Source organism: Pseudonocardia sp., assembly GCF_035305885.1.
Lineage (GTDB): Bacteria > Actinomycetota > Actinomycetes > Mycobacteriales > Pseudonocardiaceae > Pseudonocardia.
In genome coordinates, this window is the sequence record NZ_DATGOP010000133.1 from 1 (window position 1) to 57671 (window position 57671).

At 74.1% G+C, this 57671-nt stretch carries 49 protein-coding genes and 1 pseudogene; 17 read left to right on the plus strand and 33 right to left on the minus strand.

Features of this window, described 5'->3' with window-relative positions; translation table 11 throughout:
* Positions 1-809 precede the first annotated feature (809 nt).
* Positions 810-1979 (plus strand): tyrosine-type recombinase/integrase, encoded by a 1170-nt coding sequence (locus tag VKZ81_RS30575; protein WP_324245211.1) that lies wholly within the window; start codon positions 810-812, stop codon positions 1977-1979.
* 10 nt (positions 1980-1989) lie between these two features.
* Here the strand turns inward: VKZ81_RS30575 and VKZ81_RS30580 are convergent, their stop codons facing one another.
* From VKZ81_RS30580 to VKZ81_RS30610, 7 genes are read right to left on the minus strand one after another with little or no spacing between them, the layout of a single operon-like run.
* Positions 1990-2580, minus strand: a complete 591-nt coding sequence (locus VKZ81_RS30580) for a dihydrofolate reductase family protein (RefSeq protein ID WP_324245212.1) — start codon at positions 2578-2580, stop codon at positions 1990-1992.
* 55 nt (positions 2581-2635) lie between these two features.
* Positions 2636-3871, minus strand: coding sequence for a metal-dependent hydrolase family protein (locus VKZ81_RS30585; protein WP_324245213.1), 1236 nt, complete (start codon positions 3869-3871; stop codon positions 2636-2638).
* A gap of 10 nt (positions 3872-3881) precedes the next feature.
* Entirely contained in the window at positions 3882-4727 is an 846-nt protein-coding gene (locus VKZ81_RS30590) for an ABC transporter permease (protein WP_324245214.1), read from the minus strand.
* A gap of 5 nt (positions 4728-4732) precedes the next feature.
* Positions 4733-5659: an ABC transporter permease gene (locus tag VKZ81_RS30595; protein ID WP_324245215.1), complete on the minus strand. Its 927-nt coding sequence runs from the start codon at positions 5657-5659 to the stop codon at positions 4733-4735.
* A 21-nt stretch (positions 5660-5680) separates the two neighbouring features.
* Entirely contained in the window at positions 5681-7255 is a 1575-nt protein-coding gene (locus VKZ81_RS30600; RefSeq protein WP_324245216.1) for an ABC transporter substrate-binding protein, read from the minus strand.
* A 20-nt stretch (positions 7256-7275) separates the two neighbouring features.
* Positions 7276-8295 (minus strand): ABC transporter ATP-binding protein, encoded by a 1020-nt coding sequence (locus tag VKZ81_RS30605; protein ID WP_324245217.1) that lies wholly within the window; start codon positions 8293-8295, stop codon positions 7276-7278.
* Entirely contained in the window at positions 8292-9338 is a 1047-nt protein-coding gene (locus tag VKZ81_RS30610) for an ABC transporter ATP-binding protein (RefSeq protein ID WP_324245218.1), read from the minus strand. The genes VKZ81_RS30605 and VKZ81_RS30610 overlap by 4 nt, the downstream gene beginning before the upstream one ends.
* An 86-nt stretch (positions 9339-9424) precedes the next feature.
* Here VKZ81_RS30610 and VKZ81_RS30615 point away from each other — a divergent pair, with 86 nt between their 5' ends.
* A complete protein-coding gene (locus VKZ81_RS30615) occupies positions 9425-10684 on the plus strand; it encodes a Zn-dependent hydrolase (RefSeq protein ID WP_324245262.1) in 1260 nt (419 codons plus the stop codon).
* Between the two features lie 8 nt (positions 10685-10692).
* Here the strand turns inward: VKZ81_RS30615 and VKZ81_RS30620 are convergent, their stop codons facing one another.
* Positions 10693-11415, minus strand: a complete 723-nt coding sequence (locus VKZ81_RS30620; RefSeq protein WP_324245219.1) for an SDR family oxidoreductase — start codon at positions 11413-11415, stop codon at positions 10693-10695.
* Positions 11416-11798: 383 nt separating this feature from the next.
* Between VKZ81_RS30620 and VKZ81_RS30625 the strand changes: the two genes are divergently transcribed.
* Positions 11799-12887, plus strand: a complete 1089-nt coding sequence (locus VKZ81_RS30625) for an LLM class F420-dependent oxidoreductase (RefSeq protein WP_324245220.1) — start codon at positions 11799-11801, stop codon at positions 12885-12887.
* Here the strand turns inward: VKZ81_RS30625 and VKZ81_RS30630 are convergent.
* The 7 genes and pseudogenes from VKZ81_RS30630 to VKZ81_RS30660 form a co-directional block, all read right to left on the minus strand.
* The gene (locus tag VKZ81_RS30630) at positions 12856-13632 is read right to left on the minus strand and encodes a class I SAM-dependent methyltransferase (protein WP_324245221.1); all 777 of its coding nucleotides are present in this window, start codon (positions 13630-13632) and stop codon (positions 12856-12858) included. The two genes, VKZ81_RS30625 and VKZ81_RS30630, sit on opposite strands and share 32 nt — an antisense overlap.
* A gap of 50 nt (positions 13633-13682) precedes the next feature.
* Complete coding sequence (locus VKZ81_RS30635) at positions 13683-14729, minus strand: ferrochelatase (protein ID WP_324245222.1); 1047 nt, start codon at positions 14727-14729, stop codon at positions 13683-13685.
* 7 nt (positions 14730-14736) lie between these two features.
* A complete protein-coding gene (fabI, locus tag VKZ81_RS30640; RefSeq protein ID WP_324245223.1) occupies positions 14737-15513 on the minus strand; it encodes an enoyl-ACP reductase FabI in 777 nt (258 codons plus the stop codon).
* A 32-nt stretch (positions 15514-15545) separates the two neighbouring features.
* A complete protein-coding gene (locus VKZ81_RS30645) occupies positions 15546-16256 on the minus strand; it encodes a beta-ketoacyl-ACP reductase (protein WP_324245224.1) in 711 nt (236 codons plus the stop codon).
* A gap of 50 nt (positions 16257-16306) precedes the next feature.
* Positions 16307-17248: pseudogene (locus VKZ81_RS30650) on the minus strand (sigma-70 family RNA polymerase sigma factor); the annotation flags it as partial.
* A gap of 1 nt (position 17249) precedes the next feature.
* A complete protein-coding gene (locus VKZ81_RS30655) occupies positions 17250-17516 on the minus strand; it encodes a hypothetical protein (RefSeq protein ID WP_324245225.1) in 267 nt (88 codons plus the stop codon).
* A 35-nt stretch (positions 17517-17551) separates the two neighbouring features.
* Entirely contained in the window at positions 17552-18493 is a 942-nt protein-coding gene (locus VKZ81_RS30660) for an acyl-CoA desaturase (RefSeq protein ID WP_414709518.1), read from the minus strand.
* A 155-nt stretch (positions 18494-18648) separates the two neighbouring features.
* On the opposite strand from VKZ81_RS30660, the gene VKZ81_RS30665 reads away from it, so the two are divergent.
* Positions 18649-19275 (plus strand): TetR/AcrR family transcriptional regulator C-terminal domain-containing protein, encoded by a 627-nt coding sequence (locus VKZ81_RS30665; protein ID WP_324245227.1) that lies wholly within the window; start codon positions 18649-18651, stop codon positions 19273-19275.
* A gap of 18 nt (positions 19276-19293) precedes the next feature.
* Here the strand turns inward: VKZ81_RS30665 and VKZ81_RS30670 are convergent, their stop codons facing one another.
* The 5 genes from VKZ81_RS30670 to VKZ81_RS30690 form a co-directional block, all read right to left on the minus strand.
* Positions 19294-20280 carry a VWA domain-containing protein gene (locus VKZ81_RS30670; protein WP_324245228.1) on the minus strand — a complete coding sequence of 329 codons (987 nt, stop codon included), beginning with the start codon at positions 20278-20280 and terminating at the stop codon, positions 19294-19296.
* Positions 20281-21159 (minus strand): DUF58 domain-containing protein, encoded by an 879-nt coding sequence (locus tag VKZ81_RS30675; protein WP_324245263.1) that lies wholly within the window; start codon positions 21157-21159, stop codon positions 20281-20283.
* A 113-nt stretch (positions 21160-21272) separates the two neighbouring features.
* Positions 21273-22310 carry an AAA family ATPase gene (locus VKZ81_RS30680; protein ID WP_324245229.1) on the minus strand — a complete coding sequence of 346 codons (1038 nt, stop codon included), beginning with the start codon at positions 22308-22310 and terminating at the stop codon, positions 21273-21275.
* A gap of 344 nt (positions 22311-22654) precedes the next feature.
* Positions 22655-22915 (minus strand): hypothetical protein, encoded by a 261-nt coding sequence (locus VKZ81_RS30685; protein WP_324245230.1) that lies wholly within the window; start codon positions 22913-22915, stop codon positions 22655-22657.
* A 282-nt stretch (positions 22916-23197) separates the two neighbouring features.
* Positions 23198-24526 carry a C40 family peptidase gene (locus VKZ81_RS30690; RefSeq protein ID WP_324245231.1) on the minus strand — a complete coding sequence of 443 codons (1329 nt, stop codon included), beginning with the start codon at positions 24524-24526 and terminating at the stop codon, positions 23198-23200.
* Between the two features lie 256 nt (positions 24527-24782).
* Between VKZ81_RS30690 and VKZ81_RS30695 the strand changes: the two genes are divergently transcribed.
* Together VKZ81_RS30695 and VKZ81_RS30700 are read left to right on the plus strand one after the other, a co-directional pair.
* A complete protein-coding gene (locus tag VKZ81_RS30695) occupies positions 24783-27587 on the plus strand; it encodes an aconitate hydratase (protein WP_324245232.1) in 2805 nt (934 codons plus the stop codon).
* A gap of 224 nt (positions 27588-27811) precedes the next feature.
* Positions 27812-29650 (plus strand): glycoside hydrolase family 2 protein, encoded by a 1839-nt coding sequence (locus tag VKZ81_RS30700; protein WP_324245233.1) that lies wholly within the window; start codon positions 27812-27814, stop codon positions 29648-29650.
* A gap of 85 nt (positions 29651-29735) precedes the next feature.
* Here the strand turns inward: VKZ81_RS30700 and VKZ81_RS30705 are convergent, their stop codons facing one another.
* From VKZ81_RS30705 to egtA, 6 genes are all read right to left on the minus strand, one after another.
* Entirely contained in the window at positions 29736-30485 is a 750-nt protein-coding gene (locus tag VKZ81_RS30705; protein WP_324245234.1) for a ribonuclease activity regulator RraA, read from the minus strand.
* Positions 30486-30684: 199 nt separating this feature from the next.
* Positions 30685-31161: a cupin domain-containing protein gene (locus tag VKZ81_RS30710; RefSeq protein WP_324245235.1), complete on the minus strand. Its 477-nt coding sequence runs from the start codon at positions 31159-31161 to the stop codon at positions 30685-30687.
* A gap of 32 nt (positions 31162-31193) precedes the next feature.
* Positions 31194-32162, minus strand: coding sequence for an L-histidine N(alpha)-methyltransferase (egtD, locus tag VKZ81_RS30715; RefSeq protein WP_324245236.1), 969 nt, complete (start codon positions 32160-32162; stop codon positions 31194-31196).
* Positions 32159-32956, minus strand: coding sequence for an ergothioneine biosynthesis protein EgtC (egtC, locus tag VKZ81_RS30720; protein ID WP_324245237.1), 798 nt, complete (start codon positions 32954-32956; stop codon positions 32159-32161). Before egtC ends, egtD begins: the two co-directional genes overlap by 4 nt.
* Positions 32956-34323, minus strand: coding sequence for an ergothioneine biosynthesis protein EgtB (gene egtB / locus VKZ81_RS30725; protein WP_324245238.1), 1368 nt, complete (start codon positions 34321-34323; stop codon positions 32956-32958). The genes egtC and egtB overlap by 1 nt, the downstream gene beginning before the upstream one ends.
* Positions 34320-35630, minus strand: a complete 1311-nt coding sequence (gene egtA / locus VKZ81_RS30730; RefSeq protein ID WP_324245239.1) for an ergothioneine biosynthesis glutamate--cysteine ligase EgtA — start codon at positions 35628-35630, stop codon at positions 34320-34322. Before egtA ends, egtB begins: the two co-directional genes overlap by 4 nt.
* Positions 35631-35731: 101 nt before the next feature.
* On the opposite strand from egtA, the gene VKZ81_RS30735 reads away from it, so the two are divergent.
* The gene (locus VKZ81_RS30735; RefSeq protein WP_324245240.1) at positions 35732-36304 is read left to right on the plus strand and encodes a TetR/AcrR family transcriptional regulator; all 573 of its coding nucleotides are present in this window, start codon (positions 35732-35734) and stop codon (positions 36302-36304) included.
* Positions 36305-36332: 28 nt separating this feature from the next.
* On the opposite strand, the gene VKZ81_RS30740 is transcribed toward VKZ81_RS30735, so the two are convergent.
* The gene (locus VKZ81_RS30740; RefSeq protein ID WP_324245241.1) at positions 36333-38285 is read right to left on the minus strand and encodes an ABC transporter ATP-binding protein; all 1953 of its coding nucleotides are present in this window, start codon (positions 38283-38285) and stop codon (positions 36333-36335) included.
* 111 nt (positions 38286-38396) lie between these two features.
* Between VKZ81_RS30740 and VKZ81_RS30745 the strand changes: the two genes are divergently transcribed.
* Entirely contained in the window at positions 38397-39938 is a 1542-nt protein-coding gene (locus tag VKZ81_RS30745; protein ID WP_324245242.1) for an amidase, read from the plus strand.
* A 70-nt stretch (positions 39939-40008) separates the two neighbouring features.
* On the opposite strand, the gene VKZ81_RS30750 is transcribed toward VKZ81_RS30745, so the two are convergent.
* From VKZ81_RS30750 to VKZ81_RS30760, 3 genes are all read right to left on the minus strand, one after another.
* Positions 40009-40812 (minus strand): enoyl-CoA hydratase/isomerase family protein, encoded by an 804-nt coding sequence (locus VKZ81_RS30750; RefSeq protein ID WP_324245243.1) that lies wholly within the window; start codon positions 40810-40812, stop codon positions 40009-40011.
* A 53-nt stretch (positions 40813-40865) separates the two neighbouring features.
* Positions 40866-41075, minus strand: coding sequence for a helix-turn-helix domain-containing protein (locus VKZ81_RS30755; RefSeq protein ID WP_028932228.1), 210 nt, complete (start codon positions 41073-41075; stop codon positions 40866-40868).
* 324 nt (positions 41076-41399) lie between these two features.
* Entirely contained in the window at positions 41400-43022 is a 1623-nt protein-coding gene (locus VKZ81_RS30760) for an ABC-F family ATP-binding cassette domain-containing protein (protein ID WP_324245244.1), read from the minus strand.
* Between the two features lie 123 nt (positions 43023-43145).
* On the opposite strand from VKZ81_RS30760, the gene VKZ81_RS30765 reads away from it, so the two are divergent.
* On the plus strand, positions 43146-43940 hold the full coding sequence (locus tag VKZ81_RS30765) for an SDR family oxidoreductase (RefSeq protein WP_324245245.1): 795 nt from the start codon (positions 43146-43148) through the stop codon (positions 43938-43940).
* Positions 43941-43954: 14 nt separating this feature from the next.
* Here VKZ81_RS30765 and VKZ81_RS30770 read toward each other — a convergent pair whose 3' ends face one another.
* Positions 43955-45481 (minus strand): deoxyguanosinetriphosphate triphosphohydrolase family protein, encoded by a 1527-nt coding sequence (locus VKZ81_RS30770; protein WP_414709519.1) that lies wholly within the window; start codon positions 45479-45481, stop codon positions 43955-43957.
* A 231-nt stretch (positions 45482-45712) separates the two neighbouring features.
* Here VKZ81_RS30770 and VKZ81_RS30775 point away from each other — a divergent pair, with 231 nt between their 5' ends.
* The 3 genes from VKZ81_RS30775 to VKZ81_RS30785 all read left to right on the plus strand — a co-directional run bounded on the left by VKZ81_RS30775 (position 45713) and on the right by VKZ81_RS30785 (position 48374).
* On the plus strand, positions 45713-46891 hold the full coding sequence (locus VKZ81_RS30775) for a lycopene cyclase family protein (protein ID WP_324245246.1): 1179 nt from the start codon (positions 45713-45715) through the stop codon (positions 46889-46891).
* A 69-nt stretch (positions 46892-46960) separates the two neighbouring features.
* Positions 46961-47410 carry a universal stress protein gene (locus VKZ81_RS30780; RefSeq protein WP_324245247.1) on the plus strand — a complete coding sequence of 150 codons (450 nt, stop codon included), beginning with the start codon at positions 46961-46963 and terminating at the stop codon, positions 47408-47410.
* 1 nt (position 47411) lies between these two features.
* Positions 47412-48374, plus strand: a complete 963-nt coding sequence (locus VKZ81_RS30785) for an adenylate/guanylate cyclase domain-containing protein (protein ID WP_324245248.1) — start codon at positions 47412-47414, stop codon at positions 48372-48374.
* Here the strand turns inward: VKZ81_RS30785 and VKZ81_RS30790 are convergent.
* A complete protein-coding gene (locus VKZ81_RS30790; RefSeq protein WP_324245249.1) occupies positions 48371-49528 on the minus strand; it encodes a substrate-binding domain-containing protein in 1158 nt (385 codons plus the stop codon). The two genes, VKZ81_RS30785 and VKZ81_RS30790, sit on opposite strands and share 4 nt — an antisense overlap.
* Before the next feature lie 121 nt (positions 49529-49649).
* Here VKZ81_RS30790 and VKZ81_RS30795 point away from each other — a divergent pair, with 121 nt between their 5' ends.
* The 4 genes from VKZ81_RS30795 to VKZ81_RS30810 are packed head-to-tail and all read left to right on the plus strand — an operon-like array spanning position 49650 to position 55917.
* Entirely contained in the window at positions 49650-52664 is a 3015-nt protein-coding gene (locus VKZ81_RS30795; protein ID WP_324245250.1) for an alpha-mannosidase, read from the plus strand.
* A 51-nt stretch (positions 52665-52715) separates the two neighbouring features.
* Entirely contained in the window at positions 52716-54107 is a 1392-nt protein-coding gene (locus VKZ81_RS30800; RefSeq protein ID WP_324245251.1) for an extracellular solute-binding protein, read from the plus strand.
* Positions 54104-55024, plus strand: a complete 921-nt coding sequence (locus tag VKZ81_RS30805; RefSeq protein WP_324245252.1) for a carbohydrate ABC transporter permease — start codon at positions 54104-54106, stop codon at positions 55022-55024. Before VKZ81_RS30800 ends, VKZ81_RS30805 begins: the two co-directional genes overlap by 4 nt.
* Positions 55021-55917: a carbohydrate ABC transporter permease gene (locus VKZ81_RS30810; protein WP_324245253.1), complete on the plus strand. Its 897-nt coding sequence runs from the start codon at positions 55021-55023 to the stop codon at positions 55915-55917. The genes VKZ81_RS30805 and VKZ81_RS30810 overlap by 4 nt, the downstream gene beginning before the upstream one ends.
* Here the strand turns inward: VKZ81_RS30810 and VKZ81_RS30815 are convergent.
* Positions 55907-56851, minus strand: coding sequence for a LysR family transcriptional regulator (locus VKZ81_RS30815; RefSeq protein WP_324245254.1), 945 nt, complete (start codon positions 56849-56851; stop codon positions 55907-55909). The two genes, VKZ81_RS30810 and VKZ81_RS30815, sit on opposite strands and share 11 nt — an antisense overlap.
* Positions 56852-56928: 77 nt before the next feature.
* Here VKZ81_RS30815 and VKZ81_RS30820 point away from each other — a divergent pair, with 77 nt between their 5' ends.
* Complete coding sequence (locus VKZ81_RS30820) at positions 56929-57615, plus strand: aspartate/glutamate racemase family protein (protein WP_324245255.1); 687 nt, start codon at positions 56929-56931, stop codon at positions 57613-57615.
* The last annotated feature ends 56 nt before the right edge of the window (positions 57616-57671 follow it).

A 57671-nucleotide genomic window follows, 5' to 3' on the forward strand; every position in this document is an offset into this window, starting at 1 on the left:
ATCATGGTCTCGCAGGTTACACGTTCGACGTTTCCAAACTCAGCACCCCTCTTCGAGTTCAGAAACTCAAACCAGCAACCAACGAAACCTGTGTTTTGTTGGCGTGCACCCCGCCCGATGGGCCTCTGGAGATGGACCCCTTGGACGCGCCGCCCGAAGCCGGTGCGTGAGCGCGGCGCCGAGGCCTCGCACGCGACGCGTGGTGCCGACACACCGGTTGCGGTCGATGTGCGAGCCGGGGGAACCGGTGGGTGAACGAGGGGCCGGCGAGCTCCCGGGGGCTCCGCACACGAGGTGCGGTGCCGGCACGCCGGGTGCAGTGGATGCGCGAGACCGATGATCGACTACGTGCGGGACCTCTCACCGCTGTTCACGGGGTGGAAGCCCGGCGAGCGGCTGGCGGTGCCGAGCGGGACGGCCACCGCGGCGCTGGTCACCCACCTGCACCGGGATCACACCGACGCGGCCGCGCTCGCGGACGTGCTGGTGCAGGAGGCGCCGGTGCTGCGACCGGCGCCCGGGTACGGCGACGACGTGGACAACCAGGAACCACCGCGAACGACGCAGCCGACGGCTCCGGGAGCAACCAGCGCAACGGGTCACCGGTCGCGGCTGCCGTCGACGGGCGGCAAGCGCGGTTCCGTCGTCGGCGAGGGCCGAGGACGGCGCGTTCTGGACCCGGGGGGCGCAGGCGGCCAACCCGCGAGCAGCGAGCCAACGGCTCGCGTCTTGCCGCGAGCCCCCGACCGGGGGCGTGTCGAAGCCGAACCCGTCCGCGGCGACCCTCCTCCTGGCGTACGGTTCCCGGCGTGGAGCTGGACCCGCTCGTCGTGTTGGAGGCCGTCCGCGACCGCTCCCCCGCCCTCCCCGCCGCGGACGAGTCGACCTGGCCGGGCGTCGACGACCCCGAGGTGCTCAAGGCCCAGCTGCTCGACTGGCTGTCCCAGTACGCGAACGCGGGCACCCGCCGCACCTACGCCTACGCGCTCGGGCTGCCGATCGACTGGGTCGACCCCGCAGGCGGCCCGCGCCGGCCCGGCCCGCCCCCGGCGCCGCCGGGACCGCTGCACGACCTGGCGTGGTTCCGGTGGTGCGCCGCCCGGGCCCTCGACCCGCGCCGCGCCACCGCGGCGCACGTGAAGGCGTGGCTGCACGCGCTCGACGCCGCGGGGGCGCAACGGCGGACCCGGCAGCGGATGCTGTCGACGCTCTCCGCGCTCTACGCCCACCTCGCCGAGACGGGCGTCGTCGCGGCGAACCCGGCGGCGCTCAACCGGGCCCGGCTCGGGCTGTCGTCCAGCGCGCGCGACGCCTCACCGACCGTGCGCCTCACCCCCGAGCAGCTGAAGGCTCTGCTCATGGCCGCGGCGCGGCTGCCGTACTCGCGCAGCCCGCGGCTCGCCCGGCTCTACGCGCTGCGCGCCGTGGCGGTGGTGGCGCTGCTGACGCTCGGGCTGCGGATCTCCGAGGTGGTCGGCCTCGACCGCGACGACCTGTACCGCACCGGCGGCGACGACGTCCTGCGCGTGCTCGGCAAGGGCGGCCTGCACCGCGAGGTGTACGTGACCGACCTCGTGCGCGAGGCGCTCGCCGCCTACCTGGCCGAGCGGGACCGCCTCGGCGGCACGGCCGTGCCCGCGCCGCGGGGCCGCACCGCGGCGGGCTCGGCGCCGCTGATCGCCACCCGCGACGGGGGCCGCTGCTCCCGGGTGGACCTCTACACGCTGCTGCGGCGCATCGCCGCCCACGCCGGCCCGGCGCTCGACGGCGTGGCCGACCGGGTGCACCCGCACGCCCTGCGCCACGCCTACGTCACGATCGCGCTCGAGCGGGACGCGCGGATCCAGCACGTCCAGGCCGACGTCGGGCACGCCACCATCGCCACCACGCAGCACTACGACCGGGGCAGGCGCACGCGGGAGAGCAGCGCCGCCGACCTGGTGGCCGCCGCCATCGCCGCGGCACCCGACCCGGCCTGACCGACGCCCGTCAGCGCCGCGTCGCGTAGCGGGTCATCACGACGCCGCCGGGGAAGATCCGCGTCTCCACCAGGTCGAGGTGCACCCACGCGTCGAGGGCGGTGAAGAACGGCGTTCCGGCGCCGACGAGCACCGGGTGGGTGGCCAGGACGTACTCGTCGATCAGGCCCGCCCGCATGGCCGCCGCGGCGAGCGTCGCCCCGCCGATGGTCATCGGCCCGCCGTCCTCGGCCTTCAGCCGGGTGATCTCGGCGACCGCGTCGCCCGCCACGAGGCGGGTGTTCCAGCCGACCTCCTCCTCGAGCGTCGAGGAGAACACGACCTTCGGCGTGTCCCGCCAGTTGCGCGCGAACTCGATCTCCAGCGGGCCGGCGCCGGGCTGCTGGTCGCCGGTCGGCCAGTAGGAGCTCATCGTCTCCCACAGCTTGCGGCCGTAGAGGGTCAGCTCGCTCGCCTGTTCCTCCTCGAGCCAGAACCGGAACAGCTCGTCGCTCGGCCCGCCGTGGGCGCCGGAGTCGCCGGCGCTCCAGTCGATGACGTCGCCCGGCGCGGCGATGTAGCCGTCCAGGGTCACGTTCATGCCGAAGATCAGTCTGCGCATCGAGGCCTCCGCGGGTGTCGGTCGCACGAGATCTGACGCCCGCGGCGCGGGGAACTCATCGGTCGGCGCGCGGGACCGCCGGGCCGGTCTTGGGCAGCTCGTCGCGGTGCACGACACCGTCCTTGACAACCAGCGCGACCCGCCCGGCCGCGGTGATGTCGGCGACCGGGTCGCCGTCGACCAGGACCAGGTCGGCGAGCTTGCCGACCGCCAGCGTGCCCAGGTCGTGGTCGAGCCCGAGGTTCTGGGCCGCGGCGCTGGTCGCGGCCATGAGCGCCTGCATCGGCGTGAGCCCGTGGCGCACCATCAGCTCGAGCTCGCGGGCGAAGTCGCCGTGGGCGTTGTACGGGGTGCCCGCGTCGGTGCCTGCGGCGATCCGCATGCCGGACGCGACGGCGGCGACGAAGCTCTCCCGCTGCCGCTGCGCCTCCCGTTCGGCCTTCTCCACGACCCAGGCCGGGATGCCGGCGGCGGCGTTGCGGATGATCCCGTCGACGGCGAGCATCGTCGGGACGAGGAACGTGCCGCGGTCGACGGCGATCTCGAGCAGCTCGTCGTCGAGGTAGAAGCCGTGCTCGATCGAGTCGACGCCGGCGAGGAGCGCGTTGTGGATCCCGGCCCGGCCGATGGCGTGCGTCGTGACCCGCTTGCCCGCGTTGTGCGCCTCCTGCGCGACGACGGCGAGCTCCTCGGGCAGCAGGGCGGTCTGCATCGGGGTGACCCCCGGGGTCAGCACGCCGCCGGTGGCCATCACCTTGAGCACCTCGGCGCCGCACTTGAGCTCCGTGCGGGCGGCCTTGCGCACCTCGTCGGGGCCGTCGGCCTCCCGGCCGATGTGGTGGCCGTGCCCGCCGGTCATCGTGATGAGCCGGCCCGCCGGTTGCACCCGCGGGCCGGGGACCAGCCCGCGCTCGATCTCCCGGGCGAGGTCGATGACGATGTTGTCGGGCGCGCCGCAGTCGCGGACCGTGGTCACGCCCGACCGGAGGGTCTGCCAGGCGGTCCGCGCCGCCCGCAGGGTGGCGGTGGGGACCGTGTCGGACTCGATCTGGCCGATCAGGTCCGGTGCGCCGTCGGCGGTGAGGTGCACGTGGCAGTTGATCAGCCCGGGGAGAACCGTGCGGCCCTCGCCCTCGACGACGGCCTCCCCGGCGGTGGACGGGGCCTGGTCGGCGGGTCCCATCCAGGCGATGCGGCGGCCCTCGACGACCAACGCCTGGGCGGGGACCGGGGGTGCGCCGGTGCCGTCGACGACCGTGACGTCGCGGAGCAGGAAGCTCGGGGTGCTCATGCGCCGATCCTCACCCGGCAGGCCGGTCGGTGGTGGACAGCCTCGGGTCGAGCGCGTCGCGCAGCCCGTCGCCGAGCAGGTTGAACGCCAGGATGGCGAGGAAGATCGCGATCCCGGGGAACGCGGTGAGGTGGGGGGCGCTGAAGATGAACTGGCGGCCCTCCCCGAGCATCGTGCCCCACTCCGCGGTCGGCGACTGCACGCCGAGCCCGAGGAACCCGAGCCCGGCCGCGAGCAGGATGCTGACCCCGATGCTCAGCGTGGCGTGCACCAGCACCGGGGTGAGGCAGTTGCGGAACACGTGCCGCACGATGATCCGCAGGTCGCCCGCCCCCAGCGCCCGCGCCGCCTCGACGAAGGGCTCCTCGCGCAGGCTGAGCACCGACGAGCGCACCAGCCGCACGATCACCGGGATGACGCTGATCCCGACCGCCACGATCACGTTCTGCAGGCTCACCCCCAGCACCGCGACCAGCGTGAGCGCCAGCAGGATGCTGGTGAACGCGAACAGCATGTCGGCGAACCGGGACACGGCCATGTCCGCCCAGCCGCCGTAGTAGCCGGCGACCACGCCCAGCGGAACGCCCACGACCAGGCCGATCGCGACCGCGAGCACGCCGATGAGCAGCGAGATCCGCGTGCCGTACATCAGCCGGGTGGCGATGTCGCGGCCCAGCTGGTCGGTGCCCAGCCAGTGCGACGCCGACGGCGGTTGGATCGCGGCGGACAGGTCCTGCGCGTTCGGGTCGTACGGCGAGATCAGCGGCGCGGCGAAGGCCAGCACCAGGAACGTGACGATGATGGCCAGCCCGACCATGGCCGGTGGGTGGCGGCGGAAGCGTTGCCAGGCTCGCATGGCAGTCAGTACCTGATCCGCGGGTCGACGACGACGTACAGGACGTCCACGAAGACGTTCAACAGGACGAACAACAAGGCGTAGACCAGCACGAGACCCTGCACGACCGGGAAGTCCCGCGCGTTGATCGAATCGACCAGCAGGCGCCCGATCCCCGGCCAGCCGAACACCGTCTCGGTCAGGACCGCCCCGCCCAGGAGCGCCCCGAACTGCAGACTGATGACGGTCAGGACCGGGATGAACGCGTTGCGCAGGCCGTGCTTGACGATCACGGTGCGCGGTGGGGCGCCCTTGGCCTGCGCGGTGCGGATGTAGTCCTGCCCCAGCACCTCGAGCATGCTGGCGCGGGTCATCCGCGACACCAGCGCCGTGGAGAACGCGCCGAGCGTCGCCGCGGGCAGCACGATGCTCGTCGGCTCGTCGGCCCCGGCCGCGGGCAGCCACCCCAGCGTCACGGCGAACAACAGGATGAGCAGCAGCCCCAGCCAGTAGACGGGCATCGAGATGCCCATCACCGCGACGCTGGAGATCAGGTGGTCGACCACGGTGCCGCGCCGCACCGCGGCGACCACCCCGGCGGCGATCCCGGCCACCGCGCCGATCAGGGTGGAGACCGCCGCGAGGGTCAGCGTGGCGGGCATCCTCGCGGCGATCTCCAGCGCCACCGGCCGGGACGTGCGGGCCGACGTGCCCAGGTCGCCCTGGAGCAGGCCGGTCAGGAACGACCAGTACTGCGACACGAGCGGCCGGTCCAGCCCGAGCTCGGCGCGGATCCGCTCGACCTGTTCGGCGCTCGCGTCCAGGCCGGCCAGCACCCGCGCCGGGTCACCGGGCAGCACGCGCAGCATCAGGAAGATCAGCACCGACACCCCGAACAGGGTGATCAGCGACAGCAGCAGCGTGCGCACGATGTGCGCGGTGGTGCCCCTCATCCGGCGACTACCCCATGCCCCTCAGCTCGCGGCCGGCCGCGCGTAGAGGGCGTCGAACTTCTCGGTCGGCGTCGTCGAGATGCCGGTGACGTCGACCGAGTGGACCACGGGGAACGACTGCGTCCACAGGAAGATCCACGGAGCCTCCTCCCAGATGATCCTCGATGCGTCGCAGTACAGCTGCCCGCGCACCTCCTCGTTCACCTCCGTGTCGGCCTGCGCGAGCAGCTCCTCGACCCGCGGGTTGGTGTAGAAGGCCGTGCCGAGGCCGGTCGGCGGGTGCGTGGCCGAGCGGAACATCTGCATCTGTTGGTCGGCGTCGAGGATCGCGGGGGCCCAGCCCAGCAGGTGCATGTCGACGGTGTCCTCCGAGTGCGGCGCGTTCACCCGGCCCAGGTAGGCGCCCCAGTCGCTGGTCCCGACCGTGACGTTCAGCCCGACCTCGCGCAGGTAGCCGGCGATCGCCTCGGTGGCCTGCTGGTCCTGCACGTAGCGGCCGCTCGGGGTGATCAGCTCGAGCGTGGCGCCCTCCGCGCCGGCCTCGGCGAGCAGCTGCCGGGCCCGGTCCGGGTCGTACGGGTAGCTGCCGGTCGAGCAGTAGCCGAACAAGGCGGACGACATCGGCGCGTCCATCACCTTCCCCGCCCCGAACAGCACGTTGTCGACGATCGCCTGCTTGTCGACCGCGTAGTTGAGCGCCTGGCGCACCCGGACGTCGGACAGCAGCGGGTCGAGGGTGTCGAGCGCGATGTAGATGGATCGGTCGCTCTCGCCGAGGATCACGTTCACGTCGGGGTTGTCCTGCAGCGCGCGCAGGTCCGCCACCGGCGGCAGGATGATCATGTCGACCTGCCCGGCGAGCAGCAGGCTCTCCCGGGTGGCCGCCTCCGGGACGATCCGGAACTCGACCGTCTCGTAGAACGGCTGCTCACCCCAGTACTGGGGGTACTTCGTGACCGTGAGGCTCTGCCCGGCGGTGTAGCTGGTGAACGTGTACGGCCCGGTGCCGACCGGGTGCTGGTAGTTGTCGTAGGTGTTGCCCTCGGCCTCCACCGACGCGGGCGAGATCATGCCCGCGGTCGTGAGGGTGAGCGCCTTCATGAAGATCGGCGACGGCTGCGACAGCACGATCCGCACGGAGTGCTCTCCGGTCGCCTCCACCGACTCCATGACCTCGAACGGCGCCCCGAGCGGGACCCGCAGGTTCGGGTCGGTGATCCGCTGGAGGTTGAACACGACCGCGTCGGCGTTGAACGGGGTGCCGTCGTGGAACGTGACGCCCTGCCGGAGCGTGAGGTCGATCGTGCGCCCGTCCGGCGAGACCTCGTAGGACTCGGCGAGCACGCCCACGACCTCGCCGTCGCGCTCCTCGACCAGCGTCTCGACGACGTAGTCGACCACGTTCTGCACCGTGGTCGTGGTCTGGCCCGCGGGGTCGAGGGTGTCCAGGTCGATGCCGATGGCGATCGAGAAGGATGAGTCGCCTCCCCCGCCGGGGCCAGCGGCCGGGTCCTCCTCGAAGCTGCAGGCGCCCAGCAGGAGCCCGGCCGCCACGAGCGCGGCGGCGATGCGTCCTCGTGTCGATGGGCGTTTCATCCCAACCCCCGATCCTTCGGTCATGAGATCACTCGGAGTGGTTCGGCGAAGTGGCAGGCGGCCGGGTGGCCGTGCCCGGAGCGGTCGACGAGCTCGGGTTCCTCGGCGGCGCAGATCGGCTGCGCCTTCGGGCAGCGGGTCCGGAAGTTGCAGCCGGACGGCGGGTTGGCCGGGCTCGGCACGTCGCCGGTGAGGACGATGCGCTCCCGCGTCCGCCGCTTGTGCGGGTCGGGGATGGGCACGGCCGACAGGAGCGCCTGCGTGTACGGGTGGGTGGGGCGCTCGTAGATGTCGGCGCGCGTGCCGATCTCGACGATCTTGCCGAGGTACATCACCGCCACCCGGTCGGAGATGTGGCGGACCACGGACAGGTCGTGGGCGATGAAGATGAACGCGAGCCCGTGCTCCCGCTCCCGGCCGGTGGGCCGCTCCTGCACCTGCCGCAGCAGGTTCACCACCTGGGCCTGGATCGACACGTCCAGCGCCGAGACCGGCTCGTCGAGCACCAGCACCTGTGGGTCGAGGGCGAGGGCCCGCGCGATGCCGATGCGCTGGCGCTGGCCGCCGGAGAACTCGTGCGGGTAGCGCTCGGCGTGCTCGGGGGTGAGCCCGACCGACTCCAGCAGCGCGTCGACCCGGTCCCGCAGCTCGGAGCCGGACGCGAGCCCGTGGATCTGGAACGGCTCGCTGACGATCGCGCGCACCGTCATCCGCGGGTTCAGCGACCGGTAGGGGTCCTGGAAGACGAACTGCATCTCCCGGCGGACGTCCTTCATCTTCGCCCGGCTGTAGCCGGTGATGTCGGTACCGCGGAAGAAGATCCGCCCCGAGGTGGGCTCTTGGAGCTTCACGACGGTGCGCCCGGTGGTGGTCTTGCCGCAGCCGGACTCGCCCACGAGCCCGAGGGTCTCGCCCGCGCGCAGGGTGAAACTGACCCCGTCCACGGCGTAGACCGTGCCGACCTGGCGCCGGGTCACCCCGCCGCGGATCGGGAAGTACGTCCTCAGGTCCTCCACCCGCAGCAGCTCGGGCGCGCTCACGAGCCACCACCCGCCCCGAGCTGGATGCCCATCTCGTCGGCGACCGCGGCCCGCTCCGCGGGCACCTCCTCGGCGAAGTGGCACGCCGACCGCACCCCGTCGCCGACGTCGCGCAGCGGGGGCACCTCGGTCCGGCACACCTCCCGGTCCTTGGCGAGCCGGCACCGCGGGTGGAACGCGCACCCGGGCGGCAGGTCGATCAGGTTCGGCGGGGAGCCGGGGATGGGTTCGAGCTGCTCGACGTCGACGTCGAGGCGGGGCAGGCTGCTCAGCAGGCCGAGCGTGTACGGGTGCCGGCACGAGGAGAAGATCGAGTACACGTCGGCGACCTCGACGACCCGCCCGCCGTACATCACCACCACCCGGTCGGCGTGCTCGGCGATCAGCGCCAGGTCGTGGGTGATGAGCACGGTGGCCGCGCCGGTCTGCTCCTGCGCGGCGCGCAGGACGTCGAGGACCTGCGCCTGGATCGTGACGTCCAGGGCGGTGGTGGGCTCGTCGGCGATGAGCACCTTCGGCCCGTTGGCGATGGCCATCGCGATCATCGCGCGCTGCCGCATGCCGCCGGAGTGCTCGTGGGGGTACTGGTCGTAGCGGACCTCGGGGTTGGGCACGCCGACCGACGCGAGCAGCTCGATCGCCCTGCTGCGCGCGGCCTCCCGGCTCAGCGCGCGGTCGTGCAGCCGCAGCGCCTCCGCGATCTGCTCCCCGACCGTCAGCACCGGGTTCAGGCTCGTCATCGGGTCCTGGAAGATCATCCCGATGTCGCGGCCGCGCACCTGCCGCAGCTCCTTCGCCGGCATCGTCAGAAGGTCGCGCCCCTCGAAGAGGATCTCACCGGAGACGATCCGCCCCGGCGGGCACGGGACGAGGCCCAGGATCGACATCGCCGTGACGGTCTTGCCCGACCCCGACTCGCCCACCACACCCAGCGTCTCGCCGGGGTACAGGTCCCAGCTGACGTCCGTGACGGCCTTGACGACGCCGTTCGGCGTGACGAACTCCGTCGTCAGTCCGCGTACGGACAGCACCGGATCGGGCAACGACGATCCTCCTTGACGCTCTTGGTGGGGTGAAGGTAGGACAGATCAGACCTATCTGGGTGACATCCGCATAACGGAGGCGAAAGATCGCTTCGCTCCCCGGTCCCACGTTCACCGTCTCGGCCGAGCGGTTGCGCCGCGACCTCGAACACGTCGCCTCCTACGGCGCCACCGCGAGCGGCGGGGTCGCCCGCACCAGTTTCACCGACGCCGACCGGCGGGTGCGCGCGTGGCTCGCCGACCGGTGCGAGGAGGCCGGGCTGCGGCTGCGCACCGACGCCGTCGGCAACGTCTTCATGCGGCTCGAGGCGCCAGGCGCGCCGCCGGACACGCCCCCGGTCTGGGCGGGATCGCACCTGGACAGCGTGCCCGAGGGCGGCCGCTTCGACGGGGCGCTCGGGTCGCTCGCCGCGCTGGAGGTGGTGCGCCGGCTCGCCGAGGAGCGGGTGCAGCTGCGCCGCCCGGTGGAGGCCGTGGTGTTCGCCGACGAGGAGGGCAGCTACCACCACCTGCTCGGGTCGACCGCGCTCGTGCGCGGGTTCAGCGCCGACGAGCTCGCCGCGCTGCGCGGCCGCGACGGGACCCGGCTCGTCGACGCGCTGCAGGCGATGGGCTTCGACGCGCAGGCGGCGACCCGGGTGAAGCTCTCCCCCGGCGACGTGCACGCCTACGTCGAGCTGCACATCGAGCAGGGGGCGGTGCTCGAGTCGGCCGGCGCCACGATCGGGGTGGTCACCGCGATCGTCGGGATCGGCAGCGGGTGGCTGGAGTTCCGCGGCCGCCAGGACCACGCGGGCACCACCCCGATGGCGCTGCGGCGCGACGCACTGCGCGGAGCGGGCGACCTCGTGGCCCGCCTGCCCGAGGTCGCCCGATCCGTGAGCGCCGACGCGGTCGCCACCTGCGGCATCGTCCACGTCGAGCCCGGCGCCGCGAACGTGGTGCCTGCCCTGGTGCGGCTGTCGCTCGACTTCCGCGACCCCGACCGCGGGCGGCTGCTGAGCCTCGAGGACGCCGTGGTCGCCGCCGCGCACGCCGCCGCCGAGCGGCACGCCCTCGAGGTCACCTACACGCGCGAGAGCATCATCGACCCGGTTCCGCTGGACCCGACGATGCAGGAGCTCGTGGCCACGGCGGCCGCCGAGCGCGGCCTGCCGGCGCTGCACCTGCCGTCGGGCGCCGGACACGACGCGCAGAACATCGCCCGGCTCGCCCCCACCGGCATGATCTTCGTGCCGAGCGTCGGCGGCCGGAGCCACTCACCGGCCGAGGCGACCCGGTGGGAGGACGTCGAGGCGGGGGCGAACGTGCTGCTCGCGACCGTGCACGCCCTCGCCACCGGGTGACCGGCCCGTCACCGCTGCCGCGTGGGCCGGATGATCATCTCGTTCACGTCGACGCCGTCGGGCTGCGCGACGGCGTAGGCGATGGCGTCGGCGATCGCGCCCGCCGGGATGGTGTGGGCGCGGTAGGTGACCATCGCGTCCTTCGCGACGGGGTCGGTGATCGAGTCGGCGAGCTCGGACTCGGTCACCCCGGGCGAGATGGTGGTGACCCGGATGCTCGGGTCGGACTCCTGCCGCAGCCCCTCCGAGATCGCCCACGCCGCGTGCTTGGTGGCGGCGTAGACCGCGGCGGTCGGCGAGACCTGGTGGGCCGCGATCGACGCGACGGTCACGAAGTGCCCGCCGCCCTGGCGTTGGAAGACGGGCAACGCGGCCGCGATCCCGTGGAGCAGGCCCTTGACGTTGACGTCGATCATCCGGTCCCACTCGTCGACCAGCAGCGCGTCCAGCCGCGACAGCGGCATCACGCCCGCGTTGCCGACCAGCACGTCGAGCCGCCCGTGCGCGGCCACGGCCGCCTCGACGAAGGCCGCCACGGCCTGCCGGTCGGTGACGTCGAGCCGGCGCACGTCGGCGCTCCCGCCCTCGGCGCGGATCTTCTCCGCGACGGCGGCGAGCCGGTCCTCACGGCGCGCACCGAGCACGACGTGGTGGCCGTCGGCAGCGAGCCGCAGCGCGGTCGCCTCCCCGATGCCGCTGCTCGCGCCGGTCACTGCGATGACCTTGCTCATGGTGGGGATTCCTCTCTCCGCTGGGTCGATCCCAGGCTCGCCGGGACCGCCGCGGCGGAGGAGGCCGAGGATTTCCTGGGTGCCGGGCACCCACCCTCGGCGGCCGGCGGCGGGATCGGCGGAACCCCGATGTGGGGCTGCCTGCTGATTGGCCCCGCGCGTGGACGCCAGGCACAACCCCCGTTCCCCGGCGCGGCGCGCGCCGTCGACCGCGCCCCCACGCACCGGTCGGGCGGATGATCCGCCTCCCGTCGCCGTCGCCGACCAGGACGAGGCCCTGCGGTTCCGAACGGAGCAGGTGGGCTTCGACCTGCGCGCCGAGCCGGGGGTGGGCAGCGCCCGCCGGCTCGAGGTGGCCCCCTCCCGGCGCCGCGTCGGCCCTGGTGGGCCCGTTGGCGTCGTTCCTCGACCCCGAGGGCCCCGAGGGCAACGAATTCGGGCTGCGGGAGTGGGCCGGCACGCGAGAACAACACGCCGCGCGCGGGGCGTTGGCTGTCGCCATGGAGATCACCGTGGTCATCGCGTCGCGCCCGAACGTCCCGCCCGAGGAGGAGATGCGCACCGCCGTGGTGGCCGACCGGCTCGGCTACCGCGATCTCTGGGTCGGTGAGGGCTTCGTCTGGGATGCGTTCGCGCTGGCCACGGCCGCCGGGCTCGCCACGGAGCGGATCGCGCTGACCGTCGGGCCGATCCCGGTGTCGGTGCGGGACCCGGCGTCGATCGCGCGCGCCGCCGCGTCGACGGCCGCGCTGGTCCGCCGGCCGGTCGGCGTGGCGCTGGGCACCTCCAGCGTGCGGGTGGTCGAGCGCATGCACGGCCGGTCGCGCCGCCGCGCCGTCGCGACGATGGCCGAGAGCGCCCAGGCGCTGCGCGCCCTCTTCCGCGGCGAGGTCGCCGACTTCGCGGGCGAGATGGTGTCCACCCACGACTACCGGCTGCGGCTCGACCCGCCGGGTGGGCCGATCACGCTCGCGGCCTTCGGGGACCGCGCGATCGCCGTCGCCGCCGAGCACGCCGACCGCATGGTGCTCGACCTGGTCTCCCCGGAGCTGGCGCGCGGCTACCGGGAGAAGCTCGACGCCGCGGCACGGCGCGCCGGGCGGCCCGCGCCGAAGCTCGCCGCGTGGATCCCCGCCGCCGTCGAGCCGACCGCCGAGGCCCGCACCCAGGTGCTGCGCAGCGTCGTCGGCTACCTCGAGGTCGCCGGCTACGGTGAGATGTTCACCGCGGCCGGGCTGGGCGACGCCGTCCGGATGGCCGCGGCGGGCGCCGACCGCGACGCGCTGCTCGCCGCGCTGCCCCCGGATGCCGCGGACCGGCTCGGGCTGGTGGGCGACGTCGACACCGTCCGGGCCCGGCTCGACGCCTACGCCGCCGCCGGCCTGGACGAGGTGGTGCTCGTCCCCGCCACGGAGGGCGACCCGGGCGGGGAACGCACGCTCACCGCGCTCGCGGCTTGCGCGCCTCGATGAGGTAGCGGCTCGAGTGGGCCACGAACGGGCCCTCGGCCTCCATCAGCTCGTGCAGCTCGCGCAGCCGGTCGCGGTAGGCGTCCACCGTGAAGCCCGGGACGAGCCAGATCACCTTGCGCAGGAACCACACCACCGCGCCGACGTCGTGGAACTCCATGCGCAGCCGCGCCGTCCGCAGATCCACGACCTCGAGCCCGGCCGCCGCCGCGTCCCGGCGGGCCCGGTCGGGGTGGCGGCGGTTGCGGGCCTCCTCCGGCTGGGGCCCGAGGAAGAACTCGATCAGCTCGAACACGCTCGCCGGGCCCACGTGCTGGGCGAGGTAGCTCCCGCCGGGCCGCAGCACCCGCGCGATCTCCGCCCACCACACCGTCACCGGGTGCCGGCTGGTGACGAGGTCGAACGCGGCGTCACCGAACGGCAGCGGCGGCTCGTCGGGGGCGGCCACCACGGCCACGCCCCGCGGGTGCAGCAGCCGCGTGGCCCGGGCGACGTTCGGCGGCCAGCCCTCCGTGGCCACCACCAGCGGCGGGTACGACGGCACCCCGGCGAGCACCTCCCCGCCGCCGGTCTGCACGTCGAGCGCGGCCGACACCCGGGGCAGCCGCTCCGCCAACAGCCGCTGGTAACCCCACGGTGGACGCTCCTCCGTGGCGCGCCCGTCGAGCCAGGAGAAGTCCCAGCCCTCCACCGGGGCGGCGGCGGCCTCGGCCACCAGGTCGTCGACGTCGCTGCGCGCGCGGGCCATGATCGCTTCCTACCCGCGCCCGCCGCGCGGCCGCGACCGGAGAACGAGCGCTACCGGGGCCTGCGCACCGGCAGGCAGCAGTCCACGGCGCACGGCGCGCCGTTCACGGTGCAGCCGCCGGCCGGGACGTCGCTGAGCGAGCGCGGCGCGGCGTCGTGCAGCTGCTCGGCCACGAGCTCGGCGACCATGTCGGCGAACCGCGGGTCCGGCCCCGCCGTCGCGGCCCGGGCGAACCCCATGCCGAGCTCCTCGGCGCGCTGGCGGGCCTCGGTGTCGAGGTCCCAGATCACCTCGACGTGGTCGGAGACGAACCCGACCGGCGACACCACGACCGCCGGCACGCCGCGCGCGTGCAGGGCCTCGATGTGGTCGACGATGTCGGGCTCCAGCCACGGCACCTGCGGTGGGCCCGACCGGGACTGCCACACCACGTCGTGGTCCACCGGCCCCGACGCGCCGCCCAGCTCGGCGGCCACGAGGCGGGCGGCCTCCGTGACCTGCCGGGAGTAGCGGTGCCCGCCCTCCTCCGGCGGCCCGGCGGCGGCGTCGGCGGCGACGGGGATCGAGTGGGCGGTGAACACGAGCCGGGCCTCGTCGCGCACGTCGGCGGGCAGCGTGGCCCGCGCGGCGCGCACCGCGTCGGCGTTCGCCTCGACGAACAGCGGGTGGTCGAAGAAGTGGCGCAGCTTGACCAGCTCCGGCGCACCGTCCCCCACGGCCTTGCGGGCGCGCTCGATGTCCTCCTGGTACTGGCGGCACGACGAGTAGCCGCCGTAGGCGCTGGTGGCGAACACCAGCGCGCGCCGCACCCCGTCGCGGACCATCTCCGCGACCGTGTCCTCGACCATCGGGTGCCAGTTGCGGTTGCCGAAGTACACCGGCAGCTCGATCCGCTCCCGGACCGCCGCGATGATCTCCCGGTTGCGCGCGTTGAGCGGGCTCACCCCGCCGAAGTGCTGGTAGTGCTCCTCGACGGCGTCGAGCCGCTCCGGTGGTACGCCGCGGCCCCGGACCACGTTCTCCAGGAAGGGCCGCACGTCGGCGGGGCCCTCCGGCCCACCGAACGACAGGACCAGCAGGGCGTCGAACTCGCTCACCCTGGCATTAGACACCCACGGCGTGGAAGCCGCCGTCGGCCCACACCATCGAGCCGGTGGTGGCGGGCAGCCAGTCCGACAGCAGCGCGCACACCGTCTTCGCGACCGGCACCGGGTCGTTGACGTCCCACCCCAGCGGGGCCCGGCCGTCCCACGCGTCCTCGAACGCGGCGAAACCGGGGATCGACTTCGCGGCCATCGTCCGGACCGGCCCCGCCGCGCACACGTTCACCCGGATGCCCTTCGGGCCCAGGTCGCGGGCGAGGTAGCGGGTGACCGACTCCAGCGCCGACTTCGCGACGCCCATCCAGTCGTAGGCGGGCCAGGCCTGCCGGTTGTCGAAGTCCATCCCGACGATCGAGCTGCCCGGCCCGAGCAGCGGCAGCACCGCGGTCGCGAGCGACTTGAACGAGTACGCACTGACGTGCAGCGTCTGCGCGACGTCCTCCCACGGCGCGTTGAGGAACGCGCCCTCGCCCAGGCAGGAGGCGGGCGCGAAGCCGATCGAGTGCAGCACGCCGTCGAGCTTCGGGTCCTCGCCCAGGTGCGGGGTCACGCGCTCGGCGAGCGTGTCCAGGTGCTCCTGGTTGGTCACGTCCAGCTCGACGACCGGCGCGGCCTGCGGCAGCCGCTGCGCGATCCGTTCCACCAGCCGGAGCCGGCCGTAGCCGGTGAGCACGACCTGCGCACCCTGCTCCTGCGCCACCTTGGCGACGTGGAAGCCCAGCGAGGCGTCGGTGATGACACCGGTGATGAGCAGGCGCTTGCCCTCGAGGAGTCCCATGGAAGCCTTCCGATCGTCGTCTGGTGTTCCGGTCAGTGGCCCATGCCGAGGCCGCCGTCGACGGGGATGACCGCACCCGTGACGTACCCGGCGCCCTCGGAACCCAGCCACGTGACCGCGGAAGCGACCTCCTCCGGACTGGCGTACCGGCCGAGCGGAACCTGCGAGACGATCTCCGCGCGGCGCTCCTCGGGCAGGGCCCTGGTCATGTCCGTGTCGACGAAACCGGGCGCCACCACGTTGGCGGTGATGCCGCGCGACCCCAGCTCGCGGGCGATCGACCGGGCGAGCCCGACCAGCCCCGCCTTGGAGGCCGCGTAGTTCACCTGGCCGGCGGAACCGCTCAGGCCGACCACGCTGGAGATGAAGATCATCCGCCCGGTCTTGGCCCGCAGCATCCCCCGCGCCGCCCGCTTGGCCACCCGGTAGGCCGCGGTGAGGTTGGCGTCGACGACGCGTGTGAACGACTCCTCGCTCATCCGCAGCAGCAGCGTGTCGTCGTTGATGCCGGCGTTGGAGACGAGGACCTCGACCGGGCCGTGCTTCTCCTCGACCTGTGTGAACGCCGCGTCGATCGCGGCCGCGTCGGTGACGTCGCACTGCACCGGCAGCAGCTCGCCGGGCAGGCCCTCGGCCCCGCTGCGGTGGGTGACCGCCACCTTGTCCCCCTGCGCCGCGAACGCTTTCGCGATCGCCAGCCCGATGCCGCGGTTGCCTCCGGTCACCAGCACGCTGCGTCCCACGGCGCACACCCTATGGGCAGCGCCGCGACCCATCGACCCCGGCTCGCCGGTCAGGTCAGGTACTCGCGCAGGCTGCGGCTGCGCGCCGGGTGGCGCAGCTTCGTCATCGTCCGCACCTCGATCTGGCGGATCCGCTCCCGGGTGACGCCGTAGGTGCGGCTGACCTCGTCGAGCGTGTGGGGTCGTCCGCCGGTCAGACCGAACCGGAGGCGGATGATGCCCTCCTCCCGCTCGGTCAGCGTCGCGAGGACGGCGCCGATCTCGGCCTCCAGCAGGACCCCCGCCGCGGCGTCGGCGGCGACGACCGCGGTCGAGTCGACGATCAGGTCACCGATCGTGGCCTTCCCGTCGGCCCCGACGGGGTCGTCGAGCGAGACCGGGTCCCGGGCCAGCCGCTGCAGCTCCAGCACCTGCTCGGGCGTCATGCCGAGGTCGGCGGCCAGATCGGCCGCCTCCGGCTCGCGGCCGAGCTGGACGTGCAGGTCGCGGCGGCGCCGTTCGAGCCGGGCGACGGCCTCCGCGACGTGCGCGGGCAGCCGGATGAGGCGTCGCTTGTCGGCCATGGCGCGGCTGATCGCCTGCCGGATCCACCAGGTGGCGTAGGTGGAGAACTTGTAGCCCTTGGCGTAGTCGAACTTCTCGACCGCCCGGATCAGGCCGATGTTGCCCTCCTGGACGAGGTCGAGGAAGGCCATGCCGCGGCCCGCGTAGCGCCTCGCCACCGACACCACCAGCCGCAGGTTGGCCTCGACGAGCCGGGTCCGCGCGCGGTCCCCGTCGCGCACGAGCCGCCGCAGGTCCCGCCGCGCGACCGCGGCACCGAGGTCGTCGTCGGGGTGGTCGAGCCGTCGTGCGGCGTACACGCCGACCTCGATGCGCTTGGCGAGCTCGACCTCCTCCGCGGCGGTCAGAAGGGCGACCCCGCCGATGCGCTGCAGGTAGGCGCGGATCGGGTCCACGCTCGCCTGCGCGTTCACCGGTCGCCCCGCCCGGTCAGTGCGTCGGCCGGTCGTACACGGCGTCGAACGCGACCGCGGTCATCGAGCGGCCCAGCTCGCGCACCGCCGCGAGCCCGCTGTACTTGTCCCCCACCTCGGGGCGCTCGCCGGACCGCCGGACGTCCTGCCAGAGCGCCTCGAGGTAGTCCAGCAGCGCCTGCCGGACCGCGAGCTGCTCGGCCCGGGCGTCCTCGCTCATCCTCGTGAGCCGGGCCCGGTCGAGCGAGGCGAAGGACTCGATGACGTCCTCGGGAAGGGGCACTCGGGTCTCCCTGCTGCGGGCGCTGGGTGGGCGGGTCAGTCGGTGCGCGCGAGGCGCTCGAGGCGGGCCGGCGTGGGCCAGCGGACCTTGGTGGCCCACCCGAGCTTCTCGAAGGCCCAGATCACCCGGGCGGACATGTCGACCTGGCCGCGGCGCACGCCGTGGCGCGCGCAGGTCGGGTCGGCGTGGTGCAGGTTGTGCCAGGACTCGCCCATCGACAGGATCGCGAGCGGCCAGACGTTGCCCGCCTTGTCGCGGCTCGCGTACGGGCGCTCGCCGAGCATGTGGCAGATCGAGTTGATCGACCACGTGACGTGGTGCAGGACCCCGACGCGGACCAGGCCGGCCCAGAAGAACGCGGTGAGCGCGCCCCACCACGACATCGTGAGGAGCCCGCCGAGCACGGCCGGGGCGAGCAGGCTGACGGCGGTCAGGAGCGGGAACAGCTTGCTGATCCGGACGATGTCGCGGTCGGCGAGCAGGTCCGGGGCGAACCGGGCGGCGTTGGTGCGCGCCTTGCCGAACAACCAGCCGGTGTGGGCGTGCCAGAACCCCTTCGCGAGGGCCCGGGGCGTGGTGCCGAACAACCACGGCGAGTGCGGGTCGCCCTCCTTGTCGGAGAAGGCGTGGTGGCGCCGGTGGTCGGCGACCCAGGTGATGACGTCGCCCTGCAGCGCGAGGCTCCCCGCGATGGCCAGCGCGTTGCGCAGCCCGCGGTTCGCGGCGAACGAGCGGTGCGTGAAGTAGCGGTGGAACCCGACGGTCACGCCGAAGCCGGACAGCAGGTAGAAGCCGACCGCGAGGGCGATGTCGAGCCAGCTCAGGCCCCATCCCCAGGCGAAGGGCACAGCGGCCACGAGGGCGAGCATCGGGAGGATGACGAACACGTACACCAGGGCGCTCTCGCCGTGGGTGTTCTGTCCGTCGAGGGTGGGTTTCGCTCCGCCGGGCGCCGTGCGCTCCTGGGCGGTGGTGATCGTCAAGTCGGAGGTGCTCCTCGAGCTTCGCGAGCGCAGTGTTGCGCTACGGTGTAGACGCTACAGTGTAGCGGCCGGTTCCTCAATTCGTAGGGAGTGATATGACGGCGGACACGCGGCCTGCCCGGCAGCGACCTGCACTGACCCGTCGTCAGGTGCTCGAGACGGCGCTGGCGCTCATCGACGCCGACGGCGTCGACGCGCTGTCGATGCGCCGGATGGGCAAGGCGCTCGACCGCGACCCGATGCGCCTGTACCGGTTCGCCTCGAGCAAGGACGAGCTGCTCGACGGCGTCGTCGAGCTCGTGCTCTCCGAGCTGCGCATCCCCCACACCGACGGTGCGGACTGGGAGGAGGTGCTGCGCCGCACGGCGCGCCGGTTCCGCGAGATCGCGCTCGCGCACCCCCACGTCGTGCCGCTGATGGTCACCCGACCCCTGGGCACGCCGCTCGCGCTGCGCCCCCTCGGCACCCTCCGGCCGCTGGAGGACCTCCTCGAACTGCTCATCGGGGCGGGGTTCGACCCGAAGGGCGCGCTGCACGCCTACCGGCTCTACATGGGGTTCCTGCAGGGCCACGTCCTCAACGAGCTCCAGGAGCGCGTGACCGACCCGGAGGAGACCGACGACCTGCTGCGGCTGGGGCTGCACCGCCTCCCCGTCCGCGAGTTCCCCCGGATCCGGTCGCTCGCCGCCGAGCTCGCCGCCTACGACGGCGCGCGGGAGCTCGAGGAGGGCCTCGACGTGGTGATCGCCGGGCTGCACCGCCAGCTCACCGGCTAGCGCCGGCTGGACACCGGGTCAGGGCAGGCGGCGACCCAGCGCGATGCCCGCACCGAGACCGACGACGAGCAGCAACGCGCCGCCTGCGAGCCACGGCCTGCTCACGTCGACCCGACGGACCTCGTAGCCGATCTGGTCGCCCAGCTCGGCGTACACCTGGCGCAGCTCACCCTCGCTCGTGGCCGTGAAGAACTGGCCGCCCGACAGGTCGGCGATCTGGCGCATCGAGGCGTTGTCGACCGCGACCGGGGTGCGCTCCCCCGGGTTGATCTCGATCGTGCCGTAGTCCGTGCCGAAGGAGATCGTCGAGACCGGGATGCCCGCCTCGGCCGCGGCCCGGGCCGCGGTGAACGCGCCCCGCGGCTCCTCCTCCGGCATCACGCCGCCCGGCACGGTCTGCTTGCCGTCGCTCATCAGCACGATCCGCGCCGGCGGCGGCCCCTCGGCCGAGGCCCCCGCGATCGACTGCGAGAACGTCTCCACCGACTGCAGCGCCGCGAAGATCGCCTCGCCGGTCGCGGTGGACTCCGACAGCTTCAGCCCGTCGATGGCCCGGATGACCGGCTCCCGCTCGACGGTGGGCGAGACGAGCACGGCCGCCGTGCCTGCGAACGACACCAGGCCCAGGTTGATGCCGGGCGTGAGCTCCTCGGCGAACGACTTCGCGGCGGCCTGCGCGGCGGCCAGCCGGTTCGGCTCGACGTCCGTGGCCTGCATCGACAACGACACGTCGATCACGAGCACCACGGTGGCCCGGTTGCGGGGCACGCGCGCCTCCGCCTGCGGGCCGGCCAGCGCGATGGTCAGCACGGCGAGCGCCACGATCATGGCCACCGCGGGCACGTGCCGGTACCAGCCCTGCCGCTTCGGGGCGACGCGGTCGAGCAGCTCGAGGTTGGTGAAGCGCATCGTGTCGCGCCTGCGCCTGCGCAGCAGCAGCACGTAGCCGACCGCGAGCCCCACCACGACGAGGAGCAACAGCAGCCACCACGGGTGCGAGAACATCTACCGCCCTCCCGACCAGGCGCGCTTGCGGGCCAGGACGAACCGCACGACGTCGGCGATCCAGTCCGAGTCGGTGCGCAGCGTGAGGTGCGCCGCCCCGCAGCGCCGCAGCGCCGCGGCCACCTGCTCGCGGTGCTCGGCCGCGGCCGCGGAGAACTCGCGGGCCAGCAGCGGGGTGATGGTGACCTCGCGCTGCCTGCCGGTCTCCGGGTCGGCCAGCACGACGGTCCCCACGTCGGGCAGTTCCAGCTCGCGCGGGTCGAGCACCTCGACGGCGAGCAGCTCGTGCCGCGCCGACAGCGCTCGCAGCGGGCGCTCCCAGTCGGTGTCCCCGAGGAAGTCGGAGATCACCACCGCGAGGCCCCGCCTGCGCGGCGGGCGGCGCAGCTGCTCGATCGCCGCGGCCAGGTCGCCGCGGGTGCCCTCGGGGGCGCGCGGGGTGTTCGCGACGCGCCGCAGCATGCCCTGCGCGTGCGCGAGCCCGCCCCGCGCCGGGATCCGCACGAGGTCCTTCCCCGTGGCGACCAGGACGCCGATCCGGTTGCCCCCGCCCCGGGTGAGGTGGGTGACGGCCGCCAGCGCCGCGATCGCCAGATCGCGCTTCTCGCAGGCGGCCGTGCCGAAGTCGAGGCTGGCCGACAGGTCCATCACGACCCACGTCTCCAGCTCCCGGTCCGAGATCGTCTCGCGCACGTGCGGCGCGGTGGTGCGGGCGGTGGCCGCCCAGTCCATGTGCCGCACGTCGTCGCCGGGGAAGTAGAGGCGGGACTCGCCCGGCTCACTGCCCGGGCCCGGAACCAGGCCGAGGTGGTTGCCCTGCAGCAACCCGTCCAGCCGGCGGCGCACGGTGAGCTCGAGCGTGCGCAGCGCCGCCTCCACCCGCCCCCCGCGGAACGACGGTGGGGCGGTGGGGGCCTGCGGGCGCCGCGGCGCGGAGTCCTCCGCGCCGCCGTCGGGGGCGGAAGGGCCGCTCCCGCGGACGGCGGGACGGCTCACGCCGGGCTACCCGCCGGGTACGGCGCCGGCCCGGTCTGCGGCCGGGCGCTCACCTGCGGCAGCGGCACCGTGGCGAGCACCCGGGAGATGATGTGGTCCACCGGCACCTGGTCGGCCACCGCGTCGTAGGACAGCACCAGGCGGTGCCGCAGCACGTCGGGGGCGACGTCGAGCACGTCCTGCGGCAGCACGTAGTCGCGGCCGCGGATCAGCGCGAGCGCCCGCGCCGCCGACACGATGCCCAGCGTCGCGCGCGGCGACGCGCCGTAGGACACCCAGGCCGCGATGTCGGACAGGCCGTGCTCGGCCGGGGTGCGGGTGGCGACCACCAGGCGCACCACGTAGTCGACGAGCGCGTGGTGCACGAACACCCGGTTGGCCACCTTCTGCAGCCGGGTCAGCTCGGGCGGGTCGATCACCTGCTGCGCGACGGGCGGCTCGGCGCCCATCCGGTAGACGATCTCCCGCTCCTCCTCGACGCCCGGGTACTCAACGATGATCTTGAAGAGGAACCGGTCGCGCTGCGCCTCCGGCAGCGGGTACACGCCCTCGTTCTCGATGGGGTTCTGGGTGGCGAGCACGAGGAACGGGTCGGGCATCGGGAACGTCTGGCCGCCGATCGACACGTGCCGCTCGGCCATCACCTCGAGCATCGCCGACTGCACCTTCGCCGGCGCCCGGTTGATCTCGTCGGCCAGCACGAAGTTGGCCACGACCGGCCCGAGCTCGACGTCGAACTCCTCCCGCCCCTGCCGGTAGATCCGGGTGCCGAGGATGTCGGCGGGCACGAGGTCCGGGGTGAACTGCAGGCGCGCGAACGTGCCACCCACCACCTTCGCGACGGTCTCCACGGCGAGGGTCTTCGCGACACCGGGCACGCCCTCGAGGAGCAGGTGACCACGGGCCAGGAGGCCGACGAGCATCCGCTCGACCAACCGGTCCTGACCGACGATCACCCGCTTGATCTCGAAGACGACGCGCTCGAGGCGCTCCCCTTCGCTGGCCGGGCTCGGGACGGACTCCTGCACGCTCACGCGCCCATTCCACCGTGCCGGCCGTGAGACGCCCGTGAATCGGCGCTTCCACCGTCGTGGACCGCCGCCGCGGCAGCGGCGTGCGGTCAACGAAAGGTGGACGAAAAGTACGCGTCAATGATTCATTGACAACGGAGAGGGGCGGCTTGCCGCCCTTGCGGCTCGCCGCCGTCGGCACCGCCACCCCGCCGCGCTGCACCCCGTCGTCGCTCCCGCGACAGGGGTCGCCGCCGGCCCCGATGGTGACCACGGGGTGGAACGCCGCGAGGACGGCCGCCACGCCGCGGAACCCACGGTCGTGGCCGCCGCGTAGGCGGCGTCGGCGCCGACGATCAGCACGCCGATCAACGCGCGACCCGGCACCGCGCGTCCCGGCACCGCGCGACCCGGCACCGGCACCGCCGCGCGAGCGCCACGCCGACGATCGCCACGACGGCCCGCAGGCGCGATACCGGCAGCGCCCACGGCAGGCCCGCCTCGCTCGCGGCGCCCACGAACACGAAGAACACCCCGAAGCCGGCGGCGGACCCGGCCCCGTGCCGCACCGCGAGCCGGATCCCGCCACCCGCCGTGCGGCGCGCGGGCCGGGGACGCGAACCGCGCACTGCGCATGTGCTGGTCCCAGCAGCCGGCTCGGCCGGATGGAGCGGCGCCGCCTCGTCACGCGCGTGCCGTGCGAGCTCGACGGCGGGGCGACGACGTGGAGCTCACCGATCCGGGCCGCCGGGCCCTCGACAGGGCGGCACCGGACATGGAGGCACGGGCGCGGACCTCCGTCGCGGGCGCCCGCACCGACGCGCAGCCGGCCGCGCTGACGAGTGCTGCGAGGCCCTCACCCGCGACCTCGCGGCGCGCTGAGCCCAGCGCGGCTCAGAGCACCCGCGACCTCACAGGACCCGCGTCGCCTGGGGCAGCAGGCCCTTCTTCCGCAACGGAACCACCCGCACGTTGGCGCCGGTGTAGGGCGCTTCGATCATCTTCCCGTCGCCGATGTACATGGCGACGTGGTGGATGGGCGCGTTGCCGTTGCGGTAGAAGACCATGTCGCCCGGGCGGAGGTCGGAGATCGGCACCTTCCTGCCGGCGTGGAACTGGTTGCGGCTCACCCGCGGCAGCGAGATCCCGACGCCGCTGTAGGCGTACTGCATCAGCCCGGAGCAGTCGAAGCCGACGCGGTCGAGCGGCGAGCCGAAGGCATCGGGAATGCCCCGGCTCGGGCCGCGCCCGTTGCCGCCTCCCCACACGTACTGCACGCCGATCTGCGACATCGCCCGGTCGATCACGCGCCGCACCGCCGCACTGCCGCGCAGGTTCGTCGCCTGCCCCTCGGCGGCCACCCGCGCCGCCGCGGCGTCCCGCTCGGCCCGCTCCCGCGCCGCGCGCTCCTCGGCCATCCGGCGCTGCCACTCCGTGAAGCGCTGCCGCTGGGCGCGCAGGCCCGCGTCGGCCGCCTCCGCGGCGTCGAGCTGCCGCTGCACCTCCGCCCGCTGCCGCGCCACCTGGGCGAGCTGCTCGGCCTGCCGCCGCGCCGCCTCCTGGGCGGCGGCCAGCGCCCGGTCGGCCACCTCCTTGGCCGCCGCGGCGTCGGCCTCGGCCTGCTCGGCCGCCTCGAGCGCCGCCCGGGCCGCGGAGTCGGCGTTGGCCTTCTCCACACGCGCGCGTTCCAGCCCCTCCTGCGCCTGCAGCTGGGCGCGGGCGACCATGTCGGTGAACTCGGCCCGCGCGAGCAGGTCCTCGGGGCTCGTGGCCTCGGTGAGCAGCCCGAGCGGGCCGGCGTCCAGGCCCTGCAGGTAGGTGCTGGAGACGATCTCGTCGAGGCGCTCCCGCGCCTGGTCGATGGCGACCGTGGCCGCCTGCGTCTCGATCCGGGCCTGCTCGGCGCGCGTCTTCGCGGCCGCGGCGGCCTCTCGCGCGGCCTCCAGCTCGAGCAGCGCGGCCTCGGCGTTCTCCCGCTCCGCGGCCAGCGCCGCCTGCAGCTCGTCGGTCCTGGCGTCCAGCTCCGCGAGCTGCGCGGTCAGCTGGGCCACCTCCCCCGCCCGGGCGGTCACCGCCTCCCGGCTGCGCCGCAGCTCGTCGTCACTCGGGTTGGGCGGCGGGGCGGGCTGCGCCATCGCCGGGACGGCCCCGCCCAGCAGCAGGCCACCCGACAGCGCAAGGAGCAGGGCCAGCACGAGCGTGCGTCGACACCGCACGAGCCGCACGAGACCGACCTCCATCCCCGTGTTCAGCGCGTGATCCGCCGTACAGGTGCGAGCGGGGAGAACTGTGCCACTTCCAGCCCAGAAGCACCCGGCGCCACACCAGCAACGGCCGCAACTTCCACCACTTCGGTCGACGACGGGGTCGGCTCGACCTCATAACAGGACAAGCGTACTGTTAAAGCCGAGGGGCCTGTCGTACCGCGAACGTGTCGGTGCGCGAGACTCCGGGCAACCCGATCGGATAGCGCCCACCACGCCAGGAGGACAGCACGTGAGCAGCACCGACAGCTTCGGAGCGAAAGCAACGATCAGCGCAGGCGGGGCGGAGCACGAGATCTTCCGGCTCTCCGCGGTCGAGGGGGCCGAGCGCCTCCCGTTCAGCCTCAAGATCCTGCTCGAGAACCTCCTGCGCACCGAGGACGGGGCCAACGTCACCGCGGACCACATCCGCGCACTGGCCAACTGGGACCCGACCGCGGAGCCGGACACCGAGATCCAGTTCACACCCGCGCGCGTGGTGATGCAGGACTTCACCGGCGTGCCGTGCATCGTCGACCTCGCCACCATGCGCGAGGCCGTCACCGAGCTCGGCGGCGACCCGTCGAAGGTCAACCCGCTCGCGCCCGCCGAGCTCGTGATCGACCACTCCGTCATCGCCGACCTGTTCGGCCGCCCCGACGCCTTCGAGCGCAACGTCGAGCTGGAGTACCAGCGCAACCGCGAGCGCTACCAGTTCCTGCGCTGGGGCCAGGGGGCGTTCAGCGAGTTCAAGGTGGTGCCGCCGGGCACCGGCATCGTGCACCAGGTCAACATCGAGTACCTGGCCCGCGTGGTCATGACCCGCAACGGCCAGGCCTACCCCGACACGCTCGTCGGCACCGACTCGCACACCACGATGGTCAACGGCCTCGGCGTGCTCGGCTGGGGCGTCGGCGGCATCGAGGCCGAGGCGGCCATGCTCGGCCAGCCGGTCTCGATGCTCATCCCGAAGGTCGTCGGCTTCAAGCTGACCGGGGAGATCCCGGCGGGCGCCACCGCCACCGACGTCGTGCTGACGATCACCGAGATGCTGCGCAAGCACGGCGTGGTCGGCAAGTTCGTCGAGTTCTACGGCGAGGGCGTCGGGGCCGTCCCGCTCGCCAACCGCGCCACGATCGGCAACATGAGCCCCGAGTTCGGCTCGACCGCGGCGATCTTCCCGATCGACGACGAGACGCTGCGCTACCTGAAGTTCACCGGCCGTCCGGACGAGCAGGTCCAGCTGGTCGAGGCCTACGCCAAGGAGCAGGGCCTCTGGCACGACCCGTCGCGCGAGGCCACCTACTCCGAGACCCTCGAGCTGGACCTGTCCACCGTCGTCCCGTCGATCGCCGGACCGAAGCGGCCGCAGGACCGCATCCCGCTCTCCGACGCGAAGTCCGCGTTCCGCGCCGCGCTCGTCGACTACGCCGACGGCGTGCCCGCGCCGCACACGGCCGTCGACGAGGCCGTCGAGGAGACCTTCCCCGCCAGCGACCCGGCGGTTCCCGGCGACGGCGCCACCAACGGCGCGGCGGACAAGCCCGTCTCCGCGGCCATCGGTGCGAGGGGGCGGGCGAGCAAGCCCACCCCGGTCACGATGGCCGACGGCACCACGTTCGAGCTCGACCACGGCGCCGTGGTGATCTCCGCGATCACCTCGTGCACCAACACCTCGAACCCGTCGGTGATGCTGGGCGCGGCGCTGCTCGCGAAGAAGGCCGTCGACAAGGGCCTGGCGGTCAAGCCGTGGGTGAAGACCACGATGGCGCCCGGCTCCAAGGTCGTCACCGACTACTACGAGCGCGCCGGGCTGTGGCCGTACCTGGAGAAGCTCGGCTACCACCTCGTCGGGTACGGCTGCACCACGTGCATCGGCAACTCCGGCCCGCTGCCCGAGGAGATCTCGGCGGCGATCAACGAGGCCGACCTCGCGGTCGCGGCCGTGCTGTCGGGCAACCGGAACTTCGAGGGCCGGATCAACCCCGACGTCAAGATGAACTACCTGGCCTCGCCGCCGCTCGTCATCGCCTACGCCCTGGCCGGCACGATGGACTTCGACTTCGAGACCCAGCCGCTCGGCCAGGACCCCGAGGGCAACGACGTCTTCCTGCGCGACATCTGGCCGTCGCCGCAGGAGGTGCAGGCCACGATCGACAGCGCGATCAGCCAGGAGATGTACACCCGCCGTTACGCCGACGTCTTCGCCGGCGACGAGCGGTGGCGCTCGCTGCCCACGCCCGAGGGCGACACCTTCGAGTGGGACCCCGAGTCGACCTACGTGCGCAAGCCCCCGTACTTCGAGGGCATGCAGCGGGACCCGGAGCCGGTGCAGGACATCACGGGCGCCCGGGTGCTCGCGCTGCTGGGCGACTCGGTCACCACCGACCACATCTCCCCCGCGGGTTCCATCAAGGAGGACTCCCCCGCCGGGCAGTACCTGCGCGCGCACGGCGTGGAGAAGAAGGACTTCAACTCCTACGGCTCGCGCCGCGGCAACCACGAGGTCATGATCCGCGGCACGTTCGCCAACATCCGGTTGCGCAACCTGCTGCTCGACGGCGTCACCGGCGGCTACACCCGCGACTTCACCCAGGAGGGCGGGCCGCAGGCGTTCATCTACGACGCGGCGCAGAACTACGCCGCCCGGGGCATCCCGCTGGTCGTGCTCGGCGGCAAGGAGTACGGCTCCGGCTCGTCGCGCGACTGGGCGGCCAAGGGCACCGCGCTGCTGGGCGTCAAGGCCGTGATCGTCGAGAGCTTCGAGCGCATCCACCGCTCCAACCTCATCGGCATGGGCGTGCTGCCGTTGCAGTTCCCGCAGGGCGAGTCGGCGGCCTCCCTGGGCCTCGACGGCACGGAGACCTTCGACATCAGCGGCATCACCGCGCTCAACGAGGGCACCACCCCGCGCACCGTGCACGTCACGGCCACCAAGGAGTCGGGCGAGAAGATCGAGTTCGACGCCACCGTGCGCATCGACACCCCCGGTGAGGCGGACTACTACCGCAACGGCGGGATCCTGCAGTACGTGCTGCGCGGCATGCTCCGCAGCTGACGCGACCCGCACCCCCGAGGGCCCCGCCCGATCGCCGGCGGGGCCCTCGCGCGTCTCCCCCTGAGCTTCAGGAAAGCCACATTCACGAAGCTGCGCTTCAGGAAAGCCACATTCCTGAAGCGCCGGAGCCCCTCCCCTCCCCTGGCGTGGCCGGTCAACCAATCGTTGCCGATCGGATGGCGTCAATGATTCGTTGACACCAAGGGGTGTCTAGAGTGCCGGCCGTGACCGCAGTCGCCACGTCCGAGCTCCCCCTCGCCTCCCGCCAGGACGGCTCCTACCCCCGCCCCCAGCTCATGCGCGGCGCCTGGGCCGACCTGGACGGCACGTGGTCGTTCCGCCACGACGACGCCGACACCGGGCTCGCCGACGGGTGGCCCGCCGGGCTGCCCGACCCGCGCGAGATCGCCGTGCCGTTCCCGCCCGAGTCGACCGCCTCCGGGATCGGCGAGCCCGGTTTCCACCCCGTGGTCTGGTACGCCCGCACGATCACCGCCGACGACCTGGCCGCCGCCGGCCGCGGCGACCGCGCACCCGTGGTCCTGCTGCACTTCGGCGCCGTCGACTACCGAGCCCGGGTGTGGATCGACGGACACCTCGTCGGCGAGCACGAGGGCGGCCACACCCCGTTCACGTTCGACGTCACCGCGCTCGTCGCCGACGGCGCCGACCACCTGCTCGTCGTGCGCGCCGAGGACGACCCGCACGACCTCACCCAGCCGCGCGGCAAGCAGGACTGGCGCGCGGACCCGCACGCGATCTGGTACCGGCGCACCACCGGCATCTGGCAGACCGTGTGGCTCGAGGCCGTCCCCGAGACGAGCATCGACCACCTGCGCTGGCTCCCCGCCGGCACCACCGCGGTGGACCTCACCGTCCGGCTGCGCGGCCGCCCCGCCGCGGGCGCGCGGCTGCGGGTGGCGCTGCGCTTCGACGAGCGCGACGAGGACCTGGGCACGGTCGAGGTCGACGTGCCCCCGTCCGCGACCGGCGTCGACGTGCGGGTGCCGATCGCCCGGCAGCGCAACGGGCAGGCCGAGCACGAGCTGACGTGGTCACCCGAGCACCCGCGGCTGGTCGACGCCACGGTGTCGCTGCTGGACGCCGACGGCCACCCCGTCGACGCGGTGAGCTCCTACCTCGGCGTCCGGACCGTGGGCGTCGACCGGGGCGCGTTCCTGCTCAACGGCCGCCCCTACGACGTCCGCTCGGTGCTCAGCCAGGGGTACTGGCCGGACAGCCACCTCGCCGCGCCCTCCCGCGCCGCCCTGCGCCGCGAGGTCGAGCTGATCAAGGAGCTCGGGTTCACCGCGTGCCGCATCCACCAGAAGATCGAGGACCCGCGGTTGCTGTACTGGGCCGACCGGCTCGGTCTGCTCGTGTGGGGTGAGGCCCCCGGTGCCTACGAGTTCTCCCCCACCGCCGTGCAGCGGCTGACCCGCGAGTGGATGGACGCCGTCGAGCGCGACGCCTCGCACCCGTCGATCGTCACCTGGGTGCCGTTCAACGAGTCGTGGGGGATCCAACACGTCGCCGACGACCCGGCCCAGCAGGCCTACGCCCGGGCGCTCACCGACCTCACCCGCGCGCTCGACCCCACCCGCCCCGTCGTCTGCAACGACGGCTGGGAGCAGCAGAACACCGACATCATCACCGTGCACGACTACGAGGGCGACGGCGCCGTGCTCGCCTGGACCTACGCCGACGCCGCCGCCCGCGACACCCTGCTGTCGGGCATGGGACCCGCGGGCAGGCGGATCCTCCTCGACGGGGCGGAGTACCGGGGCCAGCCGATCATGCTCACCGAGTTCGGCGGCATCGCCTACCAGCCGGGCACGCCGCGCGCCGACGGATGGGGCTACACCGCCGCGGCCGACGCGGACGACTGGCTCGCCCGCATCACCGCCCTCTACGACGCCGTCCGGGCGAGCGCCTTCCTCGCCGGCTCCTGCTACACGCAGCTCACCGACACCCTGCAGGAGACGAACGGGCTGCTCACCGCCGCGCGCGAGCCGAAGGCTCCCATCGAGCGGATCCGCCGGGCGGTGCGCGGCACGCCCTGACCCCGTCGCCCGATTTCAGGAAAGCCACATCCATGAACGTGGGCTTGGTGGATGTGGCTTTCCTGAACTTCCGCGCCCGCGCCCCTCAGGACTGGCGCTGGGCCTGGGCGCGGCGCCACTCCTCGTACTCGGGGCGGGCCTCCTCCGACAGCGGGTAGTACCGCCGCAGGTCGCCGCCCTCGGCGAGCTTCATCCGGGAGAACTCCTCCCACTCGGCGTGCTCGCCCGCCACCTCGAGCAGCTTCTCGGCCAGCGCGATCGGCACCACCACGGCGCCGTCGTCGTCGGCGATGATGATGTCGCCCGGCACCACGACGGTGCCGCCGCAGGCCACGGGCACGTTCACCGCGGTGGGGACGATGTTCGTCTGGGTGTGGAAGTTGGGTGTGGTGCCGCGCAGCCACATCCCGATCCCCAGCTGGGACGCGGCACCGAAGTCGCGGATGCAGCCGTCGACGACGATCCCCTTGCCGCCGCGGCCGGCGAAGTAGGTGAGCATCATCTCGCCGAAGATCCCGCTGGTCATGTCCCCGCGGGCGTCCACGACCACGACGTCACCGGGCTGGGTGTGGTACAGGACGTGGCGGTGCAGCTGCTTCTCGGGCTCGCTGTACTCGTCGACCGGGTAGAGGTCCTCCCGCTTCGGCAGGCACTGCAGGGTCAGCGCCGGCCCGGCGATCCGCTTCCCCGGCGTGCGGCAGACCGGGCCCGCGATGTGGGCGCTGCGGATCCCGAACGTCTTGGCCAGCTCGCTGCTGGCCGTCGCGCTCCCGATGCGTTCCAGCCCGGCCACGATCTCCGGGTCGGGTCGGACGATGTCGGGGGTCTCCACCATCTGGTCCTCTCACCTTCTGCGCCACGGCGCGCTCCACCGCCGGGTCGGCCCCGCTCCCGCGCCACCGCGGGGAGGCCTCCCGGACGATCCCGGGTTCGTGCCGACCTTCGCCGGAGCGCGTCGCGCCCGTCAACGCCGCCGCGGCAGTCGGATCATTCGACAATCGGATGCCGGTATCAGCCGGCCGGGTCCCCCGAGGTCAGCGCCCCGCGGGGTGGGCGGGGTCGATCCACGGCACGTGCTCGGGCTCGGGCACGCCCTCGATGTCGAGGTTCACCACGATCGGCTCCTGGCCGCTGCGGGTGAGCACGCACTCGAGCGGCTCGTCGTCGAGCGCGTTGATCTCCTGGTGCGGCACGAACGGCGGCACGAAGATGAACCCGCCCGGGCCCGCCTCGGCGGTGTACTCCAGCCGCTCGCCCCACCGCATCCGCGCCCGGCCGCGCACCACGTAGATCACGCTCTCCAGCTCGCCGTGGTGGTGGGCGCCGGTGCGCGCGCCCGGGTGGATGGTGACGGTGCCCGCCCACAGCTTCTGCGCGCCGGTCCGCGCCGCGGTGATCGCGGCGGCCCGGTGCATCCCGGGCGTCTGCGGGGTGTTCGGGTCGAGGGCGTCGCCGGGGATGACCCGGACGCCCTCGGTGCGCCAGTCCTTGCCGGGCGGAGGCGTGGTCATGACCGCGAGCCTACTGGCGGCCGGTCACCGGATCACACCGCGCGAGCCAGGGTGAGCGCCATCCGCTCGTCCGGGTCGGCCCAGCTGTCGACCACGGCGAAGCCGGCCTGCTCGACCATCGCGCGGACCCCGGGTCGGCGGAACTTCGCCGACACCTCGGTGCACATCTCCTCCCCCGCCGCGAACCGCACGGTGAGCCCCAGCTCGGCCAGGGCGACGGTCATCGCGCGCTGCGCGACCAGGCGCATCTCGATCCACTCGTTGCGGGCGTCCCACAGCGCCTTGTGCGCGAACGCCTCGACGTCGAAGTCGGCGCCCAGCTCCCGGTTGAGCACGTGGAGCACGTTGCGGTTGAACTCCGCGGTGACGCCCGCGGCGTCGTCGTAGGCGGGCACGAGCACGGCCGGGTCGACGACGAGGCCCGTGCCCAGCAGGACCGCCTCCCCCGGCCGCAGCGCCGCCCGCAGCGCGCGCAGGAACTCGGCCCGCTGCGCGGGCAGCAGGTTGCCGATCGTGCCGCCGAGGAAGGCGACCATGCGCCGCCCCTCGGCGGGCAGCCGGTCGAGGTGGGCGGTGAAGTCGCCGACCACGCCGTGCAGCTGCAGGCCCGGGTAGTCGGCCGCGAGCGCCGACATCGCCTCCCGCAGCGCCGGTTCGCTCACGTCCTGGGGCACGTAGCGGCGCAGCGATCGGGCCCGGCGGAACGCGTCGAGCAGCAGTCGGGTCTTCGCCGACGACCCGGACCCCAGCTCGACGATCGTATCGGCGCCGGACGTGATCGCGATGGCGTCGGCGGTGCGCTCCAGCAGGGCGCGCTCGGTGCGCGTGGGGAAGTACTCGGGCAGCTCGGTGATCCGCTCGAACAGGGCGCTGCCCCGGGCGTCGTAGAACCACGTGGGCGGCAGGTGCTTCGGGTGGGCGGTGAGCCCGGCCCGCGCGTCGGCGCGCAGGGCCGCGTCGGCGTCGGCGACGGTGAGGTGGATGTCGAGCAGGGCGGTCATCGCGCTCCCTGGGTGGTGGACGCCCCGCGGGTGGGGGCGTCCGGGGTGGGCACCGCCAGCGGGGTGCAGCGGTGGGTGCCGGGCGCGGCGGCGAGCAGGTGCCGGTCGGGCACCGGGCGCCAGCCCGGGTCGGGGTCGAGCGGTTCGGAGGCGACCAGCGCGCTGCGCTCGTCGGTGCGGACCGCGAGCGCGTGGTCGAAGGCCGTGGCCCAGATCCCGGTGCCGTCGGTGAGCAGCAGGTTCAGCCGGGACCCCGGCGCGGCGGCCGCCACCCGCCGGACGACGTCGGCGAGCGCCGCCCCCGGCTCGGCGCCCGCCCGCAGCCGGTGCCGGACCAGCGCCCACAGCAGGGCGGAGTCGGTGGGGGCGTCGAGGGTGACGAGGTCGGTGACCGGCAGCTCGGCCGCGAGTGCGGCCACCGCGCCGGGCCATCCGCGGACGACGCCGTTGTGGCTGAACAGCCACCGGCCCTCGGCGAACGGCGCCGCCGCCGTCTCGACGACGGGCATCCCCGCGGTGGCCGACCGGGCCGCGGCGAGCACCCCGCCGGAGCGGGTGGTCGCCGCGACCGCGGCGAACGCGGTGTCGGACCACATCGGGCGGGCGCTGCGATAGCGCGCCGCCGGCCCACCCGGCTCCGGGTACCAGCCGGCGCCGAACCCGTCGGCGTTGATCGTGCCGCCGCCACGCATGTCGGCGGGCGCGTAGCTCTGGTGCAGCAGCGAGTGGACGGGTTCGAGCACCAGCGAGGCGAGCGTGACCGACGGCCCGACGTAGGCCAGGTGTCGGCACACTAGGCGGCCCCGTCCTCGGGTCGGGCGTCGCGGGCGCACCGGAAGCCGGCGAAGATCTGGCGGCGGATCGGGTGGTCCCAGTTGCGGAACGTGCCGCGGATCGCGGTGGGGGACGTGCCGAACGAGCCGCCGCGCAGCACCCGGTAGTCGCCGCCGAAGAACACCTGCGAGTACTCCGGGTACGGGAACACCTCGAACCCCGGGTACGGGTGCCAGCCGGAGCTGGTCCACTCCCAGACGTCGCCGATCAGCTGCTGCACGCCCAGCGGCGACGCCCCGAGCGGGTACGCGCCGGCCGCGGCGGGCTGCAGGTGGCGCTGCCCGAGGTTGGCGTGGGCGGGCGTGGGGTCCTCGTCGCCCCACGGGTAGCGCCGCGAGCGCCCGCTGGCCGGGTCGTACCGGGCGGCCTTCTCCCACTCCGCCTCGGTGGGCAGCCGCTTGCCCACCCACCGGGCGTAGGCCTCGGCCTCGTGGAAGCACACGTGCACGACCGGCTCGTCGGGCGGCAGCGGCTCCACCACGCCGAAGCGGCGGCGGTACCAGGCGCCCGCCCCGCTCGATCCGGCGTCGCGCTGCCAGAACCGGGGCGCGACCAGCCCCGCGGAGACCCGGTGGGCCCAGCCCTCCTCGCTCCACCAGCGCGGGTCGTCGTAGCCGCCCGCCTCGACGAAGGCCGCGTACTCGGCGTTGGTGACCGCCGCGGTGTCGATCACGAACGCGGGCACGTCGACGAGGTGGGCCGGTCGCTCGTTGTCCAGCGCCCACGGCTCGGTGGAGGTGCCCATCGTGAACGGGCCGCCGGGCACCAGCACCTCCCGCTGCGCGGGCGGGCGCCCGGGCGGGGTCGGCGGAGCGTGCAGGACGGGGGCGCCCGCGCGCAGCTGGTGGGTGGCGAGCATCGTCTCGTCGTGCTGCTGCTCGTGCTGGACGATCATGCCGAAGGCGAAGCCGTGCTCGACGAGCCTGCGCCCGGTGAGCGGGCTGCGCTCCAGCGCGTCGAGGGCCTTGTCGCGCACCTGTCCGATGTACGTGCGGGTCTCGGCGGGGGTGAGCAGCGGCAGCTCGACCCGCCGGGCGCGGGGGTGCTGGAACGCGTCGTAGAGCCCGTCGATCTCCGGGCGCAACGGCTCCCGGCCACCGACGTCGCGCACCAGCCACAGCTCCTCCTGGCTGCCGACGTGGGCGAGGTCCCACACCAGCGGCGACATGAGCGGCGAGTGCTGGGCGACGAGGTCGGCCTCGTCGACGGAGTCGGTGAGCGCGGCGCTGCGGGCCCTGGTCTCGGCGAGCAGGTCGGCCACGCGGGTGCGCAGCTGCTCGGCGGTGAGGTCGGTGATCGGACGGCTGGTGTCGGGCGAGGTGGTCATGAGGTCGGTCCCCCCGGGAGGTCGGGGTCGTCCGCGGGACATCGGCCGCGGAGCACCTGGTGCTCGTGCATGTCGGCGAGGTCGTCGACCACCCACTGCGGGGCGCCGACGGCGGGCAGCCGGCGGAGGGCCAGCTCGAAGACGCTCCCCGCGGCGCGGGCGAGCACGCGGTCGGACAGCCCATGGCGGGCGCCCGACGTCCAGCGCCCCGCCGCGGGTGCGCACACGGCGCGCACCTGGTCGACGGTGGCGGGGTCGGACATCAGCGCGACCAGCACCGCGACCGGCAGCGCCCAGCGCCGCCCCGGCTGGGCGTCGACGTAGCGCACCTCCAGGTGGCCGTGCGGGCGGACCGGCGGGAACAGGGTGGTGATGTGGTACTCGAGGTCGGCCGTGGTGGGCGGCTCCGGCAGCGCGCCGCGCACCCATTCGGCGAACGTGATGCCGCGCGGCACCAGCCACCGGCCCGGCCTGCGCACCGCGAGCACCGGCGTGTCGAGCACCCGGCGGGCCCAGGCCCGGGTCGGGTCGGCGCCACCGGCGTCGGCGGCGGGCGGAGGGGCCGTGCGGGCCGGGTCGGCGCTCTGCCAGCACACCCAGCGCGAGGACTTCCAGCCGGTGTGCCTGCCGTGCAGCGTGGGCGAGTTGGCGAACGCGGCGAGCAGCACCGGGCCCAGCGCGTGCAGCGCCGCCCACCGGGCGCCGAGGTCGCACGGCTCGCCGGGGTCGAGGCACACCTGCACGGCGGCGGTGGAGCACATGGCGCTGCGGCCGTAGGGTCCGCGGCGGTCGAACGACTCCTCCATCGCGTCGTAGCGCGGCAGCTGGAGGATGCGGCGGGGCGGGCGGACGGGGTCGGTGGCGCGGGGCGTGGGATGCAGTCCCGCGGCGGCGAGGCGCTCGTGGAGGGCGGCCGTGTCGGCGGTGACGGCCTGCAGGAGGGTAGCGAGGTCGGGGCTCGGAGGGCTGGCCAGTTCGACCTGGCCGCCGGGCTCGACCGTGACGGTGGAGCCGGAGGGCAGCGGCGCTGCCGGGGAGTTCGGGGACAGTCCGGGCGGGGCGTGCGGGCCGAGGGCCGCGGCGAGCGCGGCGGCGTCGGGCGCCGAGCGGGGTTCGGGTGGGCGGTGCAGCAGCCACTCGAGCTCGACGCCGAGCAGCCGCGGTGGGCCGTGTTTGAAGCACACCGAACCGACGTGGGTCTCGGCGTCGGCGCAGTCGCGCAGCACCGTGGGCCCCGGATCGGGTGGCTCCGCCTCCGGCCCTGAACCCTGCTCGGGGATCGTGACCATGGCAGCCTTCTCCGACATGGCTGCGACGCTACCCCCGGTCCCCGACGATTTCGGGTGACGAGACGCTGACGCCTTCCCAAGCCGTACGTACGTCCGGCAGGAGCGGTATCGTCGTCCGGGTGCCCCGGGTCAGCACCGACCAGCTCGCAGCGCGGCGGCAGCAGATCCTCGACGGCGCCCGCACCTGCTTCGCGCGCCACGGTTACGAGGGCGCCACCGTGCGCAGGCTGGAGCAGGCCACCGGCCTGTCCCGGGGGGCGATCTTCCACCACTTCCGCGACAAGGAAGCGCTGTTCTTCGCCCTCGCCGAGCAGGACGCGGAGCGGATGGCCGAGGTCGTCGCCGAGCAGGGCCTGGTGCAGGTGATGCGGGAGCTCCTGGCGTCGCCGCAGCCGCTCGACGCGGGCTGGGCGGGCTCGTTCCTCGAGGTCGCCCGCCGGGGCCGCACCGACCCCGGTTTCCGCGCCCGCTGGCGCGCCCACGCCGAGGCCCTCACCGCCGCCACCGAGGAGCGGCTGCGCCGCCAGGCCGCGGCGGGCACCCTGCGCGACGACGTCCCGGTGCCGGTGCTCGCCCGCTACCTGGAGCTGGTGCTCGAGGGCCTGGTGTCGCAGCTGGCGATGGGGATGCGCACCGACCACCTCGAGCAGGTGCTCGACGTCGTGGAGGGGTCGGTCCGGCGGCGGGGCTGACCGCGCCGGGCGGCTCGACGAGGGCCGGTCAGCCGACCAGGTGCTCCTCCCGGTGCCGGGCGGTGCAGCCCGGGATCCCGCACCCGACGCCCGGGGCGTCCGGGTCCTCCCGGGCGGCGTCCGGCGCGAACTGGGTGCGGTACAGCTGCGCGTAGCGCCCGTCGCGGGCCATCAGCTCGTCGTGCATGCCGCGCTCGACGATCCGGCCCTGCTCCAGCACGGCGATCTGGTCGGCGGCGCGGACCGTGGAGAGCCGGTGCGCGATCACGATGGCCGTGCGGCCGGCGAGGGCCTCGGCGAGCGCCTCCTGCACGGCGGCCTCCGACTCGGAGTCCAGGTGGGCGGTGGCCTCGTCGAGGATCACCACGCGCGGCCGCGCGAGCAGCAGGCGGGCGATCGTCAGGCGCTGGCGCTCGCCTCCGGAGAGCCGGTAGCCGCGCTCCCCCACCACCGTGTCGAGGCCGTCGGGCAGCGACGCGAGCAGGTCGCCGAGCCGGGCGCGGCGGAGCGCGTCGAGGAGCTCGTCGTCGCTCGCCTCCGGCGCGGCGTAGCGCAGGTTGGCCCGGATGGTGTCGTGGAACAGGTGCCCGTCCTGCGTGACCACCCCGACCGCGCCGCGCAGCGACGCGAACGTGAGATCGCGGACGTCGATGCCGGCGAGCCGCACCGAGCCGGCGTCGACGTCGTAGAGCCGCGGCACCAGCGAGGCGAGCGTCGACTTCCCGGCCCCCGACGGGCCGACGAGCGCGACCATCTTCCCGGCCCCCACCTCGAGGTCGACGCCGTGCAGCACCTCCTCCCCGCCCCGGGTGTCGAGCGTGGCGACTTCCTCCAGAGAGGCGAGGGAGACCTGGTCGGCGCTGGGGTAGGCGAACCGCACACCGGACAGCTCCACGTCGACCGGGCCGTCCGGCAGCGCCACCGCGCCCGGCCGCTCGGTGATCATCGGCTTCAGGTCGAGCACCTCGAAGACCCGCTCGAAGGACACGAGCGCGGTCATCACGTCGACGCGCGCGTTGGCGAGCGCGGTCATCGGCGTGTACAGCCGGGTGAGCAGCAGCGCGAGCGTGACGACGGTGCCCGGCTCGATCCGGCCGGTGACGGCGAGCCACCCGCCCAGGCCGTAGACCAGCGCCTGCGCCAGCGCCGACACCAGCGACAGCGCGGTGACGAAGACGCGCGAGACCATCGCGGTGCGCACCCCGATGTCGCGGACCCGCTCGGCCCGCTCGGCGAACTCGACCGCCTCCTCCTCGGGCCGCCCGAAGAGCTTCACCAGCGTGGCGCCGGGCGCGGAGAACCGCTCGGTCATCTGGTTGCCCATGCCCGCGTTGAGGTCCGCGGCCTCCCGGCGCAGGTCGGCGAGCCGCCGCCCGAAGCGGCGCGCGGGGATCACGAAGATCGGCAGCAGCACGAGCGCGAGCAGCGTGACCTGCCACGCGAGCGAGATCATCACGCCGAGCGCGAGCGCGAGCTGGATGCTGTTGGACAGCACGGTGGCCAGCGTCGAGGTGATCGCCGACTGGGCCCCGACGACGTCGTTGTTGAGCCTGCTCACGAGCGCGCCGGTGCGGGTGCGGGTGAAGAACGCGACCGGCATCCGCTGGACGTGCTCGAAGACCGCCCGGCGCAGATCGACGATCACGCTCTCCCCGACGCGGGCGGAGAACCAACGCGAGGCGAGCCCCACGACGGCCTCGAGGATCGCGAGTGCCGCGATGCCGGCGGCGAGCCCGACCACGGCGGCGGCGGCGACCGAGGCCTCGCCGCCCGCGACGATCGCGTCCACCACCCGCCCGGCGAGGACGGGGGTGAGCACCCCGACCGTCGCCGAGACGACCGTGAGCAGCAGGTAGGCCAGGAGCCGGCCGCGGTGGGGGCGGGCGAACGCCCAGATCCGCGGGATCGTGCCCTTCTTGATCGATTTCGGCGCGTCCGCGGCGCGCACGACCCCCCGCAGCATGCCCATCGGCCGGTCCATACACGGCCCCCTTCGCTTACACCGTTTCAGCCACGTTTCCCAACACGCGGAGCGCTCCATCTACTCCCGCGTACGTATTACGGTCTGACCACCCCGCTGAAGGAGGTCACCATGCCGCTCGACCCACCCGACCGCGCCGCGCTCGCCGCCGCCGCGGAGCGCTACGGCCTCGGCCTGTCGGAGGCCGACCTGGACTCGTTCAGCCCGTTCGTCCACGGCCTGCTGGCCTCGTGGGAGGTCGTGGAGCAGCTCTACCAGGAGTCGGCTCCCGCCGCCCCCGAGCGGGCGTGGCAGCGGCCCGACGACGCCGACAACCCCTACGGCGCCTGGTACGTCACCACGGAGATCACCGAGGGCGGCGAGGGCCCGCTCGCCGGCCGCACCGTCGCGATCAAGGACAACACGGCGGTCGCGGGCGTGCCGATGATGAACGGCTCGGCGTACCTCGAGGGCTACGTCCCGCTGCGCGACGCCACGGTCGTGAGCAGGCTGCTCGCCGCAGGCGCCACCATCGCCGGCAAGGCCGTCTGCGAGGACCTCTGCTTCTCCGGTGGCTCGCACACCTCCCGCCCCGCACCCGTGCGCAACCCGTGGGACGAGACCCGCTCCGCGGGCGGCTCGTCCTCCGGGAGCGCCGCGCTGGTCGCGGGCGGCGTCGTCGACCTCGCCACCGGTGGCGACCAGGGCGGGTCGGTGCGCATCCCGGCCGCCTACAGCGGCATCGTCGGCCACAAGCCCACCTTCGGCCTCGTCCCCTACACCGGCGCGTTCCCGATCGAGCAGACCATCGACCACATCGGCCCGATGACCCGGACCGTGGCCGACGCCGCCCTCATGCTCTCGGTCCTGGCGGGCCCCGACGGCCTCGACCCCCGCCAGCCGCGCGACCTGGTGCCCGACGACTACGTCGGCGCGCTCGCCCGCGGCGCGGAGGGCATGCGCGTCGGCGTGGTGCGGGAGGGCTTCGGCCACCCCAACTCGGAGGCCGAGGTCGACGACGCCGTGCGCGCGGGGGTCGACGTGCTGCGCGGCGCGGGCCTCACCGCCGAGGAGGTCTCGATCCCGTGGCACGCGCACGGCGCGCGCATCTGGGACGTCATCGCCACCGAGGGCGCCATGAACCAGATGGTCGACGGCAACGGCTACGGCATGAACTGGGACGGCCGCTACGACCCGGAGGTCGTCGAGCACTACGGCCGCCGGTGGCGCGCCGACGGCAGCCGGTTCTCCGAGACCGTCAAGTTCGTCCTGCTCGCCGGCCGGTACGCGGTCGACCGGCAGCACGGTCGGCACTACGCGATGGCGCGCAACCTCGTGCCGCGGCTGCGCGCCGCCTACGACGAAGCGCTCGCCCGCTACGACGTCCTCGTCATGCCCACCCTGCCGCTGCGGGCCACGCAGCTGCCCGGGCCCGACGCGCCGCGCGAGGAGGTGATCCCGCGGGCGCTGGAGATGATCGCCAACACCTGCGTCACGGACGTGACCGGCCACCCGGCCTGCTCCGTGCCCGCAGGAGTGGCCGGCGGCCTCCCGGTCGGCATGATGATCATCGGGAAGCACTTCGCCGACGCGGACGTGCTCCGCGTGGCCCACACGTTCGAGCAGGCCGTCGGCGGCTTCCCGACGCCGCGCCAGGCGACCACCCACGCCTGATCCCGACGAACGGCGCGTTCGTCGCGACCTTTCCGACGAACGCGCCGTTCGTCGGAAAGGGGACGGGGCGTCAGCCCTCGCCCGCCGCGAGCGAGCGGAGCCTGCGCAGCTGGGCCGCCCGCTCCGCGGCGAGGGCCGCGGCGGGGTCGGCGCCCTCCGCGATGCCCGCGAGCAGGCCGAGCGTCTCCGCGGCGGCCTTCGGCGGCGCGGCCAGCAGCCCGGCGACGGTCTCGTCCACGGCGGCGTCGAGCTCGGCGGCGGGCACCGCGCGCTGCGCGAGCCCGATCGCCACCGCCTCGTCCGCGCCGACGCGGCGCCCGGACAGGCAGATCTCGACCGCGCGGGCGTACCCGACCGCGTGGACGAGCGGGTAGGTGCCGCCGAGGTCGGGGACGATGCCCAGGCTCGTCTCGGCCATGCAGAACTGCACGTCGTCGGCGACGATGCGCAGGTCGCAGGCCAGCGCGAGCTGGAACCCGGCCCCGATCGCGTGGCCCTGCACCGCGGCCACCGTGAGCCGCGCGGGATCGCGCAGCCACGTGAACCCGCTCTGGAAGGCGGCGATGGTGGTGTCGGCCTCGTCGTCGGGCATCGCGGCGATGCCGGTGATGCCCGGCCGTCCGTCCACCTCGGCGGAGGCGAAGTACCGCTTGTCGAGCCCCGCGGAGAAGGCCCGGCCCGCGCCGCGGACCACCACGGCGCGGACGTCGTCGGCCAACGCCTCACCGATCGCCCGGAGCGCCTCCCACGTGTGCGGGGTCTGCGCGTTCAGCGCCTCCGGCCGCGCGAGCGTGATCGTCGCTCGCGGACCGTCGACGCCGAGCTCGAGCCCGCCGCGTCGAAGGAGCTCCGGGTCGATCGCCGCCGTCGTCATGGCGGCAGGTTACCCCGGAGTAGGGAGCGGGCCTGAGCGCCCGCTCCCCCGGGCTACTTCTTCTTCGTGCGCGTGGCCCCGCCGCGGCCGCGCAGCGTGACGCCGGTCTCGGAGAGCACGCGGTGCACGAACCCGTACGACCGGCCGGTCTGCTCGGCCAGCGCGCGGATGCTGGCGCCCTTCTCGTACTTCTTCTTCAGATCGGTGGCGAGCTTGTCGCGCTGGGTCCCGGTGATCCGAGCACCCTTCTTCAGATCGGCCATGACACTCGATCTCCTTCACCCGCCTGCGCGGACCGCAGGCGGATCGTTTCCGGCTCCCCCCGGTGGGGCAATGATCGTCCACAGGACTACCCGTCGCCAGGAGATCCACTCGGTGATCGCCGAACGGTTCCGCCGAATGGATCACGCGTCCGGGTGATCATTGCCGCACTCCGCACCCTCGATTGTCACCCCGTCGCCACCTGCTCGTCACCCCCGGAGCGCAGCGACGATCAGTTGGAACGTTTCGGGTCCGCGGAGCCGGCCCGAGCCCCGGGAAAAATCACCCCGATCGGGTGGTCGGACACGCCGGGAGAAATCGCCCGATCAGGCCAACTGGACGAGCTCGAGATAATCCGCCGACCAGTGGTCCTCGGTGCCGTCCGGCAGCACGATGACCTTGTCGGGACTCAGTGCCTCGACCGCCCCCGGGTCGTGCGTGACGAGCACGACCGCCCCCGTGAAGCGGCGCAGCGCGTCGAGCACCTGCTCCCGGCTCGCGGGGTCGAGGTTGTTGGTCGGCTCGTCGAGCAGCAGCACGTTGGCCGCGCTCGAGACCAGGCAGGCGAGCGCGAGCCGGGTGCGCTCGCCGCCGGACAGCGTGCCCGCGGGCTGCTCGAGCTGCTCGCCGGAGAACATGAACGCCCCCAGCAGCGTGCGCAGCTGCTGCTCGGGGGTGTCCGGCGAGGCGTGCCGGGCGTTCTCCCAGACCGTGGCGTCCATGTCGAGGGTGTCGTGCTCCTGCGCGAAGTACCCGGTGCGCAGCCCGTGACCCGGCACGACCCGCCCCGAGTCGGGGGTCTCCATGCCGGCGAGCAGCCGCAGCAGGGTGGTCTTGCCCGCGCCGTTGAGGCCCAGCACGACCACCTTCGCGCCACGGTCGACGGCCAGGTCGACGCCCGTGAACACCTCGAGGGACCCGAACGACTTCGACAGACCCTCCGCGGTGAGCGGGGTGCGCCCGCACGGCGCCGGCTCCGGGAAGCGGATCTTCGCGACCCGCTCGGCCTTCCGCTCCGGCTCCAGGCGCGCGAGCAGCTGGTCGGCGCGGCGGGCCATGTTCTTCGCCGCCACCGCCTTCGTGGCCTTGGCGCCCATCTTGGCCGCCTGGGCGTGCAGCGCGGCGGCCTTCTTCTCGGCGTTGGCCCGCTCGCGGCGGCGGCGCTTCTCGTCGGTGGCGCGCGCCTGCAGGTAGCGCGCCCAGTCCATGTTGTAGACGTCGACCTCGGCGCGGGTGGCGTCGAGGAACCACACCTTGTTGACCACCGCGGCGAGCAGCTCGGTGTCGTGGCTGATCACGACGAGCCCGCCCTCGTGAGAGGACAGGAACGACCGCAGCCACGCGATCGAGTCGGCGTCGAGGTGGTTGGTGGGCTCGTCGAGCAGCAGCGTGGTGGCGCTCTGGCTGCCGCCGTCGGACGCGGCGAACAGGATGCGGGCGAGTTCCACCCGGCGGCGCTGGCCGCCCGAGAGCGTGGCCATCGGCTGGGAGAGCACCCGCTCCGGCAGGCCGAGGTGGGTGCAGATGCGCGCGGCCTCGCTCTCGGCCGCGTAGCCGCCCAGCGCGGCGAACCGCTCCTCGAGCCGGCCGTACTCGCGCACCGCCTTGGCGTTCTCGGCCTCGTCGGCGAGCTCGGCCATCGCGGTCTGCGCCTTCTCCATCCGGCGCAGCAGCGTGTCGAGCCCGCGCGCGGACAGCACGCGGTCACGGGCCGGGATGGACAGGTCGCCCTCGCGCGGGTCCTGCGGCAGGTAGCCGATGGGTCCGGTCGAGCTGACCGTGCCGCCGTACGGCTCCGCCTCGCCCGCGAGCACCCGCATCGAGGTGGTCTTGCCGGCGCCGTTGCGGCCGACGAGGCCGATGCGGTCGCCGGGCTGCACGCGCAGCGTGGCCCCGGACAGCAGGATCCGGGACCCGGCACGCAGTTCCAGGTCGGTGGCGGTGATCACGAAAGACTCCAGTACGAGCGAAAACGGGCGGCCGAAGCGGGCGCCGCTACTCGATCCGGACCATGATCACGCTTCCCAGAGTACCGGCCGGGTCGAGCGAATTCGGGAAGTAGGGTCGCGGGCATGACCGACGTCACCGCCGATGTGCCCCAGGATCTCGCCGGTCGCGCCGCCCTCGTGACGGGGGCGAGCCGCGGCATCGGGTTCGCCATCGCCCGCGAGCTGCTCGGCCGCGGCGCCTCGGTGACGATCACCGCGCGGAAACCGGACGCGCTGACCGCGGCGGCCGAGGAGCTCGCGAAGGGCGCCGACCCCGACCGCGTGCTGGCCGTCCCGGGCAACGCCGGATCCGCCGAGGCGCGCGCGGAGGCGGTCGACCGCACCGTCGAGCGGTTCGGCAACCTCGCGATCCTGGTCAACAACACCGGGATCAACCCCACCTACGGGCCGCTCGTCGACGCCGACCTGGACGCGGTCCGCAAGATCTTCGACACGAACGTCGTCGCCGCGCTCGGGTTCGTGCAGCTCGCGCACAAGGCCTGGATGGGCGAGCACGGCGGCGCCATCGTCAACCTCGCCTCGGTGGCGGGCCTGCGCTCCACCGGCGTGATCGGCGCCTACGGGGCGTCGAAGGCCGCGCTCATCCGGCTCACCGAGGAGCTCGCCTGGCAGCTGGGCCCGTCGATCCGGGTCAACGCCGTGGCGCCCGCGGTGGTGAAGACGAAGTTCGCCACCGCCCTCTACGCCCACGACGAGGACGCGGTCGCCGCCGCCTACCCGATGAAACGCCTCGGCACCCCGGAGGACGTCGCCCGGCTGGTCGGGTTCCTCGTCTCCGACGCCGCGGCGTGGATCACCGGCGAGACCGTCCGCGTGGACGGCGGCATCCTCGCGACCGGCTCCCTCGGCTCGGCCTGACCACGGGGCCCTGGCTAGAGGGCCACCGCGTCCACCCAGAGGCGGGCGGAGCGGCCGGTCAGCACGTCGAGCAGCGCGCCCGCCTGGCCGTCGGTCAGCGAGGCCACGTAGTCGACCACGGCCCGGCCGTGGGCTAGCGCGTCGACGTCCGGGTCGGGGCCGAGCAGGCCGTCGGCGGCGAGCGCGCGGTACTCGTCGTGGGCGAGCGCGACGAGGTCGTGCAGCCGGGGCGGGAGGCGGACCTCGTCGTCGCCGGTGAGCCAGTCGGCGAGCGCCCCGACCAGCCCGGTGAGCACCGTCGCCTGGCCGCGCTGGTGGGAGGCCAGGTCGGCGCGGCGCAGCACGAACCGGTGGTGGACGAACTTCAGCACCGCCACCTCGTGCCACGGCGCGGTGTCCAGCGTGACGGGGGCGGCCCGCACCGGCGGGTCGGGCAGCACCCGCACGCCGGACACGAGCCGGGCCGTCCAGCGCGCCGAGAACTCCGCGACGGCCCGCTCCGCGGCCATCGAGCCGTCGAACGGCTGCGCGAGCAGCCCGTCGACCAGCTCGTCGCGCACCACGGCGACCGCGGCGGCGAACGCGTCGTCGTCGAACGCCCAGCCGTCCTTGGCGAGCAGCCGCCTGCGCAGCCGCTCCAGGTCGGCGCCGGGGCGCAGCGAGCCGAGCGCGGACTCCTCGGCCGCGGCCAGCGCGGAGCGATCGCGCAGCCAGCCGCCCAGCTCCGCGGCGACCCCGGGCTGGGCGAGCACCCCGACCCGGTGGAAGTCCTCGAGGTCGTGGATCGCGTAGGCCACGTCGTCGGCGGTGTCCATCACCGCCGCCTCCACGGTCTGCTGCCACGGCCCCACCGCGGAGGCGACGGCGGCCCGGCAGTCGAGGAGGTCGTCGAGCTCGGTGAGGTAGCAGGAGAACTTGGCCGAGCCGGCCTCCGGGGCGCCGGGCAGCGGGCCCGCGCCGCGCGGCGGGGTCGGCGCCGTGCTGGGGTGCGGGTCGGGGTGGCCGCGGCGGGCCCACGGGTACTTGAGCACCGCCGCCCGCACCGCCGCGGTGAGATCGAGACCGGACCCGCCGGGCCCGTGCAGGTCGATGGTGGTCACCACGCGGAAGCCCTGCGCGTTGCCCTCGAACCCGTCGGGCAGGCCCAGCCGCTCGCGCCCGAGCCGGTCCAGCACCTGCTCACCGAGGTGGCCGAACGGCGGGTGGCCGAGGTCGTGGGCGAGGGCGGCGGCCTCGACGACGTCCGGGTCGCAGCCGCCGAGCCGCTCCACGAGGTCGGCGCACTCGCGGACCAGCCGCTCGGCGATCGCCCGCGCCACCTGCGCGACCTGCAGGCTGTGGGTGAGCCGGTTGTGCAGCAGCAGCCCGCCGCCGGTCGGGCTCACCACCTGGGTCACCCCGGCGAGCCGCGCGAAGTACGGCGACGCGGCGATCCGGTCCCGGTCCACGCGGAACGGGCTGGCCGCGAGCCCGGCGCCGGACTCCCCCACCCCCGAGCGGCGCGCCGCGCGCGCGGACGGTCGGACGGCCGGGTCGAGCACGGAGTGGTGATCCGCCACAGCGGAAGGCTAGGCCGTGCCCAGGAGGTCCCGGGCGATGGGCTTCGTGATCCGGGCGGCCGCGTGCGCCGGCGCAGGGCCGAGCCGTCGAACGGGGCGTACCCGGTCGCCCGACCACGCAGCCGGCGGTCGTCCGGGCGCGAAGAACGCGATCCGCGGCTCCCGGAACGCGGCCGGGGTTCGTCCCGGGCGGCGGGCGGGCAGGATGCCGGTGTGGACACCCACGCCGACGTGCTCGTCGTCGGGGGCGGGCCGGCCGGACGGGCCCTCGCCGCCGCCACGGCGGAACGCGGGCTGCGCACGGTGCTGCTCGACCCCGCGCCGAACGCGCCGTGGCGGGCCACCTACGGCTGCTGGGACCGGGAGCTGCCCACCGGGTTGCCGGCCTCGGTCGTCGCCGCGCGGGCGCCCGCCCGCGCGGTCGCGCTCACCGCGCACGACCTCGGCTGGGACTACCTGGTGCTGGACGTCCCCGCGCTGCGCGCCCACCTCGACGCCCGGCTCGACCGCCACGGGGTGGAGGTCCGCCGGGGCCGCGCCGCCGGGTGGGAGGGCGGCGCCGTGCGCCTGTCCGACGGCGGGCGGCTGCGGGCCGCGCTCGTCGTCGACGCGGGCGGGCACCGCCAGCCGCTGCGCCGCGGCGGGCGGCGCCGGGACGCGGCCGAGCAGACCGCCGCCGGCGTGGTCGTCGCCGAGGACGCGGCCGCCCCGCTGGTCCCGCCGGGAACGGCGCTGCTCATGGACTGGCGCCCCGACCACGGCGAGGACGGCTGGCCCACCTTCCTCTACGGGGTCCCGCTCGGCGGCGGCGCGGTGCTCGTGGAGGAGACCTCCCTCGCCCGCAGGCCCGGCCTGCCGCTGCCCGTGCTGCGTCGCAGGCTCGCCGCGCGGCTCACCCGGCACGGCGTCACCGTCCCGCACGATGCCCCCACCGAGGCGGTTCGCTTCCCGCTCGACTCGCCCCGCCACCGCACGCCCGGGGTGCTCGGCTTCGGGGCCGCGGCCCCGCTCGTGCACCCGGCGACCGGGTACTCGGTGGCCACGTCGCTGCGGCTGGCTCCCCGGGTCGCCGACGCGGTCGCCGATGCGGTCGCGGGCGGGCAGGACGCCCTCGCCGCGGCGCGGCCGGTGGTGTGGCCGCGCGGCGCCGGGGTCGTGCACCGGTTCCGGCGGATCGGGCTCGAGGCACTGTTGCGCATGCCGCCTGCCGAGGTGGTGGCGTTCTTCGAGACGTTCTTCGGGCTGCCGCAGCGCCGCCGCTGGTGCTACCTCGCCGCGCGGGCCGACCTCGCGGGCACCGCCGCCACGATGCGCGCGCTCTACGCCCGCGCGGACGGCCGGATGCGCGCCCGGCTGATCGCGCCGGCGCTGCTTCCCGCCACGTGGGTGTGACGCCTGCGCGGCCGCGCGCCTACCAGCGGTAACCTCTCGGCCACGTTCCCCGATGCCGGAGGGTCCCCGATGCCCGCCTACCGCACGATCGTCGTCGGCACCGACGGCTCCGACACGTCGTTCCACGCCGTCGACCGCGCCGCCGCCGTCGCCGCCGACTGCGACGCCGAGCTCGTCATCGTCTGCGCCTACACGCCCGCCTCGCCCGGCGACACCGCGGAGGCCGAGGACGCGCTCAAGGACGAGGCCTACCTCGTGGTCGGCTGGACGCCCGCCGAGGAGACGCTGCGCACCGCCGAGGAGCGGGCCGCGGCCGCGGGCGCCCGCTCGATCCGGACCCTCGCCGACGACGGTCCGCCGGTCGACGTCCTGCGCAAGGCGGTGCGCGACACCGGCGCCGACCTGCTCGTCGTCGGCAACCGCGGGCTCAACACGCTCAGCGGGCGGCTGCTCGGCTCGGTGCCGTCGGGCGTGGCCCGCCGCGCGGGCATCGACGTGCTGATCGTGCACACCACGTGACGTGACCCCGGAGGACGCCCTCGAGGAGCTCGTGCTCGGCGCCCCGCGCCGTTACACCCGCCGCGACGTGGTCGAGGCCGCGGGGATCGACCTGGAGACCGGGCGGCGGCTGTGGCGCGCGCTCGGGTTCGCCGAGGCGGGCGAGGACGAGGTCCTGTTCACCGAGCGCGACCTCGAGGCCGTGCGGGTCATGACCCGCCTCACCGAGGCGGGCGTGCTCGACGCGGGCGTGCGCGAGGCCGTGGCCCGGGCGATGGCCCAGTCGCTGTCGCGGCTCGCCGAGTGGCAGGTCGGGATGCTCGTGCGCGTGCTCGAGGGACAGGGCGGGGAGGTCACGCCGGAGGGCTCGCTCGAGATCGCCGCGGCCGTCCTGCCCGCGCTCGAGCAGCTGCAGACCTACGTCTGGCGCAGGCACCTGGCCGCGGCCGCGCACCGGATGGTCGTGACCGCGGGCGGCGACCCGGACGGCGACACCTGGCCGCTCGTCGTCGGGTTCGCCGACATGGTCGGGTTCACCCGCACCACGCGGCGCCGGTCCACCGCCGAGCTGTCGGAGATGATCGAACGGTTCAGCGCCACCACCACCGAGGTGATCGCCGACGGGCACGGGCGCATCGTCAAGACGGTCGGCGACGAGGTCCTGTTCGTCGCCGACGACCCGGCCGACGGGGCGGGCATCGCGCTCGCGCTGCAGGACCGGGTGCGCGCCGAGCCCGCTCTGCCCGAACTGCGCATCGGGCTCGCCGCGGGCCCGGTGCTGGTCCGCTTCGGCGACGTCTACGGCGAGGTGGTCAACATCGCCGCGCGGCTGACCGGGCACGCCCGCCCCGGCACCGTGCTCGCCGACCGCGGGCTGGCCCGGGCCCTCGCCGACGACCCGCGCTTCGCGCTGCGGCCGCTGCGCTCGATCGCCGTGCGCGGCTACCGGCACCTGCACCCCTGGCGGCTGGAGCGCGGCCGCTAGGTCCCGCGAACCGCGGGCGGACCGGCCCCGGCGACGCCGCTCACCACGAGCGTGTTGCGCCCCGGCGCCGCGACGTGCAGCTCGGCGGGCAGCACCACGTGGCGGGCCGGCCCGTCGGCGCCCTGCAGGCGCTCGTGCACCAGCCCCGCCGCCCGCCTGCCCATCTCCCGGGCCGGCAGGCTCGCCGACACCACCGACAGCGGCGAGACCGCGTCGGGGATGGACTGGTCCATGCTCGCCAGCTCGATCGACCCGGGGACGTCGACGTCCATGTCGAGCAGGTCCGACACGGCGATCGCGAGCGTGGGGGCGTTGCCGAACAGCAGCGCGGTGAGCGCGTCGCCCGACTCGAGCAGGGCGCGCAGCCTGCGCCGGCGGGCCGGCGGGTCGAGCAGCGCGAACGGGCGCAGCGCGGTCCGCTCGGGGAACTCCCCCAGACCGCGGTCGCGCAGCGCCCTGCGGTGGCCCGCGAGCCGGTCCCGCACGCTCGTCACGTCGGTCTCGCTCCACAGCACGGCCAGCGCGCGGTGCCCGCGGTCGATCATCGCGGCGGTGACGTCGTAGCCGACGGCGAAGTCGTCGAACACCACTGCGTCGGTGGGCAGGCCGGGCAGGTACCGGTCGACGAGCACCGTCGCCACCCCCGCGCGCTGCAGCTCCTCGACCACCCCCGCGGCCCCCGACCGGTCGTGCGCGAAGAGCACGACGGCGTGCACCCGGCCCACCATCGACCGCAGCACCTGCACCTCGTGCTCCCTGCCGCGGGTGTGGGCCACCGTGAGCTGGTAGCCCAGCGCCGAGGTCTCGACCGACAGGCCCGCGAGCAGCTCGGCGTCGTGCATGCCCGCCCTGCGATCCGGGCTCACGTAGGCGACGACGGGCGTGGCCGACGACGCGGGCCGCGGCGACGGCGGGCGCGGTGCGACGAACGTGCCCCGCCCGCGGCGCCGCACGACCACCCCGTCGGCGACCAGCTCGTTGAGCGCGCGCACCGCCGTGGTCGTGGACACCCCGAAGCGCTGGACGATCTCGCGCTGCGTGATGAACGGTTCGTCGGGCGAGAACTCGCCGCGGGCGATCGAGTCGAGCAGCTCCTGCTTGACCCACGCGAACAACGCGACGCCCGGAGGCGGCCCGTCGGTCCCAGATGCCATCGCAGTGCTCGTCCTCCTCGTCGTCGGCGCCGCTGCCGAACCCAGTATTGACGCATTAAAGCGTTGAACTCTAGTTTCTCCTCCAGACGATGGACTTAAAGGCTCGCCGAGGAGTCGCTGCATGCACGACGACCGTGTCCTGATCGAGCGGCGCATCGAGCGCATCCTGCGCGAACGGCTGCGACCCGCGGTCCACGGCGCGGACGTCCCCCTCGACCTCGAGGTCTGGCACGCCCCCGGCGAGCCGGTCGCCGTCGCGGAAGCGCTCGCCGCGCCCTACCGCCCGGCCCGGCCCGGCGAGCCGTGGGGGCCGGCGTGGGGCACGAGCTGGTTCCACCTCACCGGAACGGTCCCCGCCGAATGGGCGGGCCGCCCGGTCGAGGCGGTGGTCGACCTGGGATTCGCCACCGACCGCCCCGGCTTCTCCGCCGAGGCGCTCGTGCACCGGCCCGACGGCACCGCGGTCAAGGGCCTCAACCCGTACAACACGTGGTTGCGCATCGCCGACAGCGCTGCCGGCGGCGAGCCGGTCGACCTCTACGTCGAGGCCGCGGCCAACCCGCTCGTGCAGGGCGTGGGCACGCGGATGGGCGAGGTCCGCACCGCGGGTACGGACCCGCTCTACCGGGTGCGCCGGGTCGTCCTCGCGGTGTTCGACGAGCAGGTGTGGGAGCTCGTGCAGGACGTCGAGGTGCTCACCGGGCTCATGCACGAGCTCCCGGTCGACGAACCCCGCCGCTGGAACATCCTGCGCACCCTGCAGCGCGCCTTCGACGCCCTCGACCTGGCCGACGTCCCCGGCAGCGCGGCGCGGGTCCGCGCCCTGCTCGCCCCCGCGCTCGCGGTCCCGGCCACCGCGAGCGCCCACCGCGTGAGCGCCGTCGGGCACGCCCACATCGACTCGGCCTGGCTGTGGCCGCTGCGGGAGACGGTCCGCAAGGTGGCGCGGACGGTGTCGAACGTCCTCACGCTCATGGACGCCGACCCCGGCTTCGTCTTCGCGATGTCGTCGGCGCAGCAGTGGGCGTGGATGCGCGAGCACCGCCCCGACATCTGGGAGCGGATGCGCAAGAAGGTCGCCGAGGGCCGGCTCGTGCCGGTCGGCGGCATGTGGGTCGAGTCCGACACCAACATGCCCGGCGGCGAGGCGCTCGCCCGCCAGTTCGTGCACGGCAAGCGGTTCTTCCTCGACGAGCTCGGCGTGGAGACCGAGGAGGTGTGGCTGCCGGACTCGTTCGGCTACAGCGCCGCGCTCCCCCAGCTCGTGCGGCTGTCGGGCGCGCGCTGGTTCCTCACGCAGAAGATCTCGTGGAGCCAGTTCAACCGCTTCCCGCACCACACGTTCCAGTGGGAGGGCCTCGACGGCACCCGCGTCTTCACCCACTTCCCGCCCGTCGACACCTACAACGCGACGCTCTCCGGCGCCGAGATGGCCCACCTCGTGCGCAACTTCGCCGACAAGGGCGTCGCGAACCGCTCGCTGGTCCCGTTCGGGCACGGCGACGGCGGCGGCGGGCCGACCCGCGAGATGCTGGCGCGGGCCGCGCGGCTGCGCGACCTGGAGGGCTCACCGCGGGTGGAGATCGAGCCCCCGGCGCGGTTCTTCGCCAAGGCCGCCGAGGACTACGCCGATCCGCCCGTGTGGGTCGGCGAGCTGTACCTGGAGACCCACCGCGGCACCTACACCAGCCAGGCGGGCAACAAGCGCGGCAACCGGCGCAGCGAGCACCTGCTGTACGAGGCGGAGCTGTGGGCGGCCACCGCCGCCGTCCGCACCGGGCACCCGTACCCGTACGAGCAGCTGGACCGGATCTGGAAGACCGTCCTGCTGCACCAGTTCCACGACATCCTGCCCGGGTCGTCGATCGCCTGGGTGCACCGCGAGAGCCGCGAGACCTACGCCCGGGTGACCGAGGAGCTCGAGACGATCATCGCCGCCGCCCAGCGGGCGCTCGCCGGCGACCCCGCCTCCGGCGGCGAGGTCGTGTTCAACGCCGCCCCGCACGCGCGCGGCGGGGTGCCCGCACGCGGGGCCACCCGGACGCCCGGGCCGGCCGCGCCCACCACCCGCACCGCGCTCGCCGGCGGATGGGTCCTCGACAACGGCCTGATCCGCGCGACGGTCGACGAGCGGGGCCTGCTCCGGTCGGTGGTCGACCTCGCGACCCGGCGCGAGGCCATCGCCCCCGGCGGCGCGGGCAACCTGCTGCAGCTGCACCCGGACCTGCCCGCCCAGTACGACGCGTGGGACGTCGACCACGGCTACCGGCGCACCGGCACCGACGTGACCGACGTGGAGCGCCTCGAGCCCACCGGCGAGGCCGCCGTGCGGGTGGTCCGACGGTTCGGCCGCTCCCGGGTGACCCAGCTGATCTCGTTGCCGCCGGGGGCGGGCCGGGTCGACGTCGACACCGAGGTCGACTGGCACGAGACCGAGACCTTCCTGAAGGTCGCCTTCCCGCTCGACCTGCGCGCAGACCGCTCCGCGGCGGAGACCCAGTTCGGCTACGTGCACCGCGCCACCGACACCAACACGAGCTGGGAGGCCGCCAAGTACGAGATCTGCGCCCACCGTTACCTGCACGTCGGCGAGCCCGGGTTCGGGGTGGCGCTGGTCAACGACTCGACCTACGGCCACGACGTCACCCGCACGGTGCGCCCGGACGGCGGCACGACCACCACCGTGCGCCTGTCGCTGCTGCGCGCCCCGCGCTTCCCCGACCCGGACACCGACCAGGGCGTGCACCGGATGCGGTTCGCGCTCGTACCGGGCGCCGACCTCGCCGCCGCCACCCGCGAGGGCTACCGGCTGAACGTGCCCGAGCGCCGGGTGCCGGGCGACGCCGAGGTCGCCCCGCTGGTGCGCACCGACCACGACGGGGTGGTGGTCTCGGCGGTGAAGCTCGCCGACGACCGGTCGGGCGACGTCGTCGTGCGCCTGTACGAGGCGCTCGGCGCGCGGGCGACCGTGCGGCTCGACCTCGGCTTCCCCGCCACCGCCTGCACCACCACCGACCTTCTCGAGCGGCCCCTCGGCGGGGAGCTCGCGCCCGCCGACGGCGGCGTCGAGCTCACCCTGCGGCCGTTCCAGGTCGTGACCCTGAGGTTCTCCCACCCGGGCGGGGAGCGGCAGTGACGCCCGGAGTCGCAACCACGTCACCAACGGCGGGAAGACGGAGGTAGTCGAGTGCGAACGACAGCAGGGCCGACGACGGCACGGCAGCGGTGGCGGAGAGCCGGTGCGCTCGCCGCGGCGGGGCTCATGGCGGTGACCCTCGCCGCGTGCGGCGGCGGGGACGCGGGCGACGACTCGACCATCACCGTCACCTTCCGGCAGTTCGGCAACAACCACGTGATGGAGAACTTCCTGGAGGACGCCAAGGCCGAGTTCGAGCGGGCGCACCCCGGCGTCACGGTCGACCTGCAGCCGATCGTCGCGGCCAACGACGACTACACGACGAAGCTGCAGCTGCAGATGCGCAGCCCGCGCACCTCGCCGGACCTGGTGTACGAGGACACCTTCCTCATCAACTCCGACATCGAAGCGGGCTACCTGCGCCCGCTGGACGACTACATCGCGCAGTGGCCGGACTGGGACCAGTTCGCCGAGACCGCCAAGGGCGCCGGGCGGGCCCTCGACGGCAAGATCTACGGCATCCCGACCGGCACCGACACCCGGGGGATCTGGTTCAACAAGCAGCTGTTCGCCCAGGCCGGGCTGCCCACCGACTGGCAGCCCACCGCCTGGGACGACCTGCTCGCCGCGGCCCGCGCGATCAAGGCGGCCGCGCCCGACGACGTCATCCCGCTCAGCATCTACGCGGGCACCCCGCTCGGGGAGGCCGCCTCGATGCAGGGCTTCGAGATGCTGCTCTACGGCACCGGCGACACCCTCTACGACCACGCCACCCAGAAGTGGCTGGTCGGCACCCAGGGCTTCCGCGACGCCCTGGGTTTCCTGCAGACCGTCTACTCCGAGGGCCTCGGCGCCACCCCGCAGCAGGTGCTCAACCCCAGCTGGAACGACACCGTCGCCCAGGACCTGATCCCGCAGGGCAAGGTCGCGATCGCCGTCGAGGGCTCGTGGCTGTCGAACAACTGGCTCGACAGCGGCGCCCACCCGTGGCCGGAGTGGAGCGAGGTCATGGGCTGGACGGGCATGCCGACGCAGAACGGCCAGGCCCCCGGCAAGGTCAGCATGTCCGGCGGCTGGACGTGGGCCATCCCGCAGAACGCCGACAACCCCGACCTGGCGTGGGAGTTCAGCAAGCTGATCAACGACCGGGAGCACCAGCTGCGGTTCGCCATCGACGAGGTGCAGATCCCGGTGCGTACCGACGTGGCGGCCGACCCCACCTACGCCCAGGCCAACCCGTCGAACGAGTTCTTCGCCTCGCTGGTGCCGATCACGACCTACCGGCCCGCGTACGCGGTGTACCCGCGGATCTCCAACGAGATCCAGGTCGCGACGGAGTCGGTGATCACCGGGTCGGCCGACGTCGAGGCGGCCGCGGCCAACTTCGACGACCAGGTGCGGTCGATCGCGGGCGAGGCGGACGTCGCCGCAGCGGGGTCATGAGCACGCTCGCCGCGAACCCCGGGGGCGCCGCCCGCCCCCGGGGCGGCTCCGCCGGTCGGGCCCTGGTGCGCGGCCTGCCGCTCGCGCCGTCGGTCGTGCTGCTCGGGGTGTTCCTCGCCTGGCCGGTCCTGTACTGCGTGTGGGCCGCGTTCACCGACATGGCCCTGACCGGCGCGTCCGGGGCGGACTTCGTCGGGTTCGAGAACTTCCGGCGGGCGTTCACCAGCGCCGAGTTCCACCGGTCGGTGTTCCTGACCGTGGTGTTCACGGTGCTGTCGGCGATCATCGGGCAGAACGTGCTCGGCATGGTGCTCGCCCTGCTCATGCGCTCCGGGCACCGGGTGGTGCGCGCCGTCGTCAGCGCGATCGTGATCGGCGCGTGGGTGCTGCCCGAGGTGGTCGCCGGGTACCTGTGGTCGGCCTTCCTCGGCGACGGCGGCTCGCTCAACCGGGCGCTGGCCTGGGTGGGCCTGCCGGAGCAGAACTGGCTCTACACCGCGCCGATCCTCGCGGTGTCGATCGCCAACATCTGGCGGGGCACGGCGTTCTCCATGCTCGTGTACTCGGCGGCGCTGTCGGAGGTCCCGAAGGAGATCGAGGAGGCCGCCACCGTCGACGGCGCGGGCACCTGGCGCCGGCTGTTCTCGGTGACCCTGCCGATGGTGCGCCGCTCGATCGCGACCAACCTCATGCTGATCACGCTGCAGACGCTGTCGGTGTTCGGGCTGATCTGGACGATGACGCGCGGCGGCCCGAGCGGGCAGAGCGCCACCCTGCCGGTCTACGCCTACCAGCAGGCCTTCCAGTTCTCCGACCTCGGCTACGGCACCGCGCTCGCGCTGGTCCTGCTGTGCATCGGCGGGATCTTCTCGGTGATCTACCTGCGGGCGCTGCGACTCGGGGAGTCGATCTCATGACCACCGACACGCCCGCCCGCACCGCCGCGCCCGCCCCCGCCGCCACCCGTGCGCCGGGCCGGCGCGGGCGCTCGCCGCACGTGGTGAGCGCGCTCGTGGTCAACCTCGTCCTGCTGCTCATCGCGGCCTGCTTCGTGGTGCCCCTGCTGTGGGTGGTGCTCGCCGCGTTCGACGAGTCGGCGGGGCTGTCGGTGGCGCTGCCGCAGGAGATCTCCCTGGGCAACTTCGAGGCGGTGCTCACCACCGACACCACCTACCGGCCGATGCTCAACGGGTTCGTGCTGTGCGGCGGCGCCACGCTCATCACGCTCGTGGCGGCGGTGCTCGCGGCCTACCCGCTCTCGCGCTACCAGTCGCGGTACAAGCGCCCGTTCATGCTCACGATCCTGTTCACGACCGGGCTGCCGATCACCGCGATCATGGTGCCGGTCTACGGGTTCTTCGTGCAGACCGACCTGATCGACACGTTCCTCGGCACGATCCTGTTCATGGCGACCACGTCGCTGCCGATCGCGATCTGGCTCACGAAGAACTTCATGGACGCGGTGCCGATCGAGCTGGAGGAGGCGGCCTGGACCGACGGCGCCTCCCCCATGCAGGCGCTGCGCACGGTCGTGATGCCGCTGATGTGGCCGGGGCTGTCGGTGGTGGCGATCTACACGTTCATCCACCTGTGGGGCAACTTCTTCATCCCCTTCATCCTGCTGCTGTCCAACGACCAGCTGCCCGCGTCGGTCAGCATCTTCACGTTCTTCAGCCAGTACGGGAACGTGGTCTACGGCCAGCTCGCGGCGTACTCGCTGATCTACTCGCTGCCCGCGCTGCTGCTGTACCTGGTGCTGTCGCGCCGGCTCGGCGGGGCGTTCGCCTTCGGCGGGGCGGTCAAGGGCTGACCGCGTCACCGCGACCGGGGCGCCGCGGGGCGGGTTCGCTCCCCTCCTCGCGGGCCCCGGACGTGCGCTGCACGAGGCCGGCGAGGGCACCGATGGCCGCGGCCACCGCGGGCACCCGCTCCACGCCCGCCCGGTGCAGCACGCCCACCGTCCGCGCGCCGAGCGCGGGGTGGGCCTGGGCGCGGACGCCGTCGACGGCGGCGGCGCACAGCGCCATCCGCGGCAGCAGCGACACCGCGAGCCCGCGGGCGACGAGCGCCTGCACGGCGACGTAGTCGTCGGTGACGTGCCGGATGTCGGGCGCGAAGCCGGCGCCGGCGCAGGTGGCGACGAGGTGGGCGCGGCAGCGCTCGCACCCGGCCACCCACGCCTCGTCCGCCAGCTGCGCGAGGTCGGCGACGTCCGGGTGGCCCGCGGGCAGCACGAGCCGCACCGGGTCGGCGCCGAGTGGGCGCCAGCGCAGGTCCGGCTCGGCGGGCTGGTTCGGGTAGCGGAAGGCGAGCGCCAGGTGCACCGCGTTGGACCGCACGAGCGCGGCCGCCTCCGGCGGCTCGGCCTCCTCCACGCGCAGCTGCACGCCGGGCGCGCGGTCGCGCAGCCGCGCGGCGAGCGCGGGCACGACGACGGCCCCCGCCGACGGGAACGCCGCCATCCGCACGGTCCCGGCGCCGAGCCCGACCAGGTCGTCGAGCTCCTCGCGGGCCGAGCGCAGCGCGGCGTCCACGGCGTCGGCGTGCCGCAGCACCGCCGCCCCGGCCTCCGTCGGCACCACGCCGGTCGGCCCGCGCACCAGCAACGGGGTGCCCGCCTCCCGCTCCAGCGCGGCGAGCTGCTGGCTCACGGCCGGCTGGGTCCAGCCCAGCGCGCGGGCGCCCGCGCTGATCGAGCCGGCGCGCACGACCGCGCGGAACGTGAGCAGCCGCCTCGGGTCCACGCCATAAGGATGGCGAATGGAACGTCCAAGGAGAACACGGATTCCTATGACCCCTGGCCCCGCCGCACGATGCCGTCATGCGACGGATCGGCGTGCTGGGCGGGATGAGCTGGTACTCGACGGCGGAGTACTACCGGGTGATCAACGAGCGGGTGCAGGCCCGGCTGGGCGGGCACCACAGCGCCGACCTGCTGGTGCACTCGCTCGACTTCGCCGAGATCCGGCGCTGCCAGGTCGACGGCGACTGGGAGCGGGCCGGGAAGATCCTCGCGACGGCCGCGGAGGGCCTCGTGGGAGCGGGCGCGGAGCTGCTCGTGCTCGCGACGAACCTCATGCACAAGGCCGCGAACGCGATCGAGGAGGCGGTTGGCGTCCCGTTCCTGCACATCGCCGACGCGGTCGCCGAGGAAGCGGCGCGGCGCGGGGCGCGGCGGCTCGGGCTGCTCGGCACCCGCCCGGTGCTGGAGGAGCGCTTCTACCCCGAGCGGCTGGCCCGCCACGGCGTCGAGGTGGTGGTGCCGACCGTCGCGACCCGGGAACGGGTCGACGCGATCATCTTCGACGAGCTCACGGTCGGCGAGGTGCGCCCGGACTCCCAGGCCGAGCTGCGGGCCGCGGTCGCGGCGCTCGCGGCGGACGGGGCACAGGCCGTGGCCCTGGCGTGCACGGAGCTGGAGCTCGCCCTCACGACGGCCGAACTGCCCCTGATCGCGACGGCGCGCACCCACGCGCTGGCCGCCGCCGACGCGGCCCTGGCCGGCTGAGCGCGATCCCCACGTGCAGGAAAGCCACATTCACGAAGCCCAGCTTCATGAATGTG

Bases quoted from the DNA above. Each gene is read 5' to 3' on its own strand.
- VKZ81_RS30580 (WP_324245212.1), bottom strand. From the start codon at position 2,580: ATGCGCAGACTGATCTTCGGCATGAACGTGACCCTGGACGGCTACATC.
- VKZ81_RS30585 (WP_324245213.1), bottom strand. From the start codon at position 3,871: ATGAGCACCCCGAGCTTCCTGCTCCGCGACGTCACGGTCGTCGACGGC.
- VKZ81_RS30590 (WP_324245214.1), bottom strand. From the start codon at position 4,727: ATGCGAGCCTGGCAACGCTTCCGCCGCCACCCACCGGCCATGGTCGGG.
- VKZ81_RS30595 (WP_324245215.1), bottom strand. From the start codon at position 5,659: ATGAGGGGCACCACCGCGCACATCGTGCGCACGCTGCTGCTGTCGCTG.
- VKZ81_RS30600 (WP_324245216.1), bottom strand. From the start codon at position 7,255: ATGAAACGCCCATCGACACGAGGACGCATCGCCGCCGCGCTCGTGGCG.
- VKZ81_RS30620 (WP_324245219.1), bottom strand. From the start codon at position 11,415: ATGAGCAAGGTCATCGCAGTGACCGGCGCGAGCAGCGGCATCGGGGAG.
- VKZ81_RS30630 (WP_324245221.1), bottom strand. From the start codon at position 13,632: ATGGCCCGCGCGCGCAGCGACGTCGACGACCTGGTGGCCGAGGCCGCC.
- fabI (WP_324245223.1), bottom strand. From the start codon at position 15,513: ATGGGACTCCTCGAGGGCAAGCGCCTGCTCATCACCGGTGTCATCACC.
- VKZ81_RS30670 (WP_324245228.1), bottom strand. From the start codon at position 20,280: ATGTTCTCGCACCCGTGGTGGCTGCTGTTGCTCCTCGTCGTGGTGGGG.
- VKZ81_RS30690 (WP_324245231.1), bottom strand. From the start codon at position 24,526: ATGGAGGTCGGTCTCGTGCGGCTCGTGCGGTGTCGACGCACGCTCGTG.
- VKZ81_RS30705 (WP_324245234.1), bottom strand. From the start codon at position 30,485: ATGGTGGAGACCCCCGACATCGTCCGACCCGACCCGGAGATCGTGGCC.
- VKZ81_RS30710 (WP_324245235.1), bottom strand. From the start codon at position 31,161: ATGACCACGCCTCCGCCCGGCAAGGACTGGCGCACCGAGGGCGTCCGG.
- egtD (WP_324245236.1), bottom strand. From the start codon at position 32,162: ATGACCGCCCTGCTCGACATCCACCTCACCGTCGCCGACGCCGACGCG.
- egtB (WP_324245238.1), bottom strand. From the start codon at position 34,323: ATGACCACCTCGCCCGACACCAGCCGTCCGATCACCGACCTCACCGCC.
- egtA (WP_324245239.1), bottom strand. From the start codon at position 35,630: ATGTCGGAGAAGGCTGCCATGGTCACGATCCCCGAGCAGGGTTCAGGG.
- VKZ81_RS30740 (WP_324245241.1), bottom strand. From the start codon at position 38,285: ATGGACCGGCCGATGGGCATGCTGCGGGGGGTCGTGCGCGCCGCGGAC.
- VKZ81_RS30745 (WP_324245242.1), top strand. From the start codon at position 38,397: ATGCCGCTCGACCCACCCGACCGCGCCGCGCTCGCCGCCGCCGCGGAG.
- VKZ81_RS30750 (WP_324245243.1), bottom strand. From the start codon at position 40,812: ATGACGACGGCGGCGATCGACCCGGAGCTCCTTCGACGCGGCGGGCTC.
- VKZ81_RS30755 (WP_028932228.1), bottom strand. From the start codon at position 41,075: ATGGCCGATCTGAAGAAGGGTGCTCGGATCACCGGGACCCAGCGCGAC.
- VKZ81_RS30765 (WP_324245245.1), top strand. From the start codon at position 43,146: ATGACCGACGTCACCGCCGATGTGCCCCAGGATCTCGCCGGTCGCGCC.
- VKZ81_RS30780 (WP_324245247.1), top strand. From the start codon at position 46,961: ATGCCCGCCTACCGCACGATCGTCGTCGGCACCGACGGCTCCGACACG.
- VKZ81_RS30790 (WP_324245249.1), bottom strand. From the start codon at position 49,528: ATGGCATCTGGGACCGACGGGCCGCCTCCGGGCGTCGCGTTGTTCGCG.
- VKZ81_RS30795 (WP_324245250.1), top strand. From the start codon at position 49,650: ATGCACGACGACCGTGTCCTGATCGAGCGGCGCATCGAGCGCATCCTG.
- VKZ81_RS30805 (WP_324245252.1), top strand. From the start codon at position 54,104: ATGAGCACGCTCGCCGCGAACCCCGGGGGCGCCGCCCGCCCCCGGGGC.
- VKZ81_RS30810 (WP_324245253.1), top strand. From the start codon at position 55,021: ATGACCACCGACACGCCCGCCCGCACCGCCGCGCCCGCCCCCGCCGCC.
- VKZ81_RS30820 (WP_324245255.1), top strand. From the start codon at position 56,929: ATGCGACGGATCGGCGTGCTGGGCGGGATGAGCTGGTACTCGACGGCG.